The sequence below is a fragment of the Streptomyces sp. NPDC006743 genome, from assembly GCF_040703815.1.
Classification (GTDB): Bacteria; Actinomycetota; Actinomycetes; order Streptomycetales; family Streptomycetaceae; genus Streptomyces.
Genome location: NZ_JBEYJA010000010.1, coordinates 115,344 through 171,055, shown reverse-complemented (window position 1 = coordinate 171,055; position 55,712 = coordinate 115,344). Strand labels below are relative to the sequence as shown.

Below are 55,712 nucleotides of genomic sequence, written 5' to 3'. Positions count from 1 at the left end.
GGCCTCGGCAAGATGGGCGGCAACATGCGCGAGCGGATACGCCGCGCGGGTCACACCGTCATCGGATACGACCGCAATCCGGACCTCGCGGACGTCCACAGCCTCTCTGAGCTTGTGGACAAGCTGACGGGTCCCCGCGTGGTCTGGGTGATGGTCCCGGCCGGTGCCCCGACCCAGTCGACCATCGACGAGCTCGCCGAGCTGCTGCAGCCCGGTGACGTGGTCGTGGACGGCGGCAACTCCCGCTGGACGGACGACGAGAAGCACGCCGGCGAGCTGGCCGCCAAGGGCATCGGCTTCGTCGACTGCGGTGTCTCCGGCGGCGTGTGGGGCCTGGAGAACGGCTACGCGCTGATGTACGGCGGCGACGCGGAGAACGTGGCCAGGGTGCAGCCGGTCTTCGACGCGCTGAAGCCGGAGGGTGACTTCGGCGCGGTGCACGCGGGCAGGGTCGGCGCGGGTCACTTCGCGAAGATGGTCCACAACGGCATCGAGTACGCGATGATGCAGGCCTACGCCGAGGGCTGGGAGCTGCTCGAGAAGGTCGACTCCGTGGACAACGTCCGTGAGGTCTTCCGCTCCTGGCAGGAGGGGACCGTCATCCGGTCCTGGCTGCTGGACCTCGCGGTCAACGCCCTCGACGACGACGAGCACCTGGAGGGACTGCGCGGCTTCGCCCAGGACTCCGGCGAGGGCCGGTGGACCGTCGAGGCGGCCATCGACAACGCCGTGCCGCTGCCCGCGATCACGGCGTCGCTGTTCGCGCGGTTCGCCTCCCGCCAGGAGGACTCGCCGCAGATGAAGATGATCGCCGCGCTGCGCAACCAGTTCGGCGGCCACGCCGTGGAGAAGAAGTAGTCCGCAGCACGACATCTCGGACACACCGGGCGGTCCGCCGGACCGCCGGATGCGCGGAGCCACCGGGTTCGGCGGATCCGGTCGAGATCCACAGAACCCACCGGATCCGCAGGAGGATCCGCCCAGGACATGGACCGCCCGGTGGTCCACCCGCTGGAGGAGGCCGGCGAACGACCATGCACGTCACGCATCTGTCGCTGGCCGACTTCCGCTCGTACGTCCGGGCCGAGGTGCCGCTCGACCCGGGCGTCACCGCGTTCGTCGGCCCCAACGGCCAGGGCAAGACGAACCTCGTCGAGGCCGTCGGCTACCTCGCCACCCTGGGCAGCCACCGGGTCGCCTCCGACGCCCCGCTGGTGCGCATGGGCGCCGAGCGTGCGGTGATCCGGGCGCAGGTGCGGCAGGGCGAGCGGCAGCAGCTGGTCGAACTGGAGCTGAATCCCGGCCGTGCCAACCGGGCCCGTATCAACCGTTCCTCGCAGGTCAGGCCGCGTGACGTGCTCGGCATCGTCCGGACGGTGCTGTTCGCGCCCGAGGACCTGGCCCTGGTCAAGGGTGATCCCGGGGAGCGCCGCCGCTTTCTGGACGAGCTGATCACGGCCCGCTCGCCGCGCATGGCGGGTGTCCGCTCCGACTACGACCGGGTCCTCAAGCAGCGCAACACCCTGTTGAAGTCCGCGGCGCTCGCCCGCCGTCACGGTGGGCGCTCCATGGATCTGTCCACGCTGGACGTGTGGGACCAGCATCTGGCGCGCGCGGGTGCGGAGCTGCTGGCCCAGCGCCTGGACCTGGTCGCTACGCTCCAGCCGCTGGCCGACAAGGCGTACGAGCAGCTGGCGCCGGGGGGCGGGCCGGTCGTGCTGGAGTACAAGCCGTCCGCGCCCGGCGAGGCGCAGACGCGTGAGGAGTTGTTCGCGCAGCTCGTCGCGGCGCTCGCGGAGGTGCGCAAGCAGGAGATCGAGCGGGGCGTGACCCTGGTGGGTCCGCACCGGGACGATCTGGTTCTCAAGCTGGGCCGGCTGCCGGCCAAGGGGTACGCGTCGCACGGTGAGTCGTGGTCCTGTGCGCTGGCGCTGCGGCTGGCGTCGTACGACCTGCTGCGTGCGGAGGGCAACGAGCCGGTGCTGGTCCTGGACGACGTCTTCGCGGAGCTGGACGCCCGGCGTCGTGAGCGGTTGGCGGAGCTGGTCGCGCCCGGTGAGCAGGTCCTGGTGACCGCGGCGGTGGACGACGACGTGCCGCACGTGCTGGCGGGGGCCCGGTTCGCCGTGGCGGACGGGGCGGTGGAGCGCGTATGAGCGGCGAGTGGGACGCGGCGTCCGGTCGCGGGAAGGCATCGCGGGCGCCGGGGGCCGGTGACGGGGAGAAGGCGGCGAAGGCGTCCGCGCGGGGCCCCGAGCCGTCCGGTGTGGATCTCGCGCGGGTGGCGTTGCGTGCGGCCAAGGAGGCGGCCCGCGCGCGGGGCGAGGCGACGCAGCAGAAGAGGCAGGCGCGGCGGGGCGGGCTGCGTTCGGGTGCGCGGGGGGACGGCCGTGATCCGATGGCGCTGGGTGCGGCGATCAACCGGCTGATCACGGAGCGCGGCTGGGAGACTCCGGCGGCGGTGGGCGGGGTGATGGGGCGCTGGCCGCAGATCGTGGGTGCGGACGTGGCCAAGCACTGTGTGCCGGAGCGGTACGACGAGGACGAGCGGGTCCTGGCCGTGCGCTGTGACTCGACGGCGTGGGCGACGAACCTGCGGCTGCTCGCCCCGACGCTGGTGGCCCGGCTCAATGAGGACCTGGGGCACGGTGCGGTCCGGTTGATCAAGGTGCACGGTCCGGGTGGCGGTGTGCGCCGGCACGGCCCGCTGCGGGCTCCTGGCAGTACGGGTCCGGGTGACACCTACGGGTGACGGGCCGTTCTGTACGGCGGTGAGGGCCGTTCTGCGCGGTGGTGAGCGCCCTTCCCGTGGCAGGTGACGGAGATCACATGGGGGTGGTCTCGGAGGGGGTGCGCGGACCCGTTGGACGGTCCTGCCCCGCGACCGCACGCGCTTGCGAATCCCGACCTGACCCTGGAGTAGCGAAGGGTTGACGCCTCAAAGCGCTGAGTGCCGCTGTGAGCCTCTTGGAGCCCCCATCCACATATCGGGACCCGGCCGAGACCGGTTCAGGGCGCCACATGCGGACTCAGGTGCCCGCAAACCCCCATCACTGTCGGCGCTACCGGTAGACTGGAAGCCGATCCCGCCCCGAACGTGGGGACCGTCCGGGAAATTGCTGAGCAACGCTGATCAGGGCTTACCAACGCAACATGCCGCAGCCGCTCCGGCGACCCTCCCCCCGGGAGGGGGGAAACCCCAGGAGCCCGGCTCGTGCTGTGCCAGAAAGGGCGCTTCGTGGCCGATTCCGGCAACCCCAACGAGAACATCCCGTCCACCGAAGCCGGCGCCGAGGCGCCGGTGGCCTCTCCGAACGGTGAGGCCACGGCCTCGTACGACGCCAGCGCCATCACCGTCCTCGAGGGTCTGGACGCGGTCCGCAAGCGACCCGGTATGTACATCGGCTCCACCGGCGAGCGCGGTCTGCACCACCTCGTGTACGAGGTCGTCGACAACTCCGTCGACGAGGCGCTGGCAGGGCACGCGGACACCATCGACGTGACGATCCTGTCCGACGGCGGCGTCCGCGTCGTCGACAACGGCCGTGGCATCCCGGTGGGCATCGTCGCCTCCGAGGGCAAGCCGGCCGTCGAGGTCGTGCTCACCGTGCTGCACGCGGGCGGCAAGTTCGGCGGCGGCGGCTACGCGGTCTCCGGTGGTCTGCACGGCGTGGGCGTCTCGGTGGTGAACGCCCTGTCCTCGAAGGTCTCCGTCGAGATCAGGACCGACGGGTACCGCTGGACGCAGGACTACAAGCTGGGTGTTCCGACGGCGCCGCTGGCCCGGCACGAGGCGACCGAGGAGACGGGCACGTCCGTCACCTTCTGGGCCGACCCGGACATCTTCGAGACCACCGAGTACTCCTTCGAGACGCTCTCGCGGCGCTTCCAGGAGATGGCGTTCCTCAACAAGGGCCTGACGATCCGGCTGACCGACGAGCGCGAGTCGGCGAAGGCCACCAGCGGTGCGGACGAGGCGGGCGCCGACCAGAAGGACGAGGTCAAGTCCGTCGCCTACCACTACGAGGGCGGCATCGTCGACTTCGTGAAGTACCTCAACTCCCGCAAGGGAGAGGTGGTGCACCCCACGATCATCGACCTGGAGGCGGAGGACAAGGACAAGAGCCTGTCCCTCGAGGTCGCCATGCAGTGGAACGGCGGCTACAGCGAGGGTGTGTACTCCTTCGCGAACATCATCCACACGCATGAGGGCGGTACGCACGAGGAGGGCTTCCGTGCGGCCCTGACCAGCCTGATCAACAAGTACGCGCGGGACAAGAAGCTGCTGCGCGACAAGGACGACAACCTCACGGGCGACGACATCCGCGAGGGTCTGACCGCGATCATCTCGGTCAAGCTGAGCGAGCCGCAGTTCGAGGGCCAGACCAAGACCAAGCTGGGCAACACCGAGGCGAAGACCTTCGTCCAGCGGGCCGTCTACGAACACCTGAACGACTGGCTGGACCGCAACCCGGTCGAGGCGGCGGACATCATCCGCAAGGGCATCCAGGCGGCCACCGCCCGCGTGGCGGCCCGCAAGGCCCGCGACCTCACGCGCCGCAAGGGCCTGCTGGAGTCCGCGTCCCTGCCGGGCAAGCTCTCCGACTGCCAGTCGAACGACCCCACCAAGTGCGAGATCTTCATCGTCGAGGGTGACTCCGCCGGCGGCTCGGCCAAGTCCGGCCGCAACCCCGAGTACCAGGCGATCCTGCCCATCCGCGGCAAGATCCTCAACGTCGAGAAGGCGCGGATCGACAAGATCCTCCAGAACCAGGAGATCCAGGCGCTGATCTCCGCGTTCGGCACGGGTGTGCACGAGGACTTCGACATCGAGAAGCTCCGCTATCACAAGATCATCCTGATGGCGGACGCCGACGTCGACGGCCAGCACATCAGCACCCTGCTGCTCACCTTCCTGTTCCGCTTCATGCGGCCGCTGGTCGAGGCCGGGCACGTGTACCTCTCCCGCCCGCCGCTGTACAAGATCAAGTGGGGCCGGGAGGACATCGAGTACGCGTACTCCGACCGCGAGCGCGACGCGCTGCTGGAGATGGGCCGCCAGCGCGGCAAGCGCGTGCGCGAGGACTCGATCCAGCGCTTCAAGGGCCTCGGCGAGATGAACGCCGAGGAGCTGCGCGTGACCACCATGGACCAGGAGCACCGCGTGCTGGGCCAGGTGACCCTCGACGACGCCGCCCAGGCCGACGACCTGTTCTCGGTCCTGATGGGCGAGGACGTCGAGGCCCGCCGGCAGTTCATCCAGCGCAACGCCAAGGACGTCCGCTTCCTCGACATCTGAGTCGGTCTCAGCTGACCGCACCAGGAAGGATCCCCACCAGCAATGGCCGACGAGAACACCCCCGTCACCCCTGAAGAGGGCGGCGACGTCGCGATGCGTGTCGAGCCCGTCGGGCTCGAGACGGAGATGCAGCGCTCCTACCTCGACTACGCGATGTCCGTCATCGTCTCGCGTGCGCTGCCCGACGTCCGGGACGGCCTCAAGCCCGTCCACCGCCGTGTCCTGTACGCCATGTACGACGGCGGCTACCGCCCCGAGCGCGGCTTCTACAAGTGCGCCCGCGTCGTCGGCGACGTCATGGGCAACTACCACCCGCACGGCGACTCCTCGATCTACGACGCGCTGGTCCGCCTGGCGCAGCCCTGGTCGATGCGGATGCCGCTGGTGGACTCCAACGGCAACTTCGGCTCCCCGGGCAACGACCCGGCGGCGGCGATGCGCTACACCGAGTGCAAGCTGGCGCCGCTGTCGATGGAGATGGTCCGCGACATCGACGAGGAGACCGTCGACTTCACGGACAACTACGACGGCCGCTCCCAGGAGCCGACCGTCCTGCCCGCCCGCTTCCCGAACCTGCTGATCAACGGCTCGGCCGGTATCGCGGTCGGCATGGCGACCAACATCCCGCCGCACAACCTGCGCGAGGTCGCCGCCGGTGCCCAGTGGTACCTGGAGAACCCCGAGGCCTCGCACGAGGAGCTGCTCGACGCGCTCATCGAGCGCATCAAGGGCCCGGACTTCCCGACCGGAGCGCTGGTCGTGGGCCGCAAGGGCATCGAGGAGGCGTACCGCACCGGCCGCGGCTCCATCACCATGCGCGCGGTCGTCGAGGTCGAGGAGATCCAGAACCGCCAGTGCCTGGTGGTCACCGAGCTGCCCTACCAGGTCAACCCGGACAACCTCGCGCAGAAGATCGCCGACCTGGTCAAGGACGGCAAGATCGGCGGCATCGCCGACGTCCGCGACGAGACGTCCTCGCGCACGGGCCAGCGCCTGGTCATCGTCCTCAAGCGGGACGCGGTCGCCAAGGTCGTCCTGAACAACCTCTACAAGCACACCGACCTGCAGACCAACTTCGGCGCCAACATGCTGGCGCTGGTCGACGGCGTGCCGCGCACCCTGTCGCTGGACGCGTTCATCCGCCACTGGGTGACGCACCAGATCGAGGTCATCGTCCGCCGGACCCGTTTCCGGCTGCGCAAGGCCGAGGAGCGCGCCCACATCCTGCGCGGCCTGCTGAAGGCCCTGGACGCGATCGACGAGGTCATCGCGCTGATCCGGCGCAGTGAGACCGTCGAGATCGCCCGCGGCGGCCTGATGGGCCTCCTGGAGATCGACGAGATCCAGGCCAACGCCATCCTGGAGATGCAGCTGCGCCGGCTGGCCGCCCTGGAGCGCCAGAAGATCGTCCAGGAGCACGACGAGCTGCAGGCGAAGATCAACGAGTACAACGAGATCCTGGCCTCCCCGGTCCGTCAGCGCGGCATCGTCAGCGAGGAGCTGGCCGCGATCGTCGAGAAGTACGGCGACGACCGCAAGACCAAGCTGATCCCCTACGAGGGCGACATGTCCATCGAGGACCTGATCGCCGAGGAGGACATCGTCGTCACGGTCACCCGCGGCGGCTACATCAAGCGGACCAAGACCGACGACTACCGCGCCCAGAAGCGCGGCGGCAAGGGCGTGCGCGGCGCGAAGCTGAAGGAAGACGACATCGTCGACCACTTCTTCGTCTCCACCACGCACCACTGGCTGCTGTTCTTCACCAACAAGGGCCGGGTGTACCGGGCGAAGGCCTACGAGCTGCCGGACGCCGGCCGGGACGCGCGCGGCCAGCACGTGGCGAACCTGCTGGCCTTCCAGCCGGACGAGGCGATCGCCGAGATCCTCGCGATCCGCGACTACGAGGCGGCCCCGTACCTGGTGCTGGCCACCAAGGCCGGACTGGTCAAGAAGACGCCTCTGAAGGATTACGATTCGCCTCGTTCCGGCGGCGTCATCGCCATCAACCTGCGCGAGCGGGAGGACGGCAGCGACGACGAACTGATCGGTGCGGAACTCGTCTCGGCCGACGACGATCTCCTTCTGATCAGCAAGAAGGCGCAGTCGATCAGGTTCACCGCCTCGGACGACACCCTGCGCCCGATGGGCCGCGCTACCTCGGGCGTGAAGGGCATGAGCTTCCGCGAGAGCGACGAACTGCTGTCGATGAATGTGGTGCGACCCGGTACGTTCGTGTTCACTGCCACCGACGGCGGGTACGCCAAGCGGACCCGGGTCGACGAGTACCGCGTCCAGGGCCGCGGCGGCCTCGGCATCAAGGCCGCCAAGATCGTGGAGGACCGCGGTTCGCTCGTGGGCGCGCTGGTTGTCGAGGAGAGCGACGAGATCCTCGCGATCACACTCTCGGGCGGAGTGATTCGCACGCGAGTCAGCGGGGTCAGGGAGACGGGCCGTGACACCATGGGCGTCCAACTGATCAACCTGGGCAAGCGCGATGCCGTCGTCGGTATCGCACGTAACGCCGAGGCGGGACGCGAGGCGGAGGAAGTCGACGGCGACGTGGCCGTGGACGAGACCGCCGACGATGTCGCGACCGCCGGCACGGACGAGGGTGAGGCGCCCTCGGCCGAGTAGCACGAGGAGTGAGTCATCGTGAGCGGAGCCACGGGCGCCGGATCGTCCGGTACCTCCACTGGTACGGAATCGGGCGGCGGCCGTGGCTCCGCCGCGCGTGCGACGGACTCGCACACCACCAACCTGAACGCGATCAAGTCGCCCGCGACCGACTCGCACTCGCCCACGCACGGATCCCAGGGGGGAACGGTGACGGACACCCGAGGCCCGCAGACGCAGGGCCAGCCCGCGGCCGGGCGGCAGGCGGCCCAGCAGCACGCGGCGGGCTCCCCGCTGCCCGGCGAGCGGCAGCCGCAGCAGCACACGGGGCCGTACCACCCCCCGCAGGCCTACCCGGCGTCCGCGGGGGCGGGCGACCGGTCCGGCACGGTGCGCCGGCCGCGCACGGGCGCCCGGACCACCCCGCGCACCCGCAAGGCGCGCCTGCGCGTGGCCAAGGCCGACCCGTGGTCGGTCATGAAGGTCAGCTTCCTGCTCTCCATCGCCCTGGGCATCTGCACCGTCGTGGCGTCCGCCGTGCTGTGGATGGTCATGAACGCGATGGGCGTCTTCTCCACGGTCGGCGGGACGATCTCCGAGGCGACGGGCTCCACCGAGTCGAACGGCTTCGACCTGCAGTCCTTCCTGTCCCTGCCGCACGTCCTGATGTTCGCGACGATCATCGCGGTCATCGACGTCGTCCTGGCCACGGCGCTGGCGACCCTCGGGGCGTTCATCTACAACCTCTCGGCGGGCTTCGTCGGCGGTATCGAGCTGACGCTGGCCGAGGACGAGTGAGACACCTCGCGGAGCGCTCCCGGCTCCGGGAGCGCCCGCCGGTTCCGCAGGGCCGCGGACGGTCCCGAACCCCCGCCGAAGGCCCTGCGACAACCGATTTTGGGACTGCCCCCCTCGTGCGCTAATCTTCAGGAGTCAGCGCGCGGGACATACACCGCAGAGCGCGGCGGGGCTATAGCTCAGTTGGTTAGAGCGCATCCCTGATAAGGATGAGGCCACAGGTTCAAATCCTGTTAGCCCCACCAGCGAGAAGACCCCCAGTCGATACCGGCTGGGGGTCTTTGACATCCATGGCTGACATCAGCCGATGAGCGGGTCTTCCAGAAGTTCCGCGAGGAGCGCGACCGCTTCCCGCTCGTCGTCGCCCACCACGTGGGTGTAGACGTCCATGGTCATGCTGATCTGGCTGTGCCGCAGGATGGCTTGGGCGACCTTGGGGTGCACCTTCAGGAAGGCGAGCAGGGTGCCGCAGGTGTGCCGGGCGAGCCGGACTGTGATGCGGCGGACGCCGGCGCGCTTCACGAGGCGGTCGAAGGTCCGCGAGAAGCCCACCGGGTCGATCATGCCGCCGTGCTCCGAGGAGAAGATCAGGTCGTGGTCAGGCTCCTGCGACCAGTGCTCACCGGCAATCTTCCGTTCCAGCTCTTGCAGCTCCCGCCGCTCCTCCAGGGCGCGGGCGCAGAACTCGGGGAGAGGCAGCACCGCCTGTGAGGATTCGGTCTTGAGGTCCTTGAGGACCAGGCCGACGCCCTTGACGCGCTGCACCTGCTTGACCGGGGTGAAGTGGCGAGCGTCGAAGTTGATGTCCTGCCAGCGCAGGCCCAGCACCTCACTGCGGCGGAGCCCCAGCACGAGGACCAGGACACAGGCCGCGTAGAGGCGGTGGGCGCGGGACGCCCGCAGAAAGGCGACAGCCTCACGCGCGCTCCACGCCTTGCCCTTGTCCTTGCTCACCTTGGGCATGTCCACGAGCAGGGCGACGTTCCGCGTCAGGATCTCCTCACGGATGGCCCGGTTCAGAGCGTTGCGCAGCACCCGCAGCACCTCAAAGCGGGTGGCGGCCCCGACCTCCTCACGCTTCAGCGCGGCCATGAACGTGCGGACCTGCGCCGGCGTGAGCTTGGTCAACGGCTTCTTGGCCAGGTGCGGCAACAGGTACAGCCTGATCTTGGACTCGTACTTGACGTAGGTGTTGTGTTCCCGTTCCGGCTTGACGATGTGCTCCAGCCAATAGGCCAGCCACTCACCGAGCGTCCAGGCCCGAGAGGGCACCGGAATGCCGTTCCGCTCCTGCTCCTGGAGCTTGCCGAGCTTCTCGTTGGCCTCGTCCCAGGTCGCGCCGTAGACGTACTTCCGGACACGGTTGCCGTCCGTGTCGGTGACGTACGCGGCGCCCTGATAGCGACCGTCCTTGCGCTTGGCGATGGTGCCCCCGCCGTTGGGCCGTCGCTTGGCCATCAGGCAGCCTCTCCCATCTGTCCCGTGATGAAGGCGCGCACCGCGTCCGTGGGGATGCGGCGGCAGCCGTCGACCTTGATGGACACCAGCCGACGCGTGCGGATCAGGTCGTAGACCTTGGTGCGGCCGACCTTGAGCCGTTCCATGACCTCGGGAACGGTCAGTAGCTCAGGCATGGCAGTGGTCATGAAGCGGCTCCTTCCAGGTCAAGCAGGGCGGGTAGTTCTTCGCGGGCGGTTTCGCGGTTGAGTTGGATGTCGCGGCGGATGGTGGCGGCGAGCCAGGATTCGCCGGGGGTGTGGCCGTGGCCGGCGTAGGCCCAGTGGGCGAGGGTGAGGGTGGTGGCTTCCTCGTCGTCGGGGTCGGGCAGGCCGAGGGCTTCGCGTTGCTGGGCGGCGCGGTAGTCGGCGCGGGTCTGGCGGAGGGCGCCGAGGGTGGTGGAGTAGCGGCGGGACTTGGTGGAGAAGTGGCCGCGGAAGCCGAGCATGTGAGCCCAGTCCCGTAACTTCCGGTCCGGGTAGAGCGCGTGCAGGTCGAGGCAGGCGGCGATGAGCCGGGCCGGGTGCTCGGGGACGCCCAGCAGTTCCAGGGCCTCTTTGTTGCCGATGCGGCGGTCGACGGTGCCGGTGGTCTCGGCGGCTTTGGTGGCGTACTTGGCGACGTAGGAGGCCACGGCCTGTTCGGTGATCTCCGAGCCGTCCCCGAAGGCCCGGATCGGGCGTACGTCGAGCTGGGTGCCCCAGCGCAGCGTGCGGGCGGGCTGGTCCCCGGAGGGGGGCACGTCGACTGCGACGCGGGCGGCAGCGGCGTGGATCGAGTCGGTGAGCAGGTCGAGGGTGGCCCAGGCCGGCGGGGGGCTGTCGGGTCCCTCGGGGCCGTCGAAGCGGATCACGGCATGGAAGTGGACGGCTCCGCGCTTCTGGTACTCGGCGACCTTGCCGAAGGAGACCCGCGACTGTTCCCGGGCTGCTTTCTGGGTGAGCCCGGCCCGCTTGGCGATCTCCCGGCGCAGGTAGATCGTGAAGTAGCGCCACAGGTCGGAGGCGTGGTTGTTCCACAGCACCGCCCCCGCATAGTCGTACGTCTCCGGGTCGAGCGGCGTGCCCAGTTCGGGGGCGCCTTCGGGGTGGTGGGTGCCGCAGCGGCAGGGCCGGTTGCCAGGACGGTTGTGGACCGGACCGAACGAAGGGGCGGTGAGGGTGGCGAACACGCGGGGGTGGTCGCGGATCGTGTGGGGGGTGCCTTTGGCGGGGTCGCCGACGAGGCCGGCGCGGATGAGGTGGTAGGTGTCGCCCGCGTAGGTCCAGGCGCAGGCGGGGCAGCGGGAGGCCCGCCGGTTGCCGCACGCCACACGGAGGACGCCGCCCGGCTCGGTGTCGGTCGAGTAGGAGTGCAGGACGTGCCGGGTCTCCTTGTCCCGGACGACGACGGAGCCTTGCAGACGGATCGGGTCGGTGCAGCCGCCGGTACGGCGGATCTGGTCCTGGATACGGTCGAAGCCGGGGGACCCGGCCAGCCTCAGCACGTCGGCGAGGGTGGCCGGGTCCAGGCCCGCCATGGTGGCGGTGTCGGTCACGCGAAGACCTCCTGGCGGGTGGTCAGGAAGGCGCGGCCGATCCACTCGGTGTAGGCCGGGGGGATGGCTTCGGTCAGTTCCTCGTGCACGTCGGTCCAGGTGATGCCCATGGCGTGCTGCATCTCGGCGACCGTGGCCTTGCCCCCGCCCTTGCCGTAGGCGGCCACGTAGGGGCCGTTGCGGTAGACGCCGTGGCGGTGACCGCGCACGTAGCCCCGGTGGCGGGGATGGGCCGGCTTGGGGGTGGCCCAGCGGCCGAGTTCGAAGTTGCGGTGCCGCAGCACGCCGAGACCGAACATCTCGCCGCACAAGGTCAGGTCTTTGCGGATCTTCGCGCGGCCGTTGGGCTGCTCGATGACGTACGGCAGGCCGGTCGCGTCGAGGAGTTCGCGGGTGGCGGCCACCAGGTCGACGTGCGCGCCGCCCCAGCCCTGTGAGGCGTTGGTGCCCACGGTCAGGGCGCAGCCTGCCTGACAGGGCGGGGAGGCGTGCACGAGGGTGTAGCGGCCGATCTCGCCCGTGGCGGTCAGGTGGGCGAGGTATTCGAGCGCGTCGCCCCGGTGGTAGGCGAAGGGGTAGCGGGGGCGGTCGGTGATGTCGCAGCCGTCGACCGCGAACCCGGCGAGGCGGTAGCCCATACCGGCGCCACCGGAGCAGGAGAACAGGTCCAGGACCCGAGGCGCGGTCACCGGTTCTCCTCCTTGGGCGGGTGGGCGTCGAGCCATGCTTCGGCGCACACCTTGTGGACGGGCTTGCCGTTGTCGGAGCGCAGCGGGGTGGGCTTGGTGCACATCACGCACGGCTTGTCGCCGGTGGAGTCGTAGTGCTCGGACGAGCGCCAGTTCAGGAGAGCCACGGCGGTCACCTCCCGACGCGGGCGAAGCCGGCGGCGGGCGTGCGGTGGCCGGTGCCCTTGCAGGTCGGGCAGGTGACGGTGAGGGTGGCGCGGGTGCCGTCGGTGTGTCGGGTGCCGGTGGTGATGGCGACGGTGGCGTAGCCGTCGCAGTCGCGGCAGACGCGCGTGGTCGAGGCGTGCTGGGGCATGATGGGGCTTCCTTTTCGGGTCCGATGGGTCTGGAAGGGGTGCAGGCGCCGGGGCGGCGGATCTTTGGCGAGAGAGCCGCCCCGGGGCCGTTCAGCGGCGGCGGTTGCGACCGCGGGGGATGGGCGGGATGGAGTCGTAGGCGTCGCGGCCCTGCTGGAACGAGGCGCGGTCGCTGTCGCTCATGCCGGACTCGCCGATCTGCCGGTTGATGCGGCCGACGGTCTTGCGGTCGCCGTGGCGCTTGGCGATGGCGTACTCGCGGCCCAGTTCGGCCATCTGCGGGTTGGCCGGGGCGGTGTCGTTGTTCTTGCGGCGGAAGATGCCCATGGATCGTTCCTCTCGGGATCAGTGGTGGGTGTTGCGCCGGCCGTGGCCCTTGGCCGCGTACATCGCTGCGTCGGCGGTGGTCAGGGCGTCGGTGAGGGTGCGTACCGGCAGGTTCGAGCAGTGGCAGCGGCCGACCGACGCGGACACCGGCAGGGTGTGGCCGTCGTAGTCGAGGGGCCGGTTCAGGGCGTGTTGCAGGGCTTGGTAGCCGGGGGTGCGGCCGGGGTCGGTGACGATGGCGGCGAACTCGTCTCCGCCGAGGCGGGCGGCGATGCCGTAGCGTCCGACCCAGGTGTTCAGGCGGCGGGCGGTGGCGGTGAGGACCGCGTCACCGGCCGCGTGGCCGTGGGTGTCGTTGACGGTCTTGAAGTCGTCGAGGTCGACCAGGAGGACCAGGGCGCCGGGGTGCTTGGCCAGCAGGTGTTCGGCGCGGGTGGTCCATCCGGCGCGGGTGTGCAGGCCGGTCAGCGGGTCGCGGCGGGCGGTGGCCAGGCGGCGGACGAGGAGACCGCCGTGGACGGCCCAGCCCAGCGTCGGTAACGCGGCGGCGATCACGTGCGTGTCCATCCTGGTCACCGCCCCTTGTGCAGGTCTTTGAGGAGGAGGCGCAGGACGACGGTGACCACGGCGACCGAGACTCCGGTGATGGCGACCGCGAGGAGCATGGAGACCAGTACCGCGCCGACGACCAGGACCACGGCGGTGCCGCCGCCGACGAGGGCGAGCGCGGTGCCGGGGGTGAGCTGGACCGTGGGCCGGTTCGAGACCGGCGCCGGGGCGACCGGGACCGGTGCCGGGGTCGGCGGGGTGACGACCGGGGTGTGGTCGGGCGTCGGCGCGGGGGCCGGGAGTGGGGCGGTGGAGGCGGTGTCCGGGGGCGGGTACTTCGGTGTGAACACGGGCTCTTCCCTTCTGTCAGGCGGTGCAGCGGTGGGTGCGGGCGGAGAGTTCGGCGGCGGAGCGGTCGCGGTGGTCGGTGGAGAAGCCGCAGCCGGGGGCGGTGCAGGCGGCGGTGTGCCGCCTCTGGCCGCGTCCGTTGTTGTAGGTGCCGACCTTGACCGGGCCGATCTTGATCACGTCGTAGAAGCGGTTCGGGCGCACGGGCGGACTCCTTTCTGATCAGGCGAGTTGGAGTTGCGCGGCGATCGCTTCACAGGTCGGGACGGGCAGCCCGAGCCGGGCGGTCAACGCCTCAGCGGTGATCTGCTCCCCCGTGCTGCTGCGGTGTGCGTCAGCGATCGAACGAGCATGGTCGAGCAGCGCCGGCGGAACCGGCGGGGTGGCGGCGGCCGGCTTGGGCGGTGCCGGAGCCAGTTCCGCGGGGACGGAGGCCGGGGCCGGGGGTGCCGGTTCGGGGGTGTCGGTGCGGTGCATCTCGACTTCCGGCGCCTCCGCTTCCTCGTCCGGCTCAGGCTCCGAGGCAACCGGGGCGGGAGTGGGCGAGTGGACGAGGAGGGTGCCGCCGAGGAAGGCGAGGGCGGGCCAGCCGGCGACGAGGATGCGCAGCCAGGCCGGCACCTGGTGCAGGTCGAGCAGTCCCGCGGTAGCGACGTTCGCGCCGAGCGAGGCCGCCAACGCGATGGCGAACCAGGTCCAGGAGGAGCGGTCCCGGCCGGCCCGGAGGCGACGCCAGGCGGCGACCAGCAGCAGGTCGACCGAGACCGGGTAGGCCCATGCCTTCCATCCGGACTGCCCGGCCGCCGCCGCCAGGTCGTGCAGGTGCGCGAAGGACAGCGCACCGGCGATCACGGCCTGGATCAGGACGGCATCAGGGCGGACAACTCGGTTCACGGGGATCACTCCCCGCCCGCGGGTGCTTCACCGGTGCCCAGGCAGGTCAGACACAGAGCGGCTTGCCGGTTGTCGGTGGCCCGGCCCTTGCGAGCACCGACGCGGACGGTCTCACTCGTTTCACCCCTGCCGTCACAGTCCGGACAGGACACCGGCGCGGGGGCAGCCTTCTTACGCGTGGCCATGACGTGCCCCCCTCTCAGTCCGTGACCGGTCGCGGCTTGACCAGCGACGAGCCCGCGACCGGAGCGACAGCCGGGACGTGCGGCCGGAACGGGGCCAAGGTGGGAAGGTCCGGGACCAGGTGAGCGAATCGCCGACAGGCCGCCGTCACCTCCTCGCGAGACGTGTGCGGGGTGCGGATCTTCGACCAGCCACCCGAGGAGTCCGCCGCAACAGCGGTACCGGGACGCTCGGCCGGGATGAGGCCGGCGGCTATGACCGCGTCCGGGGCGACATCCGCGAGCCCCATCTCGGCGGTCTGCTTGTCGTTGACCCGGTGCACCACACGCCCGGTGAGCTGAGCGCGCAGCATGGTCGCGCCCTTGCCCAGCTCGGAGCCGAAGCGCTGCCCGCACACCTCCAGGTAGATCCCGACCGCGCGAGCCATCTGCGCCAGCCGGATCAACGCGGTGACAATCCGCTCCCGGCGCTCCTCGTCCTTCCTGGAGGAGATCAGGAACAGTTCCGCCACCTCGTCCACCAGCACCACGACCGGCACCGGCCGTAACCGCTCGGGCAGCTCCCACATGTCCGACACCCCGTGCGCGCTGAGCAGGTCGAAGCGGGACTCCATCTCGGAGACCAGGACATCCAGCAGCGAGGCGGCCTCATCCGGCGTGGTCACCAGGGCGGACAGGCGGGGCGCGTAGGCGGACTGCTCCACACCGCGCTTGCAGTCGATCCCGACCAGCCCCACGGGCAGTTCCGCGAGGCCCTTGATCAGGTTGCGCTGATACACGGACTTGCCCGAGTTGTTCGCCCCCAAGGTGAGGGCCATGGGGACCTTGCGGTAGTCGCGGACGAACGCGGTCCCGTCCTCCCGCAGTGCCACCGGCACCGCCAGACCAGCAGGGCGAGAACGGCGGGGCATCCGGACGCGGCGCAGCACGTCATAGCCGGTCATGCGCAGCTCGACGTGGCCGGGCTTGGTCTCCGCGATGGTGACCGAGTGGACGCCCCAGGCGTGCCGCAGCCGTTCCGAGGCGACCATCAGGTCGGCAGGTTCCAGGCCGGCGGGAAGCCGCAGCGTCACCCGCAGCCCCGTCGACGTGCCACGGACCCGACGGACCCTGGGCGGGACCGGCAGCACCTCACGGCGTGCCACGTTCCGGGCGAGGAAGGCCCGCAGCCGGGACGGCTGGACCGTCAGCCCGCACACGTCCATCGTGGACCGGTAGGTGATCGTGAACCGGCCCCAGGTGACCGGCAGCCCGACCAGCGACCAGTACACCCCCGGCGCCCGGACCTTTGCGTAGCCGAGACCGCCGGCGCCCGCGAGGACACCCGTGGTCTCCAGCATCATGGACAGGTCGCTCATGGTCAGGCCGCCGCAGTGATCGCGACCGCGCGGAACGAGATGCCGTGCCGCTTCTGCCCGTTGAACTCGTTCTCCCAGTCCCGCGCCTTCAGGCCCACCACCCGCACCGGCATGCCCGGCGCCAGACCCTCCGGGAGACCGGTCTCCGGGACGGTGACCTGGTAGAGGTTGCCCTCCCCCTCGTCGGAGACCAGCAGGCCCACCGTCGACAGGGACGCCCCGGTGTCCCGGTCCAGAGCCCGCTCACCGGTCTTCTTGTTGGCCATCTTGGGTTCCGGCGCGGTCGCCACGAACACCACAGCGGTCGAAAGGTCGATCTTGAACGACGGCATAGCTGTCCCCTCATCTCCGAGGCGGCTCCCTTGTGAGCAACCTCTCTAGAGATGACTTCATAGAAGCTCACATCTCTAGAGAGGTCAAGTCATCTCTAGAGATGTTTCGAATACTCGGCGACGGCCAGCCGCCCGTGTGCGGGGGTAGATACAACGCCTAAGCTGTCTAGAGATGAGAGGAGGGATCACATGGCCACCCAGGGCAGCGGACGCCAGCCGAAGTACCAGCGCATCGCGGACGAACTGAGGGAAGCGATCCAGGCCGGCGAGTACGGCCCAGGTGATCGGCTACCAGGAGAGAACGACCTCATGGCCACCTACGAGGTGGCCCGCATGACTGCCCGGCAGGCGCTCGGTGTGCTCCAGAACGAGGGTCTTGCCGAGTCCCGCAAGGGTGCCGGCGTTTTCGTCCGCGCCTTCAAGCCGCTCAGGCGGCGAGGCATTCAGCGGTTGTCTCGCGATCAGTGGGGTTCAGGACGGTCCATCTGGTCGGCAGACATCGATGACCGCGCCTTGGTGGTCGACCAGGTGCAGGTCTACGAGGCGGCATCACTCGAACGGATCAGTCAGGTACTCGGCATCGAGGCCGATGCACCTGTGTGCGTACGCAGTCGCCGCTTCGTCCTGGACGACAAACCCGTCCTGCTGTCCACGTCCTACCTGCCGGCGGAACTGGTAGCGGGGTCGGCGATCACCCAAGAGGACACCGGCCCCGGCGGGACGTACGCCCGGCTGGCCGAGCTTGGCTACAAGCCCGTGCACTTCCGCGAGGAGATCCGGTCCCGGATGCCGTCGCAGGAGGAGGCGAGCCGCCTCCGGCTCTCCATGGGGACGCCCGTGATCATGATTTGCCGCACGGCGTTCGCGGACGAGGGGCGCCCGGTCGAGGTGAACGAGATGACTCTCGACTCCGCCGCCTACGTGCTGGAATACGACTTCGATGCCTGATCAACCGATCCAGGTCCGGGCTTCCCGCGCCACGCCGTAGATGCGCGCGACCTGGTCAGGCGGGAGCGTGGGCGACAGCCCCGACAGAACCCGACCGAGGTGTTCGACCGCCACGACCAGCACCGGCGGGTTGGCGCCCTTGACTGTGAGCTTCGCCGCGTGCACCACGGAGATCACGGGGCGGACTGGAACTTCGACTTCACAGCGTGCAGACAAGGCCCGCGAGATGCGCCGGGCCTCGGACTGACTGACCGCGATGTGGCGGGTCGGGGAGCCGTTCACCGTGACGGCGGTGTCGCCGTACCAGACGGTTTTCCCTCGGTGCCGCTTGGAGTTGATGGAGAAGACGCCGGCGGGGCCGATTGCCAGGTGGTCGATGTCCGCGCCGCTCGCCCACTGGATCGCATGGAGGATGAACCAGCCGCGGCGGCGAAGCTTGCTCAACTGGCGTCCAGTGAGGCGTTCCCCGGTGAGTCCGTCCGCCCAACTACGGATGTCCGACCGGGGGCGCCGGCGGTCGATCAGTCTCAGCACCGGGTTCGGCTGCAACTCCCGGATTTTGCGGCGCACTGCGTCGCCCGGCCTGTTTCGTGCCAAGTCATCCGGTAACGGCTGCACCCTGCCCCCTCGCGCGTGCCCTCTGATCCCAGACCACCACGGGGGCGTGAGCAGCGCCAAGGCCCGTATCGGCCATGAGCTGTTACAGGTTTCTCTACCTCATCAAGCCCCGGCTGCGCTCCGCTCCGCCGGGCGCGCTTCCCGGCTCCGCTCCGGGCGACGCTCCTGCCTTCGGCCCGCTCCGCCCGCGCTGCGCCGACGCGCGCCCACATGTGGATAGGGCCGGTGGCCATGAGTCGATCACCGCATAGAGCGGCCCACGGTCAAGACGATGCCTCCGGCGGGGGATCGGCCGGCACCGGGATGGAGGGGGCGCCGTCGCCGACCGCGGGCGCGTAGTGGCGTGCGTGGGGAGCTCCCATCCCGTCCACCGTCGACCCAGGCAAAGCCGAGCAGACGCGGCCCATGGCGTCCAGGTCGTTCGTACAGTGGCGCGCTCCACCTGGACGCCATGAACCACGCCCGCTCCACGGTGTGTGGGTCGACGGCGGACGGGATGGGAGCTGGGGCGAGTGGTGGGTTGAGGCGGGTAGCGAAGATAGATAGTCAGACTGCTAGCGTCCCGGACACTGAGTCGAACCGAGAGGCGAGCATGTACGCGTTGCGTCCACTGGTTACATTCTTCGCATTCGTTCTCACATTGGCCACCGTGGTGCTCTTTCTGGCATCCGGCCTGCTTGTCGTTTCCCATCGGGGCTTGAGTGTTGAGCTATTCCAGGCACTGGGCTTGCTGGTGCTGTGCCTTGCTCTCCTCATGGCTTGCCACCGGTTCCTGACTGGCCAGTGGCACCGATGGTCGCGTGTCAAGAGCGCCCCTCTTCGCTGACACCAGCACCTGACACCAACAGGGCCGAACAGTGCCGGACGCCGCCGAACGTCGACGAACCGGCAGGCGAGGCGGGAGCCGGGTTGGCCGACGTTCCAGAGACCCCGTGATCGACCTGATAAGGATGAGGCCACAGGTTCAAATCCTGTTAGCCCCACAGCGAGAAGACCCCCCAGACCATCGGTCCGGGGGGTCTTTCGCGTGCTGTGAGAGCGGAGGGCGGGCAGGGCTTCGGCCCCGGCCTCTCGGGCGTCGGGTGGCGACTCGACGCCGGCTTCGCGCAGAGGGGCTGGGAGCAGTACGTCGGCCCCGGCGGGGCCAGGGGCAGGATCCTGACGCCCGTCACGGCGGTCCTGACGGTCGTCGCCCGGAGCCCGGAGCCCGGAGCCCGGACGGACGGCGGCGGGACGCCGGCGGGGCCGGCGTCCCTACTGGCGCAGGGCCGTCGGCCCGCGCGATCCCGGGGGTGGCCCGCGCGGTCCCGGGGGCGGATCACGCGATCCGGTAGGCCCGCGCGATATGCCGGGGCAGGCCCACGCGTTCCCGGGGGTGCGGACGCCCTGGTGTCGGCGGGATGCCCCGCGCCGGTCCAGCGGGCCGCAGGGGCCGGTGCCGTGGTGTCGGCAGGCATGGGAAGGGCCCCGGTCGGCGGGGCGACCGGGGACTCGGGTGCTGCGGGGTGGTGCGCTGTCGCTGACTGGTGCGGGGGTGCGATTCGGTGGTGCAGTACGCGGTTCGCCGTTACGTCATGGTTGGTGCGGAGGGCCCCGGCGGTACCGGGGCGGCGCTGTCAGCGCTGGAGCGGGATGCTGGGGCGGGCCGGTGGTTCGGCGGGGGCGCAGTCGGGGTCGGTGGCGAGCGAGGGGGCGTCGGCCAGCGAGCGGTGCCGGCAGCTCGGGGACTTCCCGTGGGCCTCGGCGCGGATCCGCTGTTTCATCGTGGGGGGCAGGGACCGGGCATGGGACCTGGACCTGGGCCAGGAGGCTGTCGTCTGGGCCGGCACCCTCGCGGTGGTGCTCTTGGGTGCCGTCTCGGGCTGCGGCGCGGCCGTGGCCGCCGAGGCGGTCGTGGTGACGAGTCCGAGCGCCGTGCAGAGCGCGAGGAAGGCGGTGACGATGGCGGTCCACAGCTTCATGACCTTGTGCTGGTCCATGGCCCCTCACTTTCGGGTTGGGCGATTTGCGTACTTTGCTCATCATGTGTATGAGCGCCGCGAAGTGGTGGACCGACGCCCGTGGCGCGGGGATCTTCGGATGAACACCACTCGGATGGACGCATGAGCGGCGAAAAGCTGCCCAGGCGGGAGAAGGACGGGCAAATGTCACCGTCCGTGGGGATCTGATCACCCTCCGACCGGAGCGGTTCGGGCCGTGTCTACTGCGTTCCCGTACCTGACAGTTGAGGGCCCATGCAGGTCACCGATCGATATCGGTCGGTGTGTATAGTCGGGCGGCAGAGGTCCCCTACGTCAAGGAAAGACGAGGTCGCGCGGTGAAGAAGCTTCTCCTGGTCGCACTGGCCGCCATCGGCGGGCTCCTCGTGTACCGCCAGATCCAGGCGGATCGCGCCGAGCAGGATCTGTGGACGGAGGCGACTGACTCCGTGCCCACGGGTTCATGAGCACCGACATCCAGTCCTGAGCAGACCCCGGCCGCCGCAGCGGTCGGGGTTTTGTGTGTGCGGGGCCCGCCGGTTCCCCGCGTTGCGGGACCGGCTCACGTGAGGTAGCCGTGGGACGGGCCCGCTTCCCGACCCGCGCGTTCCGGACGCGCGTACGGAACGCGCGGACGGCGCAACGCCGCTCGGGGCAGGATGGCCGACGTCCGGAGCGGCGGCGAACACGGGGGTGGCGCGGGGATGAGACGGCCCACGGCCGGAGGGCGGACTCCCGCGCGGCCTCGACCGCCCGGTGAGGTTCCCCGGGGCGTGCAGGGACGCGGAGCGTGGCGGTGGCGGTGGTGTACGGGGCGGGGCGTCGGCGCGTGCGGATCACGGAGGACCGGCCGGGGACGCCTGCGCCTGGCCGCCGTGCCGGTAACAGCGGCGTTGGCCGCCGCGCTGTGGCTGCCGGCCGCCACGACGGCACCGAGCGCGCTCCCCGCCGGTACGCCCGGTCCGTACGCGCCGGGCGCCGGTACGCCTGAGTACGCGCTCGCCGCCGCCGCGCCTGATGCGTACGCGCCGGGCGCCGCCACCTCCGGTCGGTCCGTGCTCGCCGCCGCCGCGCCGGATCCGTACGCTTCCGCGGGCGGCACCCCGGCCGCCCGGGGAACCGGGGCCGGGACGGGAGCCGGGGCCGCCGCCGACGCCGGACAACTCGAGCCCGGCCGCACCCGCCGCGCCTCCCTGCCCCGCGACGGCAGGCTCTCCTACCGCCTCGGCCTCGACGCCACCTCCACCGCGTACGTCTCCGCCACCGCCCTCCCCGGCGCGGGCACCACGGTCTCCGCCACGGACGGCCTCAGCGTGTCCGTGCGCGACGCCCATGGCGAATCCTGCTCCTACCAGACCACCCGGTTCGCCGCGAGCCGCAGTCCGCACCCCATCGCCGCGTGGGGAGTCCGTGAGGCCTCCCCCGGCCACACCCTGTGCCAGGGCGCCGGCACGTACCACGTGCTCGTCGAGCGCATCAGCGCCACCGGCTCCTCGCCGGACACCTGGCCCCTGGAACTGTCCGTCGTGTCCGAGCCGCCCCTCGGACGGGCCGCGGCGACGAAGCCGCCCACGACCTGGGACTCGGCCTCGCCCCGGCCGGTCACCGGGGAGCCGGCGGACCGGCCGGGCGGTACCGGGTTCGCAGACGCCACCCCGGTCGGACAGGGCGTATGGCAGGACCGCATCCGGCCCGGCGGGACGCTGTTCTACCGGGTCCCCGTGGACTGGGCGCAGCAACTGGGCGCCACCGCCGACCTCGCGGGTGCGAACGGCGGCAGCGGCTACGCCGACGGCGCGCTGACCCTCTCCCTCTACAACCCGGTGCGCGGTTACGTGGAGGAGGCGTACGCCGGTTACAACGGCCGGCCGGTGTCCGCCGCCCTCGCACCCTTGCCGCCCGTCGCCTACGCGAACCGCTACGGCTTCGCCGACCAGGCCAAGGCCATGCGGTTCGCGGGCTCCTACTACCTGGTCGTGCACCTCGCGGCACAGACGGCGCAGGCGTTCGGCGAGGGACCCTACGGACTGACCCTGCGCGTGCGGGTCGGCGGCGCGGCCGGGGCGGCGCCGGGGTACGCGGGCCGGTCCGAGCCGCAGGGACTGTTCGAGGTCACGGCGGGAGACCGGGGCGCGGCGGGCGCCCGCGGTGCCGGGACGGCGGACGGCTCCACGGGGCTGCGGCTGCTCGCGGTGGGCGGCATCGGTACGGGGACCGCCCTCCTGGCCGTCCTGGGGGTGTGGACGCTGACCGCCCGGCGCAGGGCGGCGGCCGGCGCGGACACGGACGGCTCTCACAGCCGGAACAGCGCCCACAGGCCCACGGCGTAGCAGACCAGCGCCAGGAGGAGCAGGGGAACCGCCACCGCCGGGGGCGGGCCGGGGCGGCGGGGGCGTAGGGCGCGGTGCCGGGAGATCGCCCGGGCCGGGACGGGAGCCCGTGGGGGCTGGGCGGTGTACGAGGCGGTGGACGCATCAGCGCGTTGCCGCGTCGCCGGGGAGACCGGGCCGGCGGAGGGCCGGGGCGCGTGCGGGCCGGGGGAGGGCAGCAGCATGTGCGTGGGGTCGTGGGGGGAGACGTGGCCGGCAGGGGCGGCCGGCGTTCCGGTCACCGGTGGTGGCGGCGGGGCCGGTGGCGTCCCGGCGGTGGCGGAGGGGCGGGGCCGGGGCGGCGGCAGGCGGAAGCTGCCGGTGTCCGAGGCCGCTGCCGGGCCGGTCTGTCCGGGGGCCGGCGACCGGGCGTCCCGCGGGGTCCGGGCGGCGGCGGGGGCCGCGGATCCGGGCGGGGAACCGGGTCCGGGTCCGGCGGCCCGGGCGGGCGCGGACTCGGGGCCGGGGGCCGCGGCCGGGGCGTGCGCGAGGAGGCCCCCGGTGGCCCGGGAGCGGCCGGGGGAATCAGGACGTTCGCGGGGCTGAGGCCGGTCGAGGCCGTGCGGGCGGTCGGGACTGTCTGAGCGGTCGGGGCCGTCGGGGCCGAAACCCGGCGGGAGCGGGCCGAGTTGGTCGAAGATCTCGATCGGCTCGTCGTCGGGGCCGGGCCCGGGGAGGAGTCCGACGGCCGAGGCCAGTGCCTTGCGCGCCCCCGTGGCCGTGCGGAAGCGGGCCTGCGGGTCAGGTTGCAGCAGCCCGGCCATGACCTGCCACAGCGGCTCGGGGACACCGTGGGGCGCGCTGGGCGTCCCGTGCTCCACGAAGTGCTCCACCAGCGCCCGGGCGTCCGGTCTGGCGCCCTGCAGCAGATAGAGGGCGACCAGACCGGTGGCGAACAGGTCGGCGGGGAAGTCCGGCTCGGCGCCCATCAACTGTTCGGGGGCCAGGTAACCGGGCGTCCCCACCACCAGATTGGTCCCGGTGAGCCGTGGTTCGCCCAGCCGCACGGCGATGCCGAAGTCCGACAGCCGCAGCCGGGGACGCCCGGTCCCGGTCGCCTCCAGCAGGATGTTGGCGGGCTTGATGTCCCGGTGCACGACCTGCTCGGCGTGGACCGCGGCGAGCCCCGCCAGCAACTGGTCCAGCAGGGTGCAGACGAACACCGTCGGCAGCGGCCCGTAGTCCCCGACCAGATGGACCAGCGACCCGCCGGCCACCAGGTCCATGGTGAACAGGACCTTGTCGTCGTCGGCGGCCCAGCTGGCCGGGGCCAGCACATGCGGATGGTCGATGCGCAGCGCCTGTTCCCGTACGAAACGCAGCAGGGCGTGCGCGTCGCTCTGCCGGAGGACCTTTGCTGCCACATACCGGTGGCGGCGGTGGTCCCAGGCGCGCCAGACCGCGCCGACCCCACCGTGTCCGATCGGGTCGGCCAGCTCGTAGCGGCCCGCGAAGACCTCACCCATGGCTGTGCGTCGCTCCTCCCCCGGGGGTCACCCCCGTTGCTTCCCCCGCGACGCGCGCCACGACCCCTTCGGGGAGGGTCAGTTCTGGTGCGACTGGTAGTGCGCCACGGCGTCGGAGGTGCGGCCGGCGCCGTAGACCCGGAGGAACTCGGCCAGTTCGGGATGGCTGGGGGCGAGACTGTCCGCGGCCTCGATGATGTCGCCCGCGGCGGCGACCGAGCGGAGCAGCGACTGGATCTCGCGGACCACGCGCTTGACGGTCGGCGCCCCCGAACCGCTCGTCGTCTGCGTGGTGTTGCTGAGCACCGAGCCCCCCTGCGACCTCTTGATCTCGTCCATGCGCTCGGTCGCCTCGGCCGCGCTGACGCTGCCGTCGGCGACCTGGCCCGCCAGATCCTGCAGCAGCTGCACCCGCTGGACCACCGCAGGGTTGCCGATCTTCGCCCGCTGGCCGCTCATCAGCTGCGACAGCATCGGTGCCGACAGCCCCAGTACCCCCGCCAGGCGCGCCTGGTTGAGCCCCAGATCGTCTATGAGCTTCCGGAAGAGCGCCCCCAACGGCTCCCCGTACCAGTTCCGCTGCAGTTCCCGCGCTCTTGCGGTGGCTTCCTGCTGTGCGGCGTCCATGTGCGTCTCCCCATCGCTTCCCCAACTACCGCGGTTCGCTGTAGCGAACCACGCGGAGCATCTTACGGAGAGTGGTCGGAGACGGGGACCCCCATCTTTTTGCGAGAACCGGGGGGTGACCCGGTACTCTGGTCTGCGGCACCCGACCGGCGGGCGGTTCCTCCGGGCGGATGCTCCCCTTTCGGGGCCTTAGCTCAGTTGGTAGAGCGCTGTCTTTGCATGGCAGATGTCAGGGGTTCGACTCCCCTAGGCTCCACGCACACCAAGAAGCTCCCCCTCCATCCGGGACGTACGGATCGAGGGGGAGCTTCTTCGTGTGCCACGCGTACGAGGTGTGGAGCCGGGGCGGCGTCAGCCCTTGTCGTCGTCCGACTGCTCCTCGGCCTCCTTCGCCTGGACCTCCGGGTCCAGGACGCTCTGACCACTGCCGTCGACCGACGTCAGACGGCCGGCCTCCGGGACCTCGGTGGCGGCCGGCGGCTCCACCAGCCAGTCCGGGTTGGCCTGCTTGTCCCACCACTTCCACGCCGCGAAGGCACCACCCGCCAGCACCCCGGCGATCACCAGCACCTTGGCGACGCGGCCGGCCCGCGCCCGCCGACTCTGCTTGCGGGCCAGCTTCTGGATCTTCTGCGCCGGGACCTGGCCGCGCAGCGCGACCAGGGCGGCGGCGCCGCGCGCGGCGGCCTCGTCGGCGACCGGCGCCGCCGCGGCCATCGCCTGCTCGATCCGCGGCCGGGAGTACTCCGCGGCCTGCCGCGCGGCCCTGCGGGTCCGCTCGGCAGCCTCCTGGGCGGCCTGGTCGATCTTCGGCGGCACATAGGTCATGGCCTGCGTGCGGGCCTGTTCGAGCCGGGGCGCGACGTAGGCGCCGTACTGCACGCGGGCCTGGTCGGCGGCGAGCGACACCTTCGGCGCAAGCCGTACGCGTGCCTCGTGCGCGTAGTGAGCGGCCCTCTCCTTGGCGGTGTCGGCGTAGGGCGCCACCACTTCCGCGGCGTGCAGCACGCTGTCCTTCGCCGAGCCGGTCGCGGCGCGCACGCTGTCGATGCGGGTCACGGGTTCCTCCTCCTCGGTGGCGTACGGTAATTCGACTTTCCACCCTTTTACGGATCATGCCTGCCAACGGGCCCCGAGGCATGCGACGACGCGCATCCGGGTCATGCGCGCCGCCCCGCACCCGGGGCCGCTCCTCCGGCCGAGCGAGGCCGGGAGACGAACAAGTACACGTATTGCCTGCAACGGTGGATGAAGGAACGCAGGGGCGTGCAGGAGTGGATACAGGGACAAAAGAAGCTTCCCGACGACAATGCCACGGATCGCCGCCCCGCGCTCCCGACCCGGGACGACTCACCCCGTTTTCCGCAACCGATTCCCGCCGGACACCGCCCGGAAGCGGGCGCCGCACGACGCACGCGGCGCGTCGTGCGAGGATCGGGGAGTCACATGAGGACAACGGAAGGCAGATCGTGGCTGAGCAGCTCTACGCCACCCTGAAGACCAACCACGGCGACATCCAGGTGCGGCTCCTGCCGGACCACGCCCCGAAGACGGTCCGCAACTTCGTGGAACTCGCCACGGGCGAGCGCGAGTGGACGAACCCGGCCACCGGCCAGAAGACCACGGACAAGCTCTACGACGGCACGGTCTTCCACCGCGTGATCAGCGGCTTCATGATCCAGGGCGGCGACCCGCTGGGCAACGGCACCGGTGGCCCCGGCTACCAGTTCGAGGACGAGTTCCACCCGGACCTCTCCTTCAACAAGCCCTACCTGCTCGCGATGGCCAACGCGGGCCCGGGCACCAACGGCTCGCAGTTCTTCATCACCGTCGCCCCCACGGCGTGGCTGACCCGCAAGCACACCATCTTCGGCGAGGTCACGGACGCGGCCAGCCAGAAGGTCGTGGACGGCATCGCGGGCACGAAGACCAACCCGCGCAACGACCGTCCCGTCGACGACGTCGTCATCGAGTCGGTCGTCGTCGAGACCCGGCAGGGCTGAGCCGAGGGCCACGCCCGTCAGCCGCCCCCGGGCCCACCGCACCCCGGGAACCAAACGCCCCGCTCGTCCGTAGGGATGAGCGGGGCGGTGTGCTGCCCACGGTGAGCCGTACCGGGCCCGCCCCGCCGTACACCGCCCACGACGAACGTGAGGGGACCCGATGGACCAGGCACCAGGCAGCCCGCGGATCGGGCAGGACGGCCCGGGTGCGCCCACCTGCTACCGGCACCCGGACCGGGAGACCGGCATCCGCTGCACGCGCTGCGAGCGGCCGATCTGCCCCGAGTGCATGGTCAGCGCCTCCGTCGGCTTCCAGTGCCCCGACTGCGTCCGCGACGGCTCGGGCACGGGCCACGCGCCCGCCGCGTCCCGGCCGCGCACCGTGGCGGGCGGGACGGTGACCGCGGACCCGCGGTTGGTCACGAAGGTGCTCATCGGGCTCAACCTGGCCTTCTTCCTGGTCCAGCTGGCCGTCGGGAACCCTTTCACCGAGCGGTTCGAAATGGTGGGCCAGGCGTATCTTCCGTCGCTCGGTTCGGTCGGTGGCGTCGCCCAGGGTGAGTGGTACCGGCTGCTGACCGCGATGTTCCTGCACGGCGGATACATCCACATCGCGTTCAACATGCTCAGCCTGTGGTGGATCGGCGGACCGCTGGAGGCCGCCCTCGGCCGCGCCCGCTACCTGGCGCTCTACCTCGCTGCCGGACTGGCGGGCAGCGCCCTCAGCTACCTGGTCGCGGCCCCGAACCAGCCGTCCGTCGGCGCCTCCGGCGCGATCTTCGGCCTCTTCGGCGCGATGGCCGTGCTGATGCGCCGCCTGCGCTACGACATGCGGCCCGTGATCGCCCTCCTGGTCATCAACCTGGTCATCACCTTCGGCTGGGGCGGCATCGCCTGGCAGGCGCACATCGGTGGCCTGGTCGCCGGTGTGGTGACCGGGTACGCGATGGTGCACGCGCCGCGCGAGCGGCGGAACCTCGTGCAGTACGGGACCTGCGCGCTCGTCCTGGCGGCGGTCGTCGTGATGACGGTCGTCCGAACCGCGCAGCTCACCTGACCGGGAGCCGGCCGCACCCCCGCCGACAAGGGCGAAAGCCGCTCTTCCGTACGGTTGTCCACAGCGGGTGGCGAATCCTGTGCACAGTGTGCGGGAACAGCTGTGTTCCCTGCCGCTCACCTGTGTCTGTGCAGGTCAGGTAGGGGGTGGTGGGGTGCGCGGGGAGTGGTGTGACAGTCCTACCGGGGTCAACGGGGGGAGAGGTTATCCACAGATCGTCGGGTTTTCCCCAGGCTTTGTGTGGAAATTTTTCCAGGCTGTGGATAACTCAGCGGATACCCGTGGGCAGAACTGGGTTTACCGCGGGGACCCTCACTGGTTCCGCCCCCGCGGCGGCCCTGGCTGCCCCTACTTCCACTGCGTGGAGACGCCGAATCCGGCCGCGATGAAGCCGAATCCCACGACGATGTTCCAGTTGTCCAGCGCGTCGATGGGCAGCGACCCGTTCGTCACGTAGAAGACGACGATCCAGGCCAGGCCGATGACGAACATGGCCAGCATCACCGGGGCCACCCAACCGCGGCTCTCCAGTTTGATGACCGTGCCCTGCTTGGCGGGCGGCGGCGTGTAGTCGGCCTTCTTGCGGATACGTGACTTCGGCACGAGGGTCTCTCCTGTCGATGCGCTGCGTGGCCGCGCAGGGAACTGGACTGGCTCCGGGGCAGCGTACAAGGGGACTGCGAGGGGAGAACGAATGCTCCCCCGGGCGTCCGTTAGCGTAGTGCTTCCGCGGTGCCGAAGGAGATAAGGGTACGTTGAGCAATTCCGCCGACTCCCCGGGGACGGGTGCCGACCCGGGCAGCCCCCGCCGTTTCCCGCCGGCGCGGATCCTCACCGTGGCCGTGTTCGCCCTCGCCGGTCTGCTCTTCATCACCAGTTTCAACACGGCCAAGGGCACCAACATCCGCACGGACACCTCGCTGCTCAAGCTCTCCGACCTCGTCCACGAACGCAGCCGGAAGAACAAGGACCTGGACGACTCGAACGCGGCCCTGCGCGGCGACGTCGAGTCCCTCGCCCGGAGTGACGGCGGCGGCAGCAAGGCCCAGGACGAGAAGCTGTCCGGCCTGCAGAACAGCGCCGGCACCCGGCCGCTCAAGGGCAGGGCCGTCACCGTCACCCTCGACGACGCCCCGCCGAACGCCACCGCGAAACTCCCCGGCTACCCCGAGCCGCAGCCCGACTACCTGGTCATCCACCAGCAGGACCTCCAGGCCGTGGTCAACGCGCTGTGGAACGGCGGCGCCAAGGGCATCAAGGTCATGGACCAGCGGCTGATCTCCACCAGCGCCGTGCGCTGCGTGGGCAACACCCTGATCCTCCAGGGCCGCGTCTACTCGCCGCCGTACAAGATCACGGCGGTCGGGGACCCGGGCAGGCTGCAGAAGGCCCTCGCGGACTCACCGGCGATCCAGAACTACATGGTGTACGTGAACGTCTACGGCCTCGGCTGGAAGGTCACCGAGGACGGCACGACCACCCTGCCCGGCTACAACGGCGCCGTGGACCTGCACTACGCCGAGCCGGTGACGTAACCGTCCGGTGTGATCCGCTCCAGAAGGCCCCGAACGGGGGGCATCGCGCCGTTAGTCTGGTGCGGTACGGCGTGAATCCGGTGCCGTGGGGAGACGGAAGGGACGGCATGTACGGCTGGATCTGGCGGCATCTGCCGGGCAACGCGTGGCTGAAGGCGCTGATCTCACTGGTGCTGGTCCTGGCCGTGGTCTACGTCCTGTTCCAGTACGTCTTCCCGTGGGCCGAGCCGCTGCTTCCCTTCAACGATGTGACGGTGGACAACCAGTGAGTGCGCGGATTCTCGTCGTCGACAACTACGACAGCTTCGTCTTCAACCTGGTCCAGTACCTCTACCAGCTGGGCGCCGAGTGCGAGGTGCTGCGCAACGACGAGGTGTCGACGGCGCACGCCCAGGACCGCTTCGACGGCGTGCTGCTCTCGCCCGGCCCCGGCACGCCCGAGCAGGCCGGGGTGTGCGTGGAGATGGTCCGGCACTGCGCCGCCACCGGGGTCCCCGTCTTCGGGGTCTGTCTGGGCATGCAGTCCATGCAGGTGGCGTACGGCGGGGTGGTGGACCGGGCGCCCGAGCTGCTGCACGGCAAGACCTCGCCGGTCGAGCACACCGGCAAGGGCGTCTTCGCCGGGCTGCCCTCCCCCTTCACCGCGACCCGCTACCACTCGCTGGCCGCCGAGCCCGCGACCGTCCCGGCCGAGCTGGAGGTCACCGCCCGTACGCCCGACGGCATCATCATGGGCCTGCGCCACCGGGAACTGGCGGTGGAGGGCGTGCAGTTCCATCCCGAGTCGGTGCTGACCGAGCACGGACACCGGATGCTGGCCAACTGGCTGGTGGAGTGCGGCGACACGGGTGCCGTGGCGAGGTCGGCGGGGCTCGCCCCGGTGGTGGGCAGGGCCACGGCGTGACCGCGCTGCGCCCCGAGCGCGAGTCCGGCGCCGACCGCTACGGCACGGAGGCCCACGCCGCCTCCGGGGACCCGTACGCGGCGGCGCCGTACGACTCCCGCGGCTCGGTGGCGCCGTACGACGCCCACGGCCCCTCGCCCCTGACGTACCAGCCGCCCGCCGACGACGAGACGGTGGCGCTGCGGGTCGCCGACGCGGCGGGGGCGGCGGCCGGGGGGCGGGGGCGCCCTCCGGGTTCTGCGGGCCTGTCCGGCTCGGGGGTGGCCGGTGTGCCGTACGAGGGCCGCGCGGCCCGCAGGAGGGCCGCCAGGAGCCGTCACAGCCGTCACAGCCGCCGGGGGACCGGGGCGGCGGCCGGGCCCTCCCCGGCGGGCGGCGGGGCGTCCGCGCCGCTCTCACGGGTGGAGGCCCGTCGGCAGGCGCGGGCGCGCAGGCCCGGGCCGGGTGTCGTCATCAGCCGGATCGTCGGGGAGCTGTTCATCACCACCGGTGTGGTGATGCTGCTGTTCGTCACCTACCAGCTGTGGTGGACGAACATCCGCGCGCACGCGCAGGCGGGCAGCGAGGCGCACCAGTTGCAGGACGACTGGGCGAGCGGCAAGCGCAACCCGGGGACGTTCGAGCCGGGGCAGGGCTTCGCCATCCTGCACATTCCCGCGCTGGACGTGGTGGTCCCGATCGCGGAGGGCACCAGCAAGACGAAGGTGCTGGACAAGGGGATGGTCGGGCACTACGGCAAGGGTGACTTCGACACGGCGATGCCGGACGCGAGGACGGGCAACTTCGGGCTGGCCGGCCACCGCAACACGCACGGGGAGCCGTTCCGGTACATCAACCGGCTCAGGGCGGGCGACCCGATCGTGGTGGAGACGCAGGACGCGTACTACGTCTACAAGACGACGTCGATGCTGCCGGTGACCTCGCCGGGCAACACGGCCGTCCTGAACCCGGTCCCCAGGGGTTCCGGTTTCACCGGGCCGGGCCGCTACATCACGCTCACCACCTGCACACCGGAGTTCACCAGCAAGTACCGCTTGATCGTCTGGGGCAGGATGGTCGAGGAACGGCCGCGCAGCAAGGGCAAGCCGGATGCGCTCGTCAGTTAAAGGGCAGAGGGAACAGTGGCAGCGACCGCGGACGACACCGCAGAGCACACCGGGGACGGCACCGCACCGCGCGGGCGCCGCCGCGGCACGGGCCGGCTGGCCCTGGCCGTCAGCGTGTTCGGCGAACTCCTCATCACGGCGGGGGTGGTCCTCGGCCTGTTCGTCGTCTACTCCCTGTGGTGGACGAACGTCATAGCGGACCGCAAGGCCGACCGGCAGGGCGACAGGATCCGTGACCAGTGGGCGCACTCCGCCCCCGGCGGCCCCGGCGCGCTGGACACGAAGGACGGCATCGGTTTCCTGCACGTGCCGTCCATGCACAACGGCGAGGTGCTGGTGAAGAAGGGCACCTCGACGGACGTCCTGAACGACGGTGTGGCCGGCTACTACGTGGACCCGGTCAAGGCGGCGCTGCCGGAGACCGGCAAGGAGGGCAACTTCACCCTCGCCGCCCACCGGGACGGGCACGGCGCGAAGTTCCACAACATCGACAAGGTAGGCAAGGGCGACCCGATCGTCTTCGAGACCCGGGACAAGTGGTACGTCTACAAGGTCTACGGCATCCTCCCGGAGACGTCGAAGTACAACGTCGACGTCCTCGCGCAGGTCCCGAAGGAGTCGGGGGTGAGGAAGCCGGGCCACTACATCACGCTCACCACCTGCACGCCGGTCTACACCTCCCGGTACCGGTACGTGGTGTGGGGGGAGCTGGTCCGGGTCCAGAAGGTGGACGGCAAGCGGACGCCTCCGGCGGAGCTGCGCTGAGGCGGGAGAGAGTGCGGGAGGGTCTCGTGCTCTAGCATGGCGAAGGCCCGAAGTCGCATGTTAGGGATGCGATTTCGGGCCTTGTGCTGCCGCCTGCGGGCTCTACTTCAGGACCGCGAGCATGTCGCCCGCGTCCCACCTTTCCAGCAGGGTGCGCTGCACGGCGGTGATTCCGGCCTCGTCCGCGATGCTCAGGGCCTCCGGTGTGAAGCGGCACGTCGCGACGTAGAGGGCCGTGTCCGCTGCGTACAGCACCTTGGCGGACCCGACGAACTTCTGGAGTTCGGGGCTGCTGATCCGCAGGTGGGGTGCGAACCTCTTGCACTGGACGACGAGCCGTCGGCCGTCGGCCGTGAAGCCGGTGATGTCGACGCCCCGGTCCCCGTGGCGCCCGAGGACGACGACGTCGGTGCAGCCGTCGCGGCGCAGGAGTGCGGCGATGTGGTGCTCGAACTCACGGCCGGTCATGGCGTCCATGGCGGCCATGACTCCGGCGAGGGGGCGGTCCCGGCGGGGGCTTTCCAGCCTGCGCAGGCGGTTGTGGTGCTGCCGCAGCCGCCGCTCGATGTGCTGGACGCCCGTGCGCAGGGCGATCAGTTCCCGCCGGTGCTCTCCCGAGGTCTCGATCAGGGCGTTGAACATGGGCACGACCGTCCTGCCGAGGATGTGGGTGATGCGCTGGTCGATGCGTGCGTCGATGTGTGCGTCGACGCGCGGGTCGAGGGTGGCGGCGCCCGGCTGCGGTGAGTTTTCCACAGGCTGTGTGCGGGCCAGGTACTCCATGTCGAGGAGGTAGGTGCGGACCTGACGGGCGACTGCGCTGTCGCGGAGGAGCATGGCGACGTTGAGGACGGCGCGGCGGGAGTAGATGGTGAGGCTCCGACGTGCTTGTGGATAACCCACCGGCGAGAGTGACATGTTGTCACTCTCGAATTTCCGCAGGTCAGGGCCGCGCAGCACTACCATGCCGTTGCCTTGCAACTCTTCGCGATGGCGCCTGGTCAGCTGACGGACGACTTCGACGGTGACATCGAAGTACGCCGCCACCATCGCCGTCGTCACGTGCATCCCGTCCGGCAGTAGCGACAGCGCCTTCACCCGGTCGAGTACGTCCGTGCGGTCCATGACGCTGTGGCGCAGGGTCCTGGATTCCAGGAGTGCGGAGTCGGTGATCACTGTCTGCCCCTCTGTCGTGTGCCGGCCGCATGGCCAGGTGCCGGGGCGGAGCGTTGCGAGTCCCCACCCGAACGGAGCAACGAGGGGTGGCGGGGGAAGACACGATCGAACGGCGCGCGGGTGTGCGACGGGGGCCCGGCCGCTCTCGGGTGAGAGCGGCCGGGGCCCCTGGGTGTCACGGGCCGCCGGTGGTGCGGCCGGGCGGGCGGTCAGCCGAAGAGGCCGCCGGGGCCGCCGCCTCCGTGGCCACCCCCGTTGTTGTTGCCCCCGTTGCCGCCGTTCCCGCCGATCGTCGTCAGCGTGATCTGGGTGCCGGCCGGGTCGTCGACCTGCTGGCCGGGCTGCGGGTCCTGCTTGACGACGAAGGCGTTGTCGTCGCCCCCGCTGCCGGCGAACTGGATGTTGGTGAAGCCGGCCGCGGTGAGGATCTGCTTGGCCTCCGCCACCTTCTTGCCCTGCACCTGCGGCACCTGGGTCTTCTGCTGGACCTGCTTGCCGACCTGGATGGTCACCTTGGAGCCCTTGTCGACCTGCTGGCCGGGGCCCGGGACGGTGTTGATGACCTTGCCCGCCTGGTTGGGGTCGCTGTTGTCCACCTCGACGCAGTCGCCGTCGAGGTTGTTCGCCTGCATCTGCTGCTTGGCGTCGTCACAGGTGCGGCCGACGACCTGGGGGACGGTGGCCTTCGCGACGGCCTTGGCGACCGTCAGGGTGATGGTCGAGCCCTTCTGGACTTCCTTGTCGCCGCTCGGGTCCTGGCTGATGACGACGTTCTCGGGGCGGTCGGACTCCTGCTCCTGCTTCTCGACCTTGAAGCCCTTGTCGGTCAGCTGCGACTGCGCGGTGTCGAAGCTGAGGCCGGTGACGTCCGGCACGAGCACCTTCGGGGCTCCCGTCGACAGCACCAGGTTGACCGTCTCGCCCTTCTTGATGTCGCTCTTGGGCGCGGGGTCCTGGGAGCAGACGCGGCCCTTGGGCTGGTCCTCGCACTCCTTCTCGGTGAAGGCCGTCTTCAGGCTGACGTTCTCCGCGGAGTTCTGGGCGTCCTGCTTGGTCTGGCCCACGAAGTTCGGCGTGGCCACCGTGTCGCTGCCGGAGCTGTGACCGGTGGTGACGTACTTGCCGATCAGGATGGCGCCGACCAGGACCAGGATGCCGGCGACGACCAGGAGGATCGTCGAGGTGTGGGACTTCTTCGGCTGCTGGCGGCGCCGGTCGGGGCGGTCGTCGTAGCCGTAGCCGCCGTCGTCCGGGTTCATGGGCGGCAGCATCGTCGTGGCGGGGGCGCCGGGGTCGGAGCGCAGGGCCGTGGTCGCCTGGTCGTCGGGGTAGGCGCCGTAGCCGACCGCGCCCATGGCGGCGGTGGCGGCGACGGGCTGGCCGTCGAGGCAGGCCTCGATGTCGGCGCGCATCTCGTCGGCCGACTGGTAGCGGTAGTCCGGGTCCTTGACCAGGGCGCGCAGCACGATCGCGTCCATCTCGGGCGTGATCTCGGGGTCGAAGACGCTCGGCGGCTGGGGGTCCTCACGGACGTGCTGGTAGGCCACCGCGACCGGGGAGTCGCCGACGAACGGCGGCCGGACGGTGAGCAGCTCGTACAGCAGGCAGCCCGTGGAGTACAGGTCGGAGCGTGCGTCGACCTGTTCGCCCTTGGCCTGCTCCGGGGAGAGGTACTGGGCGGTGCCGATGACGGCGGCGGTCTGGGTCATGGTCATGCCGGAGTCGCCCATGGCGCGGGCGATGCCGAAGTCCATGACCTTGACCTGGCCGTTGCGGGTCAGCATGACGTTGGCCGGCTTGATGTCCCGGTGGACGATGCCGCTGCGGTGGGCGTACTCCAGGCCCTGCAGGATGCCGATGGTCATCTCCATGGCCCGCTCGGGCAGCAGCTTGCGCCCGCTGTGCAGCAGCTCACGGAGGGTGGACCCGTCGACGTACTCCATCACGATGTACGGGATGGAGACCCCGTCGATGTAGTCCTCGCCCGTGTCGTAGACCGCGACGATCGCGGGATGGTTGAGCGAGGCGGCCGACTGGGCCTCCCGGCGGAACCGGGCCTGGAAGGAAGGGTCGCGCGCCAGGTCGGCGCGCAGCGTCTTCACCGCCACGGTGCGGCCCAGGCGGGTGTCATGCGCGAGGTACACCTCCGCCATGCCACCACGGCCGAGCACCTGGCCCAGCTCGTACCGGCCGCCGAGGCGACGCGGCTCTTCCATAGCTACCTACCAGCCCTCTCCGTCGGTCCCGGCGGGCACGGCTTGTGCCGCCGGAGCTTCCGTCCGGGCCTACCGTACCCGGCTCGTTCTGTGGGACCCGGCCAAGCCCGTCACCCGATACAGGACCGGTATCGCACCATGCACCGTTGTGAAGGGGACGTGACGGAGATCACCGCTTGGAGTTGATGACCGCCTCCATGACGCTCTTCGCGATCGGCGCGGCGAGGCCGCCGCCGGAGATCTCCTCGCGGTCGGCCTGCTCGTCCTCGACGACCGCGGCGACCGCGACGGGCGAGCTGCCGTCGCTGGTCTTGGCGTAGGAGATGAACCACGCGTACGGCTTCTCGCTGTTGTCGACGCCGTGCTGGGCGGTACCGGTCTTGCCGCCGACCGTGACGCCGCCGCCGATCTGCGCGTTCTTGCCGGTGCCCTCCTTGACGACCGTCTCCATCATCGACTGGAGGATCTGGGCGTTCTTCGAGGACAGCGGCCGGCTCAGTTCCTCCGGCTGGGTCTGCTCCAGGGTGTCGAGGTTCGGCGACTGGAGCTTGTCGACCATGTACGGCTTCATCAGCTTGCCGTCGTTGGCGACGGCCGAGACGACCATGGCCATCTGCAGCGGGGTGGCGGCGGTGTTGAACTGGCCGATGGAGGACTGGGCGACCTGCGAGGGCTCCATGTTGTCGGAGAACACCGAGGCGTTGGCGCGGACCGGGGTGTACTGCTCGCTGGTGAAGCCGAACTTCTTGGCCTCCTCCAGCATCTTCTTGTTGCCCAGGTCGGCGCCGATCTTGCCGAAGACGGTGTTGCAGGACCAGCGCAGCGCCACCCGCATGGTGGCGTTCTTGCAGGGGATGTTGCCTTCGTTGGGCAGCGGGGTGCTGGTGCCCGGCATGATCCACGGGTCGGGGGAGTTCGTGGGCTGGTCGGCGGAGGTGTACTTGCCGTTCTCCAGTGCCGCGGCGGCGGTGACCACCTTGAAGGTGGAGCCGGGCGGGTAGGTCTCGCGCAGCGCCCGGTTCAGCGTCGGGTCGTCCGGGTCGTTCTCCTTGAGGAGCTTGTTGCGGGCCTTGCCGTCGGCCGCGGAGGTGCCGGCGAAGGAGCCGGGGTCGTAGGACGGGTAGGAGGCCAGCGCCAGGATCTTGCCGGTGGAGGGTTCGAGTGCGACGACGGCGCCCTTGCCGCGCTTCTTGAGCCCGTCGTAGGCGGCCTTCTGCGCGGCCGCGTTGAGCGTGGTGACGACGTTGCCGCCCTGCTTCGGCTTGCCCGTGATCATGTCCAGGGTGTTGCGGAAGAAGAGCCGGTCGTCGTTGCCGGTGAGGATCTTGTCGTCGAGGTTCTCCAGCTGGGTGGCGCCGAAGGCCTGCGAGGCGAAGCCGGTGACGGGCGCCCACATGGGGCCGTCCTTGTAGGTGCGCTTGTACTTGAGGTCGTCGAGCGCGTTGGTCTTGGTCTCCACGGATCCGGTGATCGGGGAGCCGTCGACGATGATGTCGCCGCGCGGGGTGGAGTAGCGGGCGATGGTGACGCGGCGGTTGTTGTCGTCGTTCTTCAGCGCGTCGGCCTTGGCGTACTGGAGCCAGTTGTCGCGGATGAGCAGCGTGAGGACCAGCAGGCCGCAGAAGATCGCGATCCGGCGCAGGGGCTTGTTCACGGTCGGACCACCTGGGTCATCTCGGCGTCGGGGTTGGCGGCGGGGGCGGGGGCCGGGCGGCGGGCGGTGTCGCTGATTCTGATCAGGATGCCGATCAGCGCCCAGTTGGCGATGACGGAGGAACCGCCGTACGCGAGGAACGGCATCGTCATACCGGTCAGCGGGATCAGGCCCATCACACCGCCTGCCACCACGAAGACCTGGAGGGCGAAGGCGCCGGAGAGGCCCACGGCGAGCAGTTTGCCGAAGGGGTCGCGGGCGGCGAGGGCGGTGCGGATGCCGCGCTCCACGATCAGGCCGTAGAGCAGCAGGATCGCCATCAGGCCGGCCAGGCCCAGTTCCTCGCCGAAGGTGGCGAGGACGAAGTCGGAGTTGGCGGCGAACCGGATGAGGTCGGAGTGGCCCTGGCCGAGGCCGGAGCCGAGGGTGCCGCCGGAGCCGAACGCCCACAGGGCCTGCTGGAGCTGTTCGGAGTGGCCCTGCACGCCCTTGTGGCTGAGGAGGTATTCGTTCATCGGGTCGAGCCAGGCCTGGACGCGCTGGTGCACGTGCGGTTCGACGCTGGCCACGCCGAAGGCGCCGACCGCGGACATCAGCAGACCGAAGACGATCCAGCTGGTCCGCTCGGTGGCGACGTACAGCATGATGACGAACATTCCGAAGAACAGCAGCGAGGTGCCGAGGTCGGTCTCGAAGACCAGGATGAGGATCGAGATGACCCAGACGACCAGGATGGGTCCGAGGTCGCGGCCGCGGGGCAGGTACAGGCCCATGAAGCGGCGGCTGGCCAGGGCGAGCGCGTCCCGCTTGACCATCAGGTAGCCGGCGAAGAAGACCGCGAGGACGATCTTGGCGAACTCGCCGGGCTGGATGGAGAAGCCGCCGACGTGGATCCAGATCTTGGCGCCGTACACGGGCAGGCCGAGGCCGGGGACCAGCGGCAGCAGCAGCAGGACCAGCGCGCCGACCATGGAGATGTACGTGTAGCGCTGCAGGACGCGGTGGTCCTTGAGGAAGATCAGGACCACGGCGAACAGTGCGATGCCCATCGCCGTGTAGAGGAGCTGGGTGGGCGCCTTGTCTCCGGCCTGCTTGATGTACTGGAGCAGTTTCGACTGGTCCAGGCGCCAGATGACGACCAGGCCGAGGCCGTTGAGGAGGGTGGCCAGCGGGAGCAGCAGCGGGTCGGCGTAGGGGGCGAACTTGCGGACGACGAGGTGGGCGACGCCCGCCATCAGGCCCAGGCCCAGGCCGTAGCTCAGCAGGCCCGCGGGCACCTGGTTGTTGATGGCCAGGCCCACGTTGGCGTAGGCGAACACCGGGATGGCGACCGCGAAGACCAGCAGTGCCAGTTCGGTGTTGCGGCGGCTCGGTGCTCCGATGGCGCCGATCGTGGACGTGTGGTGCGTGGGCGAGTTGGTTGTACTGCTCATCGTGTGACAGGGCCTCTCACGGCTTGCCTACTGCTTACCGCACAGCGAGACGACCTTCTGCTCTTCCTCCGAGAGAGTGGGGCCGGGGCTGGATGTGGACGCGGTCGCGGTCGCGGACGTGGACGGAGACTTGGACGACGGTGACGGTGCCTTGGACGTCGACGGGTCGGGGTCCGACGGGTTCGATGTGGTCTTGGACGTGAAGGCGGCGGGGGTGGTTCCCGTGGTGGAGCCGCCGCGGTCCTTGCCCGTCTTGTCCGACTTGTCCTGTCCGGGTTTGGCGCCGTTCTTGGCCTCGGCGGCGCGGCGTTCGGACTCCTTGCGGCACGCGGAGGCCTGCACGGACAGCTCGTCGACCTTCTTCTGCGCCTCTTGCAGGCCGCCCTCGGAGATCGTCGCCTTGACCTGCTTCTGCTGGTAGGGCGGCAGGTACTTGAGTTCGATCTCGGGGTGGTCCTTCTCCACCTCGGACAGCTTCACCCAGGCCAGGTCCTGGCTGATGCCGCGGTAGAGCGCGACGTGCTCGTCGTTGGTGCCGACGTAGTACTGGGTCTGGGTCCAGCGGTAGCCGCCGTAGAGGCCGCCGCCGATGACGGCGAGCGCGAGGACGCTGTACAGGGACACCTTCAGCCAGCCGCGGCGCCGGCGGGGCTTGACGAAGTCGTCGTCGCCGTAGCCCAGGCCGTCGGTGGAGATGAAGCCGGTGGTGTCGCCGGATCCGGGCGGGCCGAACTCGCCGCCTGTGCCGCCCTGTCCGGGGACCTGGCGGCCGAGGCCGGAGGCGCGGCCGGCCGGGGTCTGCATGATGCCGTTGTCGTGCAGGTGGTGCTGGTTCTCGGCGACCGCGCCGACCACGACGGGGGTGTCGGAGAGCTGGGCGGCGAGGGTGTCGCCGGTGTCCAGGTCGAGGACGTCGGCGACGATGACGGTGATGTTGTCGGGTCCGCCGCCGCGCAGCGCGAGCTGGATCAGCTCCTGCACGGTCTCCTGCGGTCCCTGGTAGCTGGCGAGGGTCTCCTCCATCGTCTGGTGGGAGACGACGCCGGACAGGCCGTCGGAGCAGATCAGGTAGCGGTCGCCGGCGCGGACCTCGCGGACGGACAGGTCGGGCTCGACGTGCTCGCCGCTGCCGAGGGCGCGCATCAGGAGGGCGCGCTGCGGGTGGGTGCTGGCCTCCTCCTCGGTGATGCGTCCCTCGTCGACCAGGCGCTGCACCCAGGTGTGGTCCTGGGTGATCTGGGTGAGGACGCCGTCGCGCAGCAGGTAGGCGCGGGAGTCGCCGACGTGTACGAGTCCGAGGCGCTGGCCGGTCCACAGCAGGGCGGTGAGCGTGGTGCCCATGCCTTCGAGCTGGGGGTCCTCCTCGACCATGGCGCGCAGCTGGTCGTTGGCGCGCTGCACGGCCGTGCCGAGCGAGGTGAGGATGTCGGAGCCGGGGACGTCGTCGTCGAGGGGGACGATGGTGGAGATCACCTCGGAGGAGGCGACCTCGCCGGCGGCCTGGCCGCCCATGCCGTCGGCGATCGCGAGGAGCCGCGGGCCGGCGTAACCGGAGTCCTCGTTGCCCTCGCGGATCATGCCCTTGTGCGATCCGGCGGCGAAGCGCAGTGACAGACTCATGCGCACCTCGCCCGTCGGCTCGGGGTACAGCCGGTCGTGTCGAGCCACACTGCCCACCCTCCGGTCGGGAGCGCGCCGCGGCCCTGGGGGCCGGCCGCCGCCGCGTGCTCGCTCCGCTCGCGCTCATTCATGACGTAGCACTACTTCCGCAGCTCGATGACGGTCTTGCCGATGCGGATCGGCGCGCCCAGCGGGATCGGTGTGGGGGTCGTCAGCCGGGACCGGTCCAGGTAGGTGCCGTTGGTGGATCCGAGGTCCTCGACGATCCACTGGCCGTTCTGGTCCGGGTAGATCCTGGCATGGCGGCTGGAGGCGTAGTCGTCGTCCAGCACGATCGTGGAGTCGTGCGCGCGGCCCAGGGTGATGGTCTGGCCCTGCAGCGCGACGGTGGTGCCGGTGAGGGTGCCTTCGGTCACCACCAGTTTGGCGGGGGCGTTGCGGCGCCGGCCGCCGCTCTGCTGGCCACGCTGCTGCGGAGGCGCGGCGGCGGCGGCCTGGCGCGCGGCCTGCCGGCCGGTCTGCTGGGGCCGGGCCGCCTCCCGGCGGGACCCCCGCTGGGTGACGCGCGTACCGAACAGGTCGCTGCGGATGACCTGCACGGCCACGATCACGAACAGCCACAGTACGGCCAGGAAACCCAGCCGCATGACCGTGAGGGTCAGCTCTGACATTGCCCCCGGTTCACCCTTCGGCTTGCCTATAGATAACGGTGGTGCTGCCCACGACGATCCGCGAGCCGTCGCGGAGCGTAGCGCGGGTGGTGTGCTGCCCGTCCACCACGATGCCGTTGGTGGAGCCGAGATCCGAGATCGTCGAGGGCGTTCCGGTCCGGATCTCACAGTGCCGGCGGGAGACGCCGGGGTCGTCGATCCGCACGTCGGCGTCGGTGCTGCGGCCCAGCACCAGCGTCGGGCGGGAGATCTGGTGGCGGGTGCCGTTGATCTCGATCCAGTAGCGGGTCCGGCCGCCGGCCGCCGGGGCCTGCGGGGGCCGGGCGGCGGCGGGCTGCGGGTAGCCGTACCCGCCGGGCGGCGGGGCCGCGGGCATGGGGGGCGCTCCCGCGGGGGGCGCTGCGGGCGGGTAGCCGTACCCGCCCTGGGGGCCGGGGCGGCCGGGTGCGGCGGCCGGGCCGGGCGGTGGTGTCTGCGGCGGCCCCTGGGGCGCCTGCTGGCTGCTGGAGGAGGCGAGCGTACGGCTGCGCACCCGGTACAGGCCGGTGTCCAGGTCGTCGGCCTTCTCCAGGTGGACCTTGATCGGCCCCATGAAGGTGTAGCGCTGCTGCTTGGCGTAGTCGCGCACCATGCCGGCCAGCTCGTCGCCGAGCTGTCCGGAGTAGGGGCTGAGCCGCTCGTAGTCGGGCGCGCTCAGTTCCACGATGAAGTCGTTGGGTACGACCGTGCGGTCGCGGTTCCAGATCGTCGCGTTGTTGTCGCACTCGCGCTGGAGCGCGCCCGCGATCTCCACGGGCTGGACCTCGGACTTGAAGACCTTGGCGAAGGTGCCGTTGACCAAGCCTTCGAGGCGCTGCTCGAACTTCTTCAGGACTCCCATGGGGCACCTCCTCCGTCGTGGCCGTCGTTTCGGGTCTTGCCGTTGTCGCGGGTCTTGCCGTCGTGCTGATGCGTTCCGCTTGCCTGGTACTGCTTACTGATCGTATCCACGCGCCGGTAAATCGGCTGGTTCCCCCTGTCGGCCCCGTCGACGGGTCGTCGACGCCTCTTCCTCGGCTCGTACCGCCGGGTGGTCCCCTCCGAGTGCTTCTCCGAGTGTTCCTCCGCGGTCCGTACTCCTGACTTCTGCCCAGGATCGTAGAGGCGGCCACGGACCAGTGTCCCGCACCCGGCGGCGGACCCGCCCCGGCTCCTGGGGAGACGGGCCGGACCGGTACGAGGTTGATACGTGAACAGGCACGGGTTGATACGGAAGGGCACGGGGGCGGGAGGCGGGCGAGCCGCGGCAGAGGGAGGAAGGGGTCGGTGCGGCGGTCCGGGCGAGGCGGGACGGGCGGGCCGGGGCGGGGTGAACCGAGGGGCGCGGGGTGGGGCGGGAGCGCCCCGGGCCTGGGCGCCTGCCCCGGGAAAGGGATGTGAATCCACCCTCCGCGACGTGCTAATGTTCTGCATGTCGGAAGGCGCCGGGCCCGAAAGGGAGCGGAGCCGGAGGACACACCCAATGCGCGGGTGGCGGAATAGGCAGACGCGCTGGATTCAGGTTCCAGTGCCCGCAAGGGCGTGGGGGTTCAACTCCCCCCTCGCGCACAGCCGAAAGCCCCGCAGGTCTCGGACCTGCGGGGCTTTCGCGTTTCCGGTGGCGCTTCCCGCCCGCGGCAGGGTCCTCACTCCTGTGAGGAAGGTCTCAGGAGGTGCGGGTCACTCGGCGCGCCACAGCGCGGGGACGTGGGGCGGCTCCCAGCCCGCCATGGAGGTGTGGGCCTGGACACAGGTGTAGCCGGCACCGCCGTACGTCACCCGGTCGCCCGCCGCGTAGGAGTGCCCCGGGACCCAGGTGCCGCCCGGTGGGTCGGTCGGCGGGTCGGTGGGGCCGCCGGGGCCGGGGGTCCCGTCGACGTTCAGCACGAAGTCGAACGTCCCCTCCTTGCCGCCGCCGGCGCCGCGCACGTTCATCAGCAGCGCCGCGTCGAACAGCGTGTCCGTGGTGTTGCGGGGCTCACCGGGGAAGTACAGCTGGGTGGTGAGCACCGGCCGGCCGGGCGCCTGCGCCTTGACGTGGATGTGCCGGGTGCGGCCCGGGTAGAGCCCGGGGACGATCGTGGTCAGGGAGAAGGCCCCCCTGCCGTCCGTGAACTGGTGGCCGCGCAGGGTGTAGCCGGCCATGTCGTAGTTCCCCGCGTCGTCCGCCTGCCAGAAGTCCAGCAGGACCCCGGAGAGCGGCACGCAGTTGCGGCCGAAGACGTAGCCGCTGACGGTCAGCGGGGTGCCGTTGACGCCCGACGTCACCAGGTTCGTGCGCAGCGGGGAGTTCGGCTTGAAGTAGGGGCCCTCGATCTGGTCGTGGGTCGGGCCGTCGCCGTCGTCGCAGGTGGGCGTCGCGGGCAGGGCGCCGCCCCGGCCCGCGGAGTCCCGGGCGAGCGCGACCGTGCCCGTGAGCAGCGGGATGGCGGCACCGGCGGCGACGGCCGCCTTCAGCAGGCTCTTGCGGCTGATCATGCGGTCCGCCGCGGGGACGGGACCGGGGCCGGAGCCGGGTCCGGGGACGTCCGGATCGGTTGGTGTCATGGCGGGTTCCTCGGTCTCCTCGGTGGGGGAAGAAGGACGGGACGTGCATGACACGGAGCGCGCCCGCCGCGCGGGGCAGGCTGTGTTCTGGTCGGGCGGACGCGCTCCGGCGGTGATCGCGGACGACTGTAATCGCGCTGGTGACGGGCGAGGAGATACCGCCCGGCCCTCTGCATGGCGTTATGTGCGGAGGTGGGGCGGGGGCGCGGATGTGCGGTTGGGGGCGTGCGCGGTGGCGGGGCACGGGCGAGCGGGCGAGGGGCCGGGGGGTGCGGCGGCGTGGGCGCGGCGGCCTGGGGCCGGCGGGGGTGCGGCGGTTCGGGGCCGGCGGGGGTGCGGCGGTTCGGGGTCGGTGGGGCCGGATGGGGGTGCCGGGGGGTGGGCCGGGGAGGCCGGGTGGGGGTGCGGTGGTGGGGGTGGGCGGGTCCGCGGAGGTCGGGGGCGGCGGGGGCAGGTGGGGGTGCGCGGGGGCGTGTGCGGTGGGCGTGTACGGGGCGTGCGGGCCGCTGTAGCGTCGGGGCGCGCCGCGTCGGCGGCGGGGCACGAACTGGAGCGGGAGGGGTGGTTGTCGATGAGCGGGGACACCGGGGCCGGGGCTGGAACGGGATCGGGCGCCGGGCAGGGGGCGGGGGCGGTGCCGGCCGGGAGTTCCGGCCGGGGGCCCGGCGGAGGTCCGGGCGGGGGTTCGGGCGCGGCGGGCGGCGGAAGCGGCGCGGGCGGGCGCGGAGAGGGTGCGGGGCGGGTGCCGCCGGTGCCCGGGTTCGCACGGTGGCCCGCCGAGGGGTCGCCCAAGGCGGAGGGCAAGGCGCTGCGCAAGCGCGTCGCGCGGTCCGCGCACGCCGTGTTCGAGGCGGACCCCGGCCGGCCGGGCGCGGTCGCGGCCGTCGAGGAGTCCAACCACGGCCGGATACCCGACCTGATACCGATCCGGGTGGGCAGGATGGCGGCCACGCCGTTCGCCTTCCTGCGCGGTGCGGCGGGCCTGATGGCGTACGACCTCGCCCGCACGCCCGTGACCGGCGTACTCGCCCAGATCTGCGGGGACGCCCACGCGGCCAACTTCGGTCTGTACGGCGACGCCCGCGGCGGCCTCGTCATCGACCTCAACGACTTCGACGAGACGGTGCGCGGCCCCTGGGAGTGGGACCTCAAGCGGCTCGCCGCCTCCCTCGTGCTCGCCGGCCGGGAGGCGGGCTGCGACGAGGACAGCTGCCGCGCGGCCGCCCAGGACGCGGTGGGCGCCTACCGGCGCACCATGCGGCTGCTGGCCCGGCTCCCGGTCCTGGACGCCTGGAACGCCATCGCCGACGAGGAACTCGTCTCCCACTCCGACGCCCACGACCTGCTCGGCACCCTGGAACGCGTCTCGGAGAAGGCGCGGGCCAACACCAGTGGGCGGTTCGCGGCCAAGTCGACCGAGCGGACCGCGGACGGCGGCCGGCGCTTCGTGGACGCCCCGCCGGTGCTGCGGCGGGTCCCGGACGCGGAGGCCGCGGCGGTGGCCGCCTCGCTGGAGCAGTACCTGGCCACGCTCCCCGAGGACCGTCTCCCGCTGCTGGCCCGGTACGCGGTGCACGACGTGGCGTTCCGGGTGGTCGGCACCGGCAGTGTGGGCACCCGGTCGTACGTGGTGCTGCTGCTGGACCACCGGGGTGAGCCGCTGGTGCTCCAGGTGAAGGAGGCCCGGCCGTCGGCGCTGCTGCCGCACCTGCCGGTGGGTTCCGGGGCCGGGGAGGCCGGTACGGCCGAGGTGGCCCACGAGGGCCGGCGGGTGGTGCTCGGGCAGAAGCGGATGCAGGTGGTCAGCGACATCCTGCTGGGCTGGACGACCGTCGGCGGGCGGCCCTTCCAGGTGCGGCAGTTCCGCAACCGCAAGGGCAGCGTCGATCCGGCCGCGCTGCCCGCCGACCAGATCGACGACTACGGCCGGATGACCGGTGCGCTGCTGGCCCGCGCCCACGCGCACAGCGCCGATCCGCGGCTGATCGCCGGCTACTGCGGCAAGAACCAGGAGCTGGACGAAGCGGTCGCCGCCTTCGCCGTCGCCTACGCGGACCGTACCGAGGCGGACCACGCGGACCTGGTCGCGGCGGTGCGGACGGGAAGGGTCGCGGCCGAGATGGGCGTGTAGGGCGTGCGGAGCGGGCTGGGGCGCAGATCGGGGATGAGGGCTCGGCCCGGGAGGTGGGGCGGGCCGGGAGGAGGGTGACGGCGGGGAGGGGGTGACGGCGGGGAGGAGGGTGGAGGCCGAACGGACGGCCGGGGGAGGGGCCTCGGTGGCGCGGGCCGCGGGCCGCCGTGGCCTACGCTGGTCGGGTGACGACCCCGGAAGCTGAGCAGGGTGGCGTCGCCGGAGCGGACCGGGCGACGTCCGAGAGTGCTGCGGCGCGGCCCGAGGAGCGGTTGGAGCGAGCCGTGCGGGCCGCCGAGCAGGCGCTCATCGAGTACGAGATCGCGGTGGAGACCTTCCGGGTGGAGATCGAGAACTTCTCCCGGCTGCACCACCAGCGTCTCGGCCCCCTCTACGCCCGTATCGAGGAACTGGAGGCTCAGATCGCCGAGGCGCGGGCCGCCCGCACCGGCGATCCCGAGGACCTGCGCACGGCGCGGGAGGCGCGGGCCCGGCTGACACCGATCCCCGGCGTCGAGGAGCTGCTGCACGGCTGGATGGACGGGGACGGCCTGTTCCCGGAGGCCGCGGCGATGCTCACCGACCGGCCGGTGCGGCCCCCGCAGCGGGTGCGGCCCAGCGAGGAGGCCCGCGGTCTCTACCGCGAGCTGGTGCGCAAGGCCCACCCCGACCTGGCCCAGGAGGAGGGCGAGCGGCAGCGCCGGGAGGAGTTCCTCACCCGGGTCAACGCCGCCTACGCCCGTGGCGACGAGAAGGAGCTGCGCGAGCTGGCCGAGGAGTGGGCCGCCGGGCCGGCCCCCGCCGAGCAGGCACCGAGCCGCGCCGAGGAGCTGTACGCGCGCCTGGAGTGGCTCGCCCAGCGCAAGGAGATGCTCACGCTCTTCGCCAAGGAGCTGGAGGACAGCGCGATCGCGGCGATGCTCAGGATCGCTCCCGACGACCCCGACGGGCTGCTCGAGCAGATCGCCGGGCAACTGCGCGACGATGTGGCGCAACGGGAGTCGCAGCTCGCGGAAGTGCGGGCCGGCCGCTGAGACCGCCGGGCCCTGGCCGGCGGCAGCCGCGAACGCGGCACCGGACGGAAAGGCCGGAACTCGGCGGCGGCCCGGCGGGGCCCGCCGCACCCGGCGCGGCCGCCCGCGCGGCGACCGCTGCGCGGGGCGCGTCGGGTAGCGTCGGACCCATGCGTTTCGGAGCTGGTGTACCCACGGTGGAGGTCACGGACCTCAAGGACGGCGACTTTCTGCTGGACGTCCGCGAGGACGACGAATGGCAGGCGGGACATGCCGAGGGGGCGCTGCACATCCCCATCAGCGACTTCGTCGCCCGCTACGGCGAGCTGACCGAGGCGGCGCCGCAGGACGGGCGGGTCCACGTGATCTGCCGTTCGGGCGGCCGCTCGGCCCAGGTCACGATGTACCTGGTCCAGCAGGGCATCGACGCGGTGAACGTCGACGGCGGCATGCAGGTCTGGGCCGCCTCGGGCCGGGCCGTGGTGACCGACGGCGGAGAGCCCGGGCACGTCCTGTGACGGCCGGGCCGCCTGCTTCGGCGGCCGGGCGGCGTCCTGCGTCTGCCGGGACCTGACCCTCGCAGGCCGGCCTGCATCCCGCGCCGGCCGGACCCGCCCCTCGGCGGCCGGGCCCGTGCTTCGTGGACCCGGCTACCGTGCTTCGGGGGCCGGACCGCCTGTTTCGCGGCCGCGGCCCGGGGCGCGGGGGCCCGGCCCGTTCAGCGGTCGAAGTCCAGTTCCACCTGTTCCGTCGCGGGGTGCGACTGACACGCCAGGACGTACCCCGCGTCCGTCTCCTCCGGCTCCAGCGCGAAGTTGCGGTCCATGCGCACCTCGCCCGTGACCAGGAAGGCCCGGCACGTCCCGCACACGCCGCCCTTGCAGGCGTACGGCGCGTCGGGCCGGTTGCGCAGCACCGTGTCCAGCAGGCTCTCCCCCTCCCGCACCGGCCACGTCCCGCCGCGGCCGTCGAGCCGGACGGTGACCGTGCTGTGCGCGGGCGCCGTCGCGGACGGCACGGGCCCGGCGCCCGTACCGGCGTCCACGTGGAAGATCTCCTCGTGGACCCGGGACCGGGGCACCCCCAGCGCGCGCAGCGCCCGCTCGGCCTCCTGCACCAGCCCGTACGGGCCGCACAGGAACCAGCCCCGCACGTCGGACAGCGGCAGCAGCGCGGGCAGCAGCCGTGTGAGCCGCTCCTGGTCGAGGCGGCCGGAGGGCAGTCCCGCCTGCTGCTCCTCCCGCGAGAGGACCGTCACCAGGTGCAGCCGCCGCGGGTAGCGGTCCTTCAGGTCGGCGACCTCTTCGAGGAACATCGTCGACGCGGTCGTCCGGTCGCTGCGGATCAGGCAGAACCGGGCGCCGGGTTCACGGGCCAGCAGCGTGGAGGCGATGGACAGCACGGGTGTGATGCCGCTGCCGCCGACGACCGCCGCGTACAGTCCGGGCGCGGGCTCCAGCGTGAACCGGCCGGCCGGCGTCATCACCTCCAGTTCGTCCCCGACGGCGATCTCCTTCAGCGCGTACGCCGAGAAGGCGCCGCCCTCCACCAGCCGCACCCCGACCCGCAGGGTCCGCGGTCCCTCGCCCGCCGGGTCGGGGGCCGGTGAGCAGATCGAGTACGTCCGCCGTACGTCGACGCCGTCGGCCACCCGGCGCAGGGCGAGATGCTGGCCCGGCGCGTGCCGGTACTCCTCGCGCAGCTCCGGCGGCACCGCGAGGGTGAGGGCGACGGAGTCGTCGGTGAGCCGGTCGACCGCAGTCACGGGCAGCCGGTGGAAGCGGGCCATCACACCTCCTTGAAGTGGTCGAACGGTTCCCGGCAGGCCAGGCAGCGGTACAGCGCCTTGCACGCGGTGGAGGAGAACCGGCTGAGCATCTCGGTGCCGGCGGATCCGCAGAAGGGGCAGCGGAGCGGCTCGGGCGGCACGCTCTCCCCAGCGGGTGCCCGGCCCGCCGGCACGTGCTCCGCGGGGGCCGGGTCCGCTGCCGCACCATCGGCGCGGGTGCGGGTCGGGCCGAGTTCCAGCGGAACGGATGCCGAGGAGGTGCGCACGCGCGGCGGCGCTATGCCGAACTCCCGCAGTTTGCGCCGCCCTTCGTCGGTGATGTCGTCCGTCGACCACGCCGGGGAGAGCACCGTGCGCACGGCGACCTCGCGCATGCCGTGCTCGCGCAGCACCCGCTCGATGTCCAGGGACATGGCCTCGATCGCCGGGCAGCCGGTGTAGGTGGGGGTCAGCTCGACGTCCACCGCCTCCGTGCCGCGCAGGCGCACCGCGCGGACCACGCCCAGTTCCTCCAGGGTGAGGACGGGCAGTTCCGGGTCGGGCACCGAGCCGGCCAGGCGGAGCAGTTCGGCTTCGAGCGGGGTGGTCGTGGTCACCATGACGCCCCCGGGTGGCTGCGGTGCAGGTGCTGCATCTCGGCGAGCATCCGTCCGAACGGTTCGGTGTGCAGGCCCTGCCGGCCCGCGCCCGCCGCCCACGCCCCGGTCCGCGGCCCCTCGGGCAACGTCAGCGTGGCCCGGTCCAGTACGGCCGTCACCGATTCCAGCCAGGCGGACTCCAGGCCGGGCCAGTCGACGTCCAGGCCGGCCACCGGCTGGAACATCTCGCCGGTGAACCGCCACAGCGCGGTGAGGGCGCGGCGCATCCGCTCGTGACTGACGTCGGTGCCGTCGCCGAGGCGCAGCGTCCACTGCTCGGCATGGTCGCGGTGGTAGGCGACCTCCTTGACGGCCTTCCCGGCGAGCGGTGCGAACGGCCCGTCGGTCTCGGCCAGGCGGGCGTACAGCAGGTGCTGGTACGTGGAGAAGTACAGCTGGCGGACGATCGTGTGCGCGAAGTCGCCGCCCGGCTGCTCGACGAGCTGGAGGTTGGTGAAGGCGCGCTCCTCGCGCAGGTAGGCCAGTTCGTCCTCGTCCCCGATCAGGGACAGCAGGACGCGGGCCTGACCCAGCAGGTCGAGGGCGATGTTGGCGAGGGCGACCTCCTCCTCCAGGGCGGGCGCGTGCCCGACCCACTCCCCCAGCCGGTGGGAGAGCACGAGGGCGTCGTCGCCCAGAGCCAGGGCCGCGGTGGCGGTGGCCGTGGTGGGGGCGGTGGGGGCGGTGGGCGTCACAGGTGCTTCACCCCTTCCGGGATCTCGTAGAAGGTCGGGTGCCGGTAGGGCTTGTCGGCGGACGGCTCGAAGAAGGGGTCCTTCTCGTCCGGCGAGGAGGCGGTGATCGCCGCGGACGGGACGACCCAGATCGAGACGCCCTCGCCGCGCCGTGTGTACAGGTCACGGGCGTTGCGCAGGGCCAGTTCCGCGTCCGGGGCGTGCAGGCTGCCGGCGTGGGTGTGGGACAGCCCGCGCCGGGAGCGCACGAAGACCTCCCACAGGGGCCAGTCGGTGTTCGTCATGCCTGCTCCGCTCCTGTCCTGTCGCCGTGTCCCGTCCCGCCGGCGCGCTTGGCGGCGTGGGCCGCGGCGGCCTCCCGGACCCAGGCGCCCTCGTCGTGGGCCCGGCGGCGCTGGGTGATGCGCTGTTCGTTGCACGGGCCGTTGCCCTTGAGGACGTCCCAGAACTCGGTCCAGTCGATGGTGCCGAAGTCGTGGTGGCCCCGCTCCTCGTTCCACTTCAGGTCCGGGTCGGGCAGCGTGAGGCCGAGGGACTCGGCCTGGGGGACGCAGATGTCGACGAAGCGCTGGCGCAGCTCGTCGTTCGAATGGCGTTTGATCTTCCATTCCATGGACTGCGCGGAGTGCTGGGAGGCGTCGTCGGGCGGGCCGAACATCATCAGCGACGGCCACCACCAGCGGTCCACCGCGTCCTGCGCCATCGCGTGCTGCTCGGGCGTGCCCCGGCTCAGGGTGAGCAGCAGCTCGTAGCCCTGGCGCTGGTGGAAGGACTCCTCCTTGCAGATACGGACCATCGCGCGGGCGTAGGGGCCGTAGGAGCAGCGGCACAGGGGGACCTGGTTGGTGATCGCCGCGCCGTCCACCAGCCAGCCGATCGCGCCCACGTCCGCCCAGGTGAGAGTGGGGTAGTTGAAGATCGAGGAGTACTTCTGGCGGCCGCTGTGCAGTTTGTCGAGCAGTTCCTCGCGGCTGGTGCCCAGCGTTTCGGCCGCGCTGTACAGGTACAGCCCGTGTCCGGCCTCGTCCTGGACCTTGGCCAGGAGGATGGCCTTGCGGCGCAGGGAAGGCGCCCGCGTGATCCAGTTGGCCTCCGGCTGCATGCCGATGATCTCGGAATGGGCGTGCTGCGCGATCTGCCGGACCAGCGACGCCCGGTAGGCGTCGGGCATCCAGTCCCTCGGCTCGATGCGCTCGTCCGCGGTCAGGGTCGCGTCGAACGCGCGCCGGCGGTCGTCGGCTCCCGCGGCGGTACCCGGCGCATCGCCCGCCGGGGCGCCGGCCGTCTGCTGTGCGGCTGCTGTCGCCATGCGGTCCCCCTCGACCTCGGTCTGCTCCGTACTCTCCCGACCGATCGTTCGGTTCGGTGGAATTCCATGGTGCGGTCCGCCGCCGTAGGGTGTCAACCGCTGTGGACAACTGAGGGCGTGCCCTGTGGACGCAGCGGTGGACGCTGGTCCCTCGGCGCCTGTTCGGGGCCCGTGGGCCAAGGGCGGCAGAGCGGTACGAAAGCCGGACCGCGGCCGAGCGGGGGCCGGGCCGGGGGCTGTGCCGCGCGGGCGGCCCTGAGTACCGTTCCGTGCGCCGCCCGGGGCCGGGCGGCGCGGGCGGGGCGTACGGCGGCACCCGGCGTCCTCGGGGCGGCCGGCGCACGCACGTCCGGCACGGACCGGAATCAGGAGACGGGGCGGAATGGAAGCGTACGGCGGGGATGCGAACGCCCCGGGCGGCCCTGACGGGCCTGCGGCACCGGGCGGCCCCGGTGCCACGAGTGCGGCCGGCGGCGGATCCGGGGAGCCGCACCCGCCGACGGAACCGGGCCGTCCGTCCGGCTCGCCGGGCCGGACCGCCGCCGTGCCGGAGGGGTTGCCGGTCGCAGCGGCACCGGAGGCACCGGCGGCCCCGGAGGTACCTGTGGCACCGGAGGCACCACCAATCCCCGCCCCGTCGGGCCCGCCGGGCGTCCCCGACGCGTCCGGCGCGTACGACTCGGCCCGTCCCTCCCCGGCCGGTCCCTCCCTGTCCTCTCCCTCCGGTGCCTCCCCGTCTTCTCCCTCCAGTCCCTCCCTGTCCTCTTCCTCCGCTTCCTCCGCTCCCCCCGCACCGGGCGGTGGCACCGGCGGTGGCGCGGGAGCCGGGGACGGGACCGGGGCCGTCCGCGCCGGGATCGACATCGCCGGACTGTCCCCGCGCTACGGGATCGCCGCCCTCCTGGCGCTCACCGTCGTGGCGGTGGTCGCCTGCGTGCACGTCGGCATGGTGTTCCTGCACGTCGCTCCGTCGAACACCCTGACGAAACAGCACGGCAAGGCCATCGACGAATGGATCTACCCGGAGTTCGAGCAGAACTGGAAGCTGTTCGCGCCCAACCCGCTGCAGCAGAACATCGCCGTGCAGGTGCGGGCCGAGACCCGCGGGCGGGACGGCGGCGGCCGCACCACCGGCTGGTACGACCTGTCGGCGCAGGACGGCCGGGCCATCGACGGCAACCTGCTGCCCAGCCACACGGAGCAGAACGAGCTGCGCCGCGGCTTCGACTTCTACGCCTCCTCGCACGACCAGAAGAACCGGCCGCTGGGGCTGCGCGGCACGCTGTCGCAGCAGTACCTGCGCCGCATCGTCGTCCTGCGCCTGGAGCGCGGGCGGGCGGCCGGTCCGGGCGGGGTCGTCGAACGCGTCCAGGTGCGCGTGCGCACCGCCGCCGTCCCGCCGCCCGCGTGGAGCGGGGAGAAGGTGTCGACCGCGGCCTCGTACCGCACGCTGCCCTGGTGGTCCGTCCCGGCCGGTGAGGCCGCGGGAGGTGTCGGGTGAACAGCCTCACGCTCACGGTCTCCCGGGGGATCAGCCGGGTCACCGAAGCGGCTCTGGGCCCCTGGCAGGCGGCCGTGACACGCATCGGCTTCTCCGCGACCTGGCTGCTGTTCCTGCTGCGCGAGCTGCCGCACCGCCAGGAGATGTACGGTCCCGACGGGCCGTGGAACTGGGACCTCGCGCGGCGGCTGACCGACGACAACGGCGCCTTCACGGTCCTGTTGTGGTTCCGGGGCCGGTTCTGGTTCGAGACCGTCTATCTGCTGGCGGTGCTCGCCGGCCTGCTGCTGATGCTGGGCTGGCGCACCCGCACGATGTCCGTGCTGTTCATGCTCGGTGTGCTCTCGCTGCAGAACCGCAGCATCTTCATGGGTGACGGCGGGGACAACGTCCTGCACCTGATGGCGGTGTACCTGGTCTTCACCCGCTGCGGGCAGGTGTGGTCGCTGGACGCGCGGCGGGCCGCACGGGCTCGGGCGGCCCGCGCGCGCGGGGAGCGGCTGCCCGACCGGGCCGGTCCCGTCCTGTGGTGCGTGCTCGGTGCGGCGCTGATCGCGGTCACCGCCGCGGGCCGCGTTCAAGGTGAGTGGCTGATACCGGCGCTCCTGTGGTGCGTGTGGGCGGCCCAGGGGGTGTACTGGCTGGTCGGGCGGCGTGCGCGGTCGGCCGAGCCGCGCCTGCTGCTCGACGTCGTCGGCAACATCGTGCACAACGCCGCCCTGTTCGTGATCATGGCCGAGGCGTGCCTGATCTACGCGACGGCCGGCTGGTACAAGATCCAGGGGTCGCGCTGGGAGGACGGCACCGCCGTGTACTACCCGCTCCACCTGGACTACTTCTCGCCCTGGCCGGCCCTGGCCGATCTGCTGTCCTCCAGCGGGACGATGATGATGCTCGTCACCTACGGGACGGTGATCCTGCAGGTCGCCTTCCCGTTCACGCTGTTCAACCGGCGGGTGAAGAACGTCCTGCTCGTCGCCATGATGACCGAGCACGCGGTGATCGCCGTCGTCCTCGGGCTGCCGTTCTTCTCCCTGGCGATGATCGCGGCGGACGCGGTGTTCCTGCCGACGCCGTTCCTGCGCAGGCTGGGCGATGCGGTGGCACGCGCGTGGGCGCGGCTGCCGCGGCGCGCGGGCCGCCCCGTGCCCGGGCAGCCGCACTCACCGCAGGAGAGCGAACCCGCCCGCGTAGGCTTCCCCGCATGAACGACCCCGTGGGCACCTGGCACCGGCTCGCCGGCGGTGCCGTCCTGCTCGACGGCTTCCACGCCCTCAAGCACGCGCTCCGCTTCGGCGCCGAGGTGCCGGTGGCGGTCGCCGCCGACCGGGAGGCGGCACTCGCCCTCGCCGACGAGCTGGCACCCGACGTACGCGACGCCCTGGACGGCCTGCTGACCGAGGTGCCGCGGCAGACGTACGCGTCGCTCGTGCCGCGTCCGCACCCCACGGCTGTGGCCGCGCTGGCCGTACGGCCTGCCCGGGAGGCCGGACTGCGGGCGCTGGCGCACACGCCCCGCAGCGCGCCCGTCATCGTGCTGGACCAGCCGCGCAACCTGGGCAACGCCGGTGCGGTGATCCGGCTGGCGGCCGGTTTCGGCGCGACCGGTGTGGTCACCACGGGCACCCTCGACCCGTGGCACCCGACGGTGGTGCGGGGCGGGGCGGGTCTGCACTTCGCGACGGTCGTGGAGCGGCTGACCGTGCAGACGCTCCCGCCCGGGCCGCTGTTCGCGCTCGACCCGCAGGGCCAGGACATCCGCGGTCTGGAACTGCCCGACGACGCCGTCCTCGCCTTCGGCTCCGAGCGCAGCGGGCTGAGTGCCGAGCTGCGCGAGCGCACCGACCACCTGGTGGCCCTGCCGATGCGCCCCCAGGTCTCCAGCTACAACCTCGCCACCAGTGTGGCGATGACGCTGTACCACTGGAGCGCCGGCGGGGGCGCACCCGCGCGCTGAGGGGCCCGGCCCCAAAGGGTTGGTTCAGGCCTGGCGGCGGACCTCCACCACCCTGAAGCGGTTCGCCACGAACGCGCCGTCGGTGAGGGCGGCGTTGGCCGCCGGGTTGCCGCCCGAGCCGTGGAAGTCGGAGAAGGCGGCCGTCTGGTTGACGTACACCCCGCCGGTGAGGTTCAGCGAGAGCTGGGCGGCCTCCTCCAGGCAGACCTCCTGCACCGCCCGCTCGACCTCCTCGTCCGTCGTGTAGGCGCCCACCGTCATGGCGCCCTTCTCGCGGACCGTGCGCCGCAGCAGTTCCACCGCGTCGGCGGCCGAGTCGACGGCGACCGCGAAGGAGACGGGGCCGAAGCACTCGCTCAGGTAGGCGGCCTCGGCGTCCGGCTTGCTGCCGTCCAGCTTCACGATCACGGGGGTGCGGACCACCGCGTCCGGGAAGTCGGGATGGGTGACCTCGCGGGAGGCGAGGGCGACCTCGCCGAGGGCCGCGGCGGCCTCCAGGCGGGCCTTGACGTCCGGGTTGACGATCGCGCCGAGCAGCGCGTTGGCGCGGGCGTCGTCGCCGAGCAGGGCGTCGACCGCCTGCGCGAGGTCGGCGGCCACCTCGTCGTAGGACTTGGGGCCCTCGTCGGTGCGGATGCCGGTGCGGGGGATCAGCAGGTTCTGCGGGGTGGTGCACATCTGGCCGCTGTACAGGGACAGCGAGAAGGCCAGGTTGGAGAGCATCCCCCTGTAGTCGTCCGTCGACTCCACGAGCACGGTGTTGACGCCGGCCTTCTCCGTGTACACCTGGGCCTGGCGGGCGTTGGCCTCCAGCCAGTCGCCGAAGGACGTGGAGCCGGTGTAGTCGATGATGCGGATCTCGGGGCGGGTGGCCAGGCTCTTGGCGATGCCCTCGCCGGGGCGCTCGGCGGCCAGGGCCACCAGGTTGGCGTCGAACCCGGCCTCGGCGAGCACCTCGCGGGCGGTCTTCACCGTGAGGGCGAGCGGCAGCACCGCGCGCGGGTGCGGCTTGACCAGGACCGCGTTGCCGGTGGCCAGGGAGGCGAACAGGCCCGGATAGCCGTTCCACGTCGGGAAGGTGTTGCAGCCGATGACCAGGGCGATGCCCCGGGGGACCGGGGTGAACGCCTTGGTGAGGGCGAGCGGGTCGCGCTTGCCCTGCGGCTTGGTCCACTCGGCGGTGTC

Annotated in this window: 55 protein-coding genes and 3 tRNA genes (2 of these 58 cut by a window edge); 25 read left to right on the top strand and 33 right to left on the bottom strand. The window is 71.5% G+C overall.

Annotated elements, in window-relative coordinates; all coding sequences use genetic code 11:
- From gnd to ABZ719_RS11985, 7 genes are all read left to right on the top strand, one after another.
- On the top strand, positions 1-858 hold the 3' portion of the coding sequence (gnd, locus tag ABZ719_RS12015; protein WP_366725082.1) for a phosphogluconate dehydrogenase (NAD(+)-dependent, decarboxylating). 18 nt of this gene lie to the left of the window's left edge; only the last 858 of its 876 coding nucleotides appear in the window; its start codon lies off the left edge, out of view; its stop codon occupies positions 856-858.
- A 176-nt stretch (positions 859-1,034) separates the two neighbouring features.
- Positions 1,035-2,156, top strand: coding sequence for a DNA replication/repair protein RecF (gene recF, locus ABZ719_RS12010; protein ID WP_366725081.1), 1,122 nt, complete (start codon positions 1,035-1,037; stop codon positions 2,154-2,156).
- The gene (locus tag ABZ719_RS12005) at positions 2,153-2,752 is read left to right on the top strand and encodes a DciA family protein (protein ID WP_366725080.1); all 600 of its coding nucleotides are present in this window, start codon (positions 2,153-2,155) and stop codon (positions 2,750-2,752) included. Before recF ends, ABZ719_RS12005 begins: the two co-directional genes overlap by 4 nt.
- A 486-nt stretch (positions 2,753-3,238) precedes the next feature.
- Positions 3,239-5,299 carry a DNA topoisomerase (ATP-hydrolyzing) subunit B gene (gene gyrB, locus ABZ719_RS12000; protein ID WP_366725099.1) on the top strand — a complete coding sequence of 687 codons (2,061 nt, stop codon included), beginning with the start codon at positions 3,239-3,241 and terminating at the stop codon, positions 5,297-5,299.
- A 42-nt stretch (positions 5,300-5,341) separates the two neighbouring features.
- A complete protein-coding gene (gyrA, locus tag ABZ719_RS11995; RefSeq protein WP_366725079.1) occupies positions 5,342-7,936 on the top strand; it encodes a DNA gyrase subunit A in 2,595 nt (864 codons plus the stop codon).
- Between the two features lie 18 nt (positions 7,937-7,954).
- Positions 7,955-8,713 carry a DUF3566 domain-containing protein gene (locus ABZ719_RS11990; protein ID WP_366725078.1) on the top strand — a complete coding sequence of 253 codons (759 nt, stop codon included), beginning with the start codon at positions 7,955-7,957 and terminating at the stop codon, positions 8,711-8,713.
- A 168-nt stretch (positions 8,714-8,881) separates the two neighbouring features.
- Positions 8,882-8,958, top strand: a tRNA-Ile gene (locus ABZ719_RS11985).
- A gap of 55 nt (positions 8,959-9,013) precedes the next feature.
- On the opposite strand, the gene ABZ719_RS11980 is transcribed toward ABZ719_RS11985, so the two are convergent.
- From ABZ719_RS11980 to ABZ719_RS11920, 13 genes are all read right to left on the bottom strand, one after another.
- Positions 9,014-10,171, bottom strand: a complete 1,158-nt coding sequence (locus ABZ719_RS11980; RefSeq protein ID WP_366725077.1) for a site-specific integrase — start codon at positions 10,169-10,171, stop codon at positions 9,014-9,016.
- Entirely contained in the window at positions 10,171-10,359 is a 189-nt protein-coding gene (locus tag ABZ719_RS11975; RefSeq protein ID WP_018566204.1) for a helix-turn-helix domain-containing protein, read from the bottom strand. The genes ABZ719_RS11980 and ABZ719_RS11975 overlap by 1 nt, the downstream gene beginning before the upstream one ends.
- Positions 10,356-11,747 carry a replication initiator protein RepSA gene (gene repSA, locus ABZ719_RS11970; protein WP_366725076.1) on the bottom strand — a complete coding sequence of 464 codons (1,392 nt, stop codon included), beginning with the start codon at positions 11,745-11,747 and terminating at the stop codon, positions 10,356-10,358. The genes ABZ719_RS11975 and repSA overlap by 4 nt, the downstream gene beginning before the upstream one ends.
- Positions 11,744-12,472, bottom strand: a complete 729-nt coding sequence (locus tag ABZ719_RS11965; RefSeq protein ID WP_366725075.1) for a DNA methylase — start codon at positions 12,470-12,472, stop codon at positions 11,744-11,746. Before ABZ719_RS11965 ends, repSA begins: the two co-directional genes overlap by 4 nt.
- Positions 12,433-12,603 carry a hypothetical protein gene (locus ABZ719_RS11960; RefSeq protein ID WP_366725074.1) on the bottom strand — a complete coding sequence of 57 codons (171 nt, stop codon included), beginning with the start codon at positions 12,601-12,603 and terminating at the stop codon, positions 12,433-12,435. The genes ABZ719_RS11965 and ABZ719_RS11960 overlap by 40 nt, the downstream gene beginning before the upstream one ends.
- Before the next feature lie 5 nt (positions 12,604-12,608).
- Positions 12,609-12,791, bottom strand: coding sequence for a hypothetical protein (locus ABZ719_RS11955; RefSeq protein ID WP_366725073.1), 183 nt, complete (start codon positions 12,789-12,791; stop codon positions 12,609-12,611).
- Between the two features lie 91 nt (positions 12,792-12,882).
- Positions 12,883-13,119 (bottom strand): hypothetical protein, encoded by a 237-nt coding sequence (locus ABZ719_RS11950; RefSeq protein WP_366725072.1) that lies wholly within the window; start codon positions 13,117-13,119, stop codon positions 12,883-12,885.
- 18 nt (positions 13,120-13,137) lie between these two features.
- Positions 13,138-13,686 (bottom strand): GGDEF domain-containing protein, encoded by a 549-nt coding sequence (locus ABZ719_RS11945; RefSeq protein ID WP_366725071.1) that lies wholly within the window; start codon positions 13,684-13,686, stop codon positions 13,138-13,140.
- A 5-nt stretch (positions 13,687-13,691) separates the two neighbouring features.
- Entirely contained in the window at positions 13,692-14,018 is a 327-nt protein-coding gene (locus ABZ719_RS11940) for a SpdD protein (RefSeq protein ID WP_366725070.1), read from the bottom strand.
- 16 nt (positions 14,019-14,034) lie between these two features.
- A complete protein-coding gene (locus ABZ719_RS11935; protein WP_366725069.1) occupies positions 14,035-14,220 on the bottom strand; it encodes a mobile element transfer protein in 186 nt (61 codons plus the stop codon).
- Positions 14,221-14,238: 18 nt separating this feature from the next.
- On the bottom strand, positions 14,239-14,910 hold the full coding sequence (locus ABZ719_RS11930; protein WP_366725068.1) for a DUF2637 domain-containing protein: 672 nt from the start codon (positions 14,908-14,910) through the stop codon (positions 14,239-14,241).
- Positions 14,911-15,109: 199 nt separating this feature from the next.
- Complete coding sequence (locus ABZ719_RS11925) at positions 15,110-16,450, bottom strand: FtsK/SpoIIIE domain-containing protein (protein ID WP_366725067.1); 1,341 nt, start codon at positions 16,448-16,450, stop codon at positions 15,110-15,112.
- A gap of 2 nt (positions 16,451-16,452) precedes the next feature.
- A complete protein-coding gene (locus ABZ719_RS11920) occupies positions 16,453-16,782 on the bottom strand; it encodes a hypothetical protein (RefSeq protein WP_366725066.1) in 330 nt (109 codons plus the stop codon).
- Positions 16,783-16,971: 189 nt separating this feature from the next.
- Here ABZ719_RS11920 and ABZ719_RS11915 point away from each other — a divergent pair, with 189 nt between their 5' ends.
- Positions 16,972-17,730 carry a GntR family transcriptional regulator gene (locus ABZ719_RS11915; RefSeq protein WP_366725065.1) on the top strand — a complete coding sequence of 253 codons (759 nt, stop codon included), beginning with the start codon at positions 16,972-16,974 and terminating at the stop codon, positions 17,728-17,730.
- Here ABZ719_RS11915 and ABZ719_RS11910 read toward each other — a convergent pair whose 3' ends face one another.
- Positions 17,731-18,279 (bottom strand): nuclease-related domain-containing protein, encoded by a 549-nt coding sequence (locus ABZ719_RS11910; protein ID WP_366725064.1) that lies wholly within the window; start codon positions 18,277-18,279, stop codon positions 17,731-17,733. It abuts the gene before it with no gap.
- A gap of 1,685 nt (positions 18,280-19,964) precedes the next feature.
- Complete coding sequence (locus tag ABZ719_RS11905) at positions 19,965-20,327, bottom strand: DUF6344 domain-containing protein (RefSeq protein WP_366725063.1); 363 nt, start codon at positions 20,325-20,327, stop codon at positions 19,965-19,967.
- Between the two features lie 338 nt (positions 20,328-20,665).
- On the opposite strand from ABZ719_RS11905, the gene ABZ719_RS11900 reads away from it, so the two are divergent.
- Both ABZ719_RS11900 and ABZ719_RS11895 read left to right on the top strand, forming a co-directional pair.
- Positions 20,666-20,794 (top strand): DLW-39 family protein, encoded by a 129-nt coding sequence (locus tag ABZ719_RS11900; RefSeq protein WP_003999697.1) that lies wholly within the window; start codon positions 20,666-20,668, stop codon positions 20,792-20,794.
- 408 nt (positions 20,795-21,202) lie between these two features.
- The gene (locus tag ABZ719_RS11895; protein WP_366725062.1) at positions 21,203-22,657 is read left to right on the top strand and encodes a hypothetical protein; all 1,455 of its coding nucleotides are present in this window, start codon (positions 21,203-21,205) and stop codon (positions 22,655-22,657) included.
- On the opposite strand, the gene ABZ719_RS11890 is transcribed toward ABZ719_RS11895, so the two are convergent.
- Both ABZ719_RS11890 and ABZ719_RS11885 read right to left on the bottom strand, forming a co-directional pair.
- Positions 22,621-24,162, bottom strand: coding sequence for a serine/threonine-protein kinase (locus ABZ719_RS11890; protein WP_366725061.1), 1,542 nt, complete (start codon positions 24,160-24,162; stop codon positions 22,621-22,623). The two genes, ABZ719_RS11895 and ABZ719_RS11890, sit on opposite strands and share 37 nt — an antisense overlap.
- Before the next feature lie 78 nt (positions 24,163-24,240).
- Entirely contained in the window at positions 24,241-24,789 is a 549-nt protein-coding gene (locus tag ABZ719_RS11885; RefSeq protein ID WP_037863877.1) for a DNA-binding protein, read from the bottom strand.
- 183 nt (positions 24,790-24,972) lie between these two features.
- Between ABZ719_RS11885 and ABZ719_RS11880 the strand changes: the two genes are divergently transcribed.
- Positions 24,973-25,045 (top strand) — tRNA-Ala (locus ABZ719_RS11880).
- Positions 25,046-25,140: 95 nt separating this feature from the next.
- Here the strand turns inward: ABZ719_RS11880 and ABZ719_RS11875 are convergent.
- Positions 25,141-25,848 carry a DUF5324 family protein gene (locus ABZ719_RS11875; protein ID WP_366725060.1) on the bottom strand — a complete coding sequence of 236 codons (708 nt, stop codon included), beginning with the start codon at positions 25,846-25,848 and terminating at the stop codon, positions 25,141-25,143.
- A 410-nt stretch (positions 25,849-26,258) separates the two neighbouring features.
- Between ABZ719_RS11875 and ABZ719_RS11870 the strand changes: the two genes are divergently transcribed.
- The gene (locus ABZ719_RS11870) at positions 26,259-26,792 is read left to right on the top strand and encodes a peptidylprolyl isomerase (protein ID WP_366725059.1); all 534 of its coding nucleotides are present in this window, start codon (positions 26,259-26,261) and stop codon (positions 26,790-26,792) included.
- 160 nt (positions 26,793-26,952) lie between these two features.
- Positions 26,953-27,849 (top strand): rhomboid family intramembrane serine protease, encoded by an 897-nt coding sequence (locus ABZ719_RS11865; protein WP_366725058.1) that lies wholly within the window; start codon positions 26,953-26,955, stop codon positions 27,847-27,849.
- A 348-nt stretch (positions 27,850-28,197) separates the two neighbouring features.
- Here the strand turns inward: ABZ719_RS11865 and crgA are convergent, their stop codons facing one another.
- On the bottom strand, positions 28,198-28,452 hold the full coding sequence (gene crgA, locus ABZ719_RS11860) for a cell division protein CrgA (RefSeq protein WP_037863902.1): 255 nt from the start codon (positions 28,450-28,452) through the stop codon (positions 28,198-28,200).
- Between the two features lie 152 nt (positions 28,453-28,604).
- Here crgA and ABZ719_RS11855 point away from each other — a divergent pair, with 152 nt between their 5' ends.
- The 5 genes from ABZ719_RS11855 (at position 28,605) to ABZ719_RS11835 (ending at position 32,159) form a co-directional block, all read left to right on the top strand.
- Positions 28,605-29,384 (top strand): DUF881 domain-containing protein, encoded by a 780-nt coding sequence (locus tag ABZ719_RS11855; protein WP_366725057.1) that lies wholly within the window; start codon positions 28,605-28,607, stop codon positions 29,382-29,384.
- 107 nt (positions 29,385-29,491) lie between these two features.
- On the top strand, positions 29,492-29,653 hold the full coding sequence (locus ABZ719_RS11850; RefSeq protein ID WP_018569171.1) for a hypothetical protein: 162 nt from the start codon (positions 29,492-29,494) through the stop codon (positions 29,651-29,653).
- A complete protein-coding gene (locus tag ABZ719_RS11845) occupies positions 29,650-30,288 on the top strand; it encodes an aminodeoxychorismate/anthranilate synthase component II (RefSeq protein ID WP_037863907.1) in 639 nt (212 codons plus the stop codon). The genes ABZ719_RS11850 and ABZ719_RS11845 overlap by 4 nt, the downstream gene beginning before the upstream one ends.
- Positions 30,285-31,394: a class E sortase gene (locus ABZ719_RS11840; RefSeq protein WP_366725056.1), complete on the top strand. Its 1,110-nt coding sequence runs from the start codon at positions 30,285-30,287 to the stop codon at positions 31,392-31,394. Before ABZ719_RS11845 ends, ABZ719_RS11840 begins: the two co-directional genes overlap by 4 nt.
- A gap of 15 nt (positions 31,395-31,409) precedes the next feature.
- On the top strand, positions 31,410-32,159 hold the full coding sequence (locus ABZ719_RS11835; protein WP_366725055.1) for a class E sortase: 750 nt from the start codon (positions 31,410-31,412) through the stop codon (positions 32,157-32,159).
- Between the two features lie 102 nt (positions 32,160-32,261).
- On the opposite strand, the gene ABZ719_RS11830 is transcribed toward ABZ719_RS11835, so the two are convergent.
- The 7 genes from ABZ719_RS11830 to ABZ719_RS11800 form a co-directional block, all read right to left on the bottom strand.
- A complete protein-coding gene (locus ABZ719_RS11830) occupies positions 32,262-33,335 on the bottom strand; it encodes a restriction endonuclease (protein WP_366725054.1) in 1,074 nt (357 codons plus the stop codon).
- A gap of 209 nt (positions 33,336-33,544) precedes the next feature.
- Positions 33,545-35,551 carry a Stk1 family PASTA domain-containing Ser/Thr kinase gene (gene pknB, locus ABZ719_RS11825; RefSeq protein WP_366725053.1) on the bottom strand — a complete coding sequence of 669 codons (2,007 nt, stop codon included), beginning with the start codon at positions 35,549-35,551 and terminating at the stop codon, positions 33,545-33,547.
- Positions 35,552-35,720: 169 nt separating this feature from the next.
- Entirely contained in the window at positions 35,721-37,205 is a 1,485-nt protein-coding gene (locus ABZ719_RS11820; protein WP_366725052.1) for a penicillin-binding transpeptidase domain-containing protein, read from the bottom strand.
- Positions 37,202-38,638: an FtsW/RodA/SpoVE family cell cycle protein gene (locus tag ABZ719_RS11815; protein ID WP_366725051.1), complete on the bottom strand. Its 1,437-nt coding sequence runs from the start codon at positions 38,636-38,638 to the stop codon at positions 37,202-37,204. Before ABZ719_RS11815 ends, ABZ719_RS11820 begins: the two co-directional genes overlap by 4 nt.
- Before the next feature lie 27 nt (positions 38,639-38,665).
- Positions 38,666-40,258 (bottom strand): Stp1/IreP family PP2C-type Ser/Thr phosphatase, encoded by a 1,593-nt coding sequence (locus ABZ719_RS11810; RefSeq protein WP_366725098.1) that lies wholly within the window; start codon positions 40,256-40,258, stop codon positions 38,666-38,668.
- 140 nt (positions 40,259-40,398) lie between these two features.
- Entirely contained in the window at positions 40,399-40,929 is a 531-nt protein-coding gene (locus ABZ719_RS11805) for an FHA domain-containing protein (protein WP_037863935.1), read from the bottom strand.
- 10 nt (positions 40,930-40,939) lie between these two features.
- The gene (locus tag ABZ719_RS11800; RefSeq protein WP_366725050.1) at positions 40,940-41,809 is read right to left on the bottom strand and encodes a DUF3662 and FHA domain-containing protein; all 870 of its coding nucleotides are present in this window, start codon (positions 41,807-41,809) and stop codon (positions 40,940-40,942) included.
- A gap of 623 nt (positions 41,810-42,432) precedes the next feature.
- On the opposite strand from ABZ719_RS11800, the gene ABZ719_RS11795 reads away from it, so the two are divergent.
- Positions 42,433-42,516 (top strand) — tRNA-Leu (locus tag ABZ719_RS11795).
- 111 nt (positions 42,517-42,627) lie between these two features.
- On the opposite strand, the gene ABZ719_RS11790 is transcribed toward ABZ719_RS11795, so the two are convergent.
- Positions 42,628-43,494: a carbohydrate-binding protein gene (locus ABZ719_RS11790; RefSeq protein ID WP_366725049.1), complete on the bottom strand. Its 867-nt coding sequence runs from the start codon at positions 43,492-43,494 to the stop codon at positions 42,628-42,630.
- Between the two features lie 571 nt (positions 43,495-44,065).
- Between ABZ719_RS11790 and ABZ719_RS11785 the strand changes: the two genes are divergently transcribed.
- The 3 genes from ABZ719_RS11785 (at position 44,066) to ABZ719_RS11775 (ending at position 47,156) form a co-directional block, all read left to right on the top strand.
- Positions 44,066-45,625, top strand: coding sequence for a DUF2252 domain-containing protein (locus ABZ719_RS11785; protein ID WP_366725048.1), 1,560 nt, complete (start codon positions 44,066-44,068; stop codon positions 45,623-45,625).
- A gap of 185 nt (positions 45,626-45,810) precedes the next feature.
- Positions 45,811-46,659, top strand: coding sequence for a hypothetical protein (locus tag ABZ719_RS11780; protein ID WP_366725047.1), 849 nt, complete (start codon positions 45,811-45,813; stop codon positions 46,657-46,659).
- Positions 46,660-46,808: 149 nt separating this feature from the next.
- A complete protein-coding gene (locus ABZ719_RS11775) occupies positions 46,809-47,156 on the top strand; it encodes a rhodanese-like domain-containing protein (RefSeq protein WP_037861547.1) in 348 nt (115 codons plus the stop codon).
- A 200-nt stretch (positions 47,157-47,356) separates the two neighbouring features.
- On the opposite strand, the gene ABZ719_RS11770 is transcribed toward ABZ719_RS11775, so the two are convergent.
- The 5 genes from ABZ719_RS11770 to paaA are packed head-to-tail and all read right to left on the bottom strand — an operon-like array spanning position 47,357 to position 51,069.
- Positions 47,357-48,427 carry a 2Fe-2S iron-sulfur cluster-binding protein gene (locus ABZ719_RS11770; RefSeq protein WP_366725046.1) on the bottom strand — a complete coding sequence of 357 codons (1,071 nt, stop codon included), beginning with the start codon at positions 48,425-48,427 and terminating at the stop codon, positions 47,357-47,359.
- A complete protein-coding gene (gene paaD, locus ABZ719_RS11765) occupies positions 48,427-49,026 on the bottom strand; it encodes a 1,2-phenylacetyl-CoA epoxidase subunit PaaD (protein WP_366725045.1) in 600 nt (199 codons plus the stop codon). The genes ABZ719_RS11770 and paaD overlap by 1 nt, the downstream gene beginning before the upstream one ends.
- On the bottom strand, positions 49,020-49,760 hold the full coding sequence (gene paaC, locus ABZ719_RS11760; protein WP_366725044.1) for a 1,2-phenylacetyl-CoA epoxidase subunit PaaC: 741 nt from the start codon (positions 49,758-49,760) through the stop codon (positions 49,020-49,022). Before paaC ends, paaD begins: the two co-directional genes overlap by 7 nt.
- Positions 49,757-50,044 (bottom strand): 1,2-phenylacetyl-CoA epoxidase subunit PaaB, encoded by a 288-nt coding sequence (paaB, locus tag ABZ719_RS11755; protein ID WP_103554257.1) that lies wholly within the window; start codon positions 50,042-50,044, stop codon positions 49,757-49,759. The genes paaC and paaB overlap by 4 nt, the downstream gene beginning before the upstream one ends.
- Positions 50,041-51,069, bottom strand: a complete 1,029-nt coding sequence (gene paaA / locus ABZ719_RS11750) for a 1,2-phenylacetyl-CoA epoxidase subunit PaaA (protein ID WP_366725043.1) — start codon at positions 51,067-51,069, stop codon at positions 50,041-50,043. Before paaA ends, paaB begins: the two co-directional genes overlap by 4 nt.
- A gap of 382 nt (positions 51,070-51,451) precedes the next feature.
- Between paaA and ABZ719_RS11745 the strand changes: the two genes are divergently transcribed.
- From ABZ719_RS11745 to ABZ719_RS11735, 3 genes are read left to right on the top strand one after another with little or no spacing between them, the layout of a single operon-like run.
- Positions 51,452-52,570, top strand: a complete 1,119-nt coding sequence (locus ABZ719_RS11745) for a DUF5819 family protein (RefSeq protein WP_366725042.1) — start codon at positions 51,452-51,454, stop codon at positions 52,568-52,570.
- Positions 52,567-53,778, top strand: coding sequence for an HTTM domain-containing protein (locus tag ABZ719_RS11740; protein WP_366725041.1), 1,212 nt, complete (start codon positions 52,567-52,569; stop codon positions 53,776-53,778). Before ABZ719_RS11745 ends, ABZ719_RS11740 begins: the two co-directional genes overlap by 4 nt.
- Positions 53,775-54,527, top strand: coding sequence for a TrmH family RNA methyltransferase (locus ABZ719_RS11735; RefSeq protein ID WP_366725040.1), 753 nt, complete (start codon positions 53,775-53,777; stop codon positions 54,525-54,527). Before ABZ719_RS11740 ends, ABZ719_RS11735 begins: the two co-directional genes overlap by 4 nt.
- Positions 54,528-54,551: 24 nt before the next feature.
- On the opposite strand, the gene paaN is transcribed toward ABZ719_RS11735, so the two are convergent.
- On the bottom strand, positions 54,552-55,712 hold the 3' portion of the coding sequence (gene paaN / locus ABZ719_RS11730) for a phenylacetic acid degradation protein PaaN (RefSeq protein WP_366725039.1). 531 nt of this gene lie beyond the right edge of the window; only the last 1,161 of its 1,692 coding nucleotides appear in the window; its start codon lies off the right edge, out of view; the stop codon is at positions 54,552-54,554.

Coding starts and splice junctions, on each gene's coding strand:
- recF (WP_366725081.1), top strand. CDS start 1,035: ATGCACGTCACGCATCTGTCGCTGGCCGACTTCCGCTCGTACGTCCGG.
- ABZ719_RS12005 (WP_366725080.1), top strand. CDS start 2,153: ATGAGCGGCGAGTGGGACGCGGCGTCCGGTCGCGGGAAGGCATCGCGG.
- gyrA (WP_366725079.1), top strand. CDS start 5,342: ATGGCCGACGAGAACACCCCCGTCACCCCTGAAGAGGGCGGCGACGTC.
- ABZ719_RS11980 (WP_366725077.1), bottom strand. CDS start 10,171: ATGGCCAAGCGACGGCCCAACGGCGGGGGCACCATCGCCAAGCGCAAG.
- ABZ719_RS11975 (WP_018566204.1), bottom strand. CDS start 10,359: ATGACCACTGCCATGCCTGAGCTACTGACCGTTCCCGAGGTCATGGAA.
- ABZ719_RS11965 (WP_366725075.1), bottom strand. CDS start 12,472: ATGGCTCGACGCCCACCCGCCCAAGGAGGAGAACCGGTGACCGCGCCT.
- ABZ719_RS11955 (WP_366725073.1), bottom strand. CDS start 12,791: ATGCCCCAGCACGCCTCGACCACGCGCGTCTGCCGCGACTGCGACGGC.
- ABZ719_RS11950 (WP_366725072.1), bottom strand. CDS start 13,119: ATGGGCATCTTCCGCCGCAAGAACAACGACACCGCCCCGGCCAACCCG.
- ABZ719_RS11945 (WP_366725071.1), bottom strand. CDS start 13,686: ATGGACACGCACGTGATCGCCGCCGCGTTACCGACGCTGGGCTGGGCC.
- ABZ719_RS11925 (WP_366725067.1), bottom strand. CDS start 16,450: ATGAGCGACCTGTCCATGATGCTGGAGACCACGGGTGTCCTCGCGGGC.
- ABZ719_RS11920 (WP_366725066.1), bottom strand. CDS start 16,782: ATGCCGTCGTTCAAGATCGACCTTTCGACCGCTGTGGTGTTCGTGGCG.
- ABZ719_RS11915 (WP_366725065.1), top strand. CDS start 16,972: ATGGCCACCCAGGGCAGCGGACGCCAGCCGAAGTACCAGCGCATCGCG.
- ABZ719_RS11905 (WP_366725063.1), bottom strand. CDS start 20,327: ATGGACCAGCACAAGGTCATGAAGCTGTGGACCGCCATCGTCACCGCC.
- ABZ719_RS11890 (WP_366725061.1), bottom strand. CDS start 24,162: ATGGGTGAGGTCTTCGCGGGCCGCTACGAGCTGGCCGACCCGATCGGA.
- ABZ719_RS11885 (WP_037863877.1), bottom strand. CDS start 24,789: ATGGACGCCGCACAGCAGGAAGCCACCGCAAGAGCGCGGGAACTGCAG.
- ABZ719_RS11865 (WP_366725058.1), top strand. CDS start 26,953: ATGGACCAGGCACCAGGCAGCCCGCGGATCGGGCAGGACGGCCCGGGT.
- ABZ719_RS11850 (WP_018569171.1), top strand. CDS start 29,492: ATGTACGGCTGGATCTGGCGGCATCTGCCGGGCAACGCGTGGCTGAAG.
- pknB (WP_366725053.1), bottom strand. CDS start 35,551: ATGGAAGAGCCGCGTCGCCTCGGCGGCCGGTACGAGCTGGGCCAGGTG.
- ABZ719_RS11815 (WP_366725051.1), bottom strand. CDS start 38,638: ATGAGCAGTACAACCAACTCGCCCACGCACCACACGTCCACGATCGGC.
- ABZ719_RS11810 (WP_366725098.1), bottom strand. CDS start 40,258: ATGAGTCTGTCACTGCGCTTCGCCGCCGGATCGCACAAGGGCATGATC.
- ABZ719_RS11805 (WP_037863935.1), bottom strand. CDS start 40,929: ATGTCAGAGCTGACCCTCACGGTCATGCGGCTGGGTTTCCTGGCCGTA.
- ABZ719_RS11800 (WP_366725050.1), bottom strand. CDS start 41,809: ATGGGAGTCCTGAAGAAGTTCGAGCAGCGCCTCGAAGGCTTGGTCAAC.
- ABZ719_RS11790 (WP_366725049.1), bottom strand. CDS start 43,494: ATGACACCAACCGATCCGGACGTCCCCGGACCCGGCTCCGGCCCCGGT.
- ABZ719_RS11785 (WP_366725048.1), top strand. CDS start 44,066: ATGAGCGGGGACACCGGGGCCGGGGCTGGAACGGGATCGGGCGCCGGG.
- ABZ719_RS11775 (WP_037861547.1), top strand. CDS start 46,809: ATGCGTTTCGGAGCTGGTGTACCCACGGTGGAGGTCACGGACCTCAAG.
- ABZ719_RS11770 (WP_366725046.1), bottom strand. CDS start 48,427: ATGGCCCGCTTCCACCGGCTGCCCGTGACTGCGGTCGACCGGCTCACC.
- paaD (WP_366725045.1), bottom strand. CDS start 49,026: ATGGTGACCACGACCACCCCGCTCGAAGCCGAACTGCTCCGCCTGGCC.
- paaB (WP_103554257.1), bottom strand. CDS start 50,044: ATGACGAACACCGACTGGCCCCTGTGGGAGGTCTTCGTGCGCTCCCGG.
- paaA (WP_366725043.1), bottom strand. CDS start 51,069: ATGGCGACAGCAGCCGCACAGCAGACGGCCGGCGCCCCGGCGGGCGAT.
- ABZ719_RS11745 (WP_366725042.1), top strand. CDS start 51,452: ATGGAAGCGTACGGCGGGGATGCGAACGCCCCGGGCGGCCCTGACGGG.
- ABZ719_RS11735 (WP_366725040.1), top strand. CDS start 53,775: ATGAACGACCCCGTGGGCACCTGGCACCGGCTCGCCGGCGGTGCCGTC.